Here is a 50,482-nt window from a genome sequence, read left to right as displayed (position 1 = left end):
TAGCCGCCGTCAGGACGGGCGACGAGCTGCCGGAGCAGTTTCAGATTAAGGCCATAGGCCTGGGCACAGGCAAGCGCACCTATGAACGCCCCAGTATTTTGCGGGCCATGCTCATCGAAGCGTCTAAAAAAAAACTTTAACTGCTGATGGCGACAAGATTTGCAAGCTGGAAACCAATCTGGACGATTGCAGCGGCGAGCTGCTGGGCTATACTATGGAGCGGCTTTTGGAGGCAGGGGCGCTGGATGTGCAGTATCTGCCGGCCTTTATGAAAAAGAACCGTCCGGCCTGGCAGCTGCAGGTGCTGTGCCGTCAGGAGAATATCGAAAGGCTGGAGCAGATTATTTTCAGCGAAACTACGACCATCGGCATTCGCCGCTGTTTTATGGAGCGCAGCGTGCTGCCGCGCAAACAGGCGTCAGTGCGGACGCCTTACGGCCAGGTGCAGGTGAAGCTGTGCCAAACGCCGCAGGGAGAACGCCGTTATGTGGAATACGCCAGCGCCGCGCAGCTTGCCAAGGAGCAGGGAGTGCCTCTGGCCGCAGTTTATGAAGCCGCAGTCAGAGTCGACTTGCCGTAAGACAGAATGTTTTTGCTTTTTCTCTGCTGGGAAGTATGCTATAATTGTGCTATTGAGAGAATATTTATAGTATGTACAGAGATGGAGAAAGCATGGACAACGTATTTGATTTGGTAGAGGATTTTTACGCTCAGGACGCGGAATGGAACGGCGTTCTGCAGCAGAGCTATGTGGAAAATTTTCTGCGCATGAAGGCCTGGCAGGGCGCCGGCGAGGACGAGCTGGTGCAGGCCTGGGATCATATAACTATTTTATGCATTTATCTGGGGAATTCGGAAAACTTTCTCGGCGATATGTCCAGAGAAAATTTTATCGACTGCGTGGGCTGGTGCGCCCGCAATGTGTCAGACTTTGTGCTGACGGCGGAAAACGTGGGCGCGTTTTTTGATACGATGATCGAGCTCTACGCTCATTTGAAGAAAAAGCATATTATTACCAGCGACAGCGCGCCTGCCGAGGCCAAAGCCAGGCTGCTGGCTGACGGCAAGGTGCAGATGCTCAGGCCGGACGGCCGTTTTCTGCCTCAATATGAGCGCTACAATGTTTACGCTACGCCCGATTTGCCGGCCAAGATATTTTTGAATATCGGCGATCGTTTGCAGGATTTGATGGAGTCGGTGCAGACCTTTTTTTCGCATAAGCGTTATGAGCGCGATGTGGAGCGCGCCACCTTTTTGTACAGCGGCATTTTAATGAGCGACGCGGTGGAGGAAAAGCCCGGCAGCGAGGAATACGCTCAATGCTTCTGGGATTATTTTCTTTTTGATTATCACATGCTCGCCGACGATAAAATTCCCTTACAGCATTTTTACGATAATATTTGCGCCGACAGCTTCAGCGCGCAGGGGCGCGTCAGCCGCGACGTGCTTTTGGAGCTGCTGCAGGCCCGGCTGGTGCTGTTTACGGTAGAAGGCAGAACAGAGGACGGGCTTTATAGCTGCTGTAATGTTTTTACCGGCGAGCAGTATATGCTGATGCTGCCTATCAGCGGTAAGGTAGAAACTAAGGATATGGTCTTTTTGGGGCATATTTTTTATAACCAGAGCATGGTGATGAATTTTGTCCGCGGTATGCTGATGCCAAAAAGCGCCTTCAAGCGTTTTAAAAAGGTTATGCAGCAGGCTAAGGATTGGGTGGCGGCGCGCTATAATGGCGTGATGAGCTGGGAAGATTTCATCAGCCGCTTTCCCATTTTTGTGCGCCATTTGTCGCTGCTGTATTCGGCCTATGTGCGCCTGGGCTGTTTTGATTACCGCACTGATATTGCTTCTTATGAACCGCAGCCAGTGCTGCAGGACGCGGTCAGCGCCTGCATTGCCAAGATGATGCGGCCCTACGCTTTTTCGGCTTACGATATTCGGCTGGCGCAGACTATGTGGAGCGATTATCTGGAGCTGGCGCAGAGACCTGCCAAAAGCGTGCGCGTGCCGGAAATTTGGGCGGCGGGCATAATTTATAATTTTATTAAATGCAACGGCGTCTATAATTACGACGCCAGCCAGATTTCAGATATGTGCTTTGGCGTGCCGGTGAGCACTATACGCCGCACGGCTAAAGAAATTAAAGAAGTAAATTTGCTGGAGAAGCACGACCCCCGGTATATAAATGAAGAGGGGCTGCTGCTCATGCTGCTGTCATAAGAAGCATTCTGGTGATATGTCAAGAGATATTTGAAAAAGATTTTGATAGGTTTTTCCTAAAAAAGGGCGCACTTCACCATCGCTCAAAAATCAGTTTTTGAAAAATGAGCGTTATTAAGATTCAGTATTTAATTCGGCGTCCAGTTTTTCGCCGGTGTACAGTTGGTTTTTGACCAGCAAACCAAAAACGAGTCGTACGAATTTACGAGATGTAAGCGCGAGTGCCCTTTTGTGCTGATGTTTTGTAACTTCAGCATATTTTCTGGAATAGAATTCAGCATATTCAGAAACATGTCTCCTGACACTGTTTGCAGCTTCTCCGAGATAATAACGGAGATACGTGTTGCCTGCCTTTGAAACACGGTTATCTTCGGATACAAAGTCACCAGAATCGTTTTTCAGCCATGTTAAACCAGAATATTTGGCAAGTGCATCGGATGAATGGAATGCGGTTATATCGCCTATTTCAGACAGAATGCCAGCAGCCCATACGGGACCAATGCCCGGAATGGATTTCAGAATGATAAACGCATTCGGATTCATTCCATTGATACACTTTTCGATTGCCTGCTCGATCAGCTTGATTTCTTTCTGATAGGTCTGGATACAGTTGAAAGAGCTTGCTAAAGATACATTTAGTGGCTCATACATGCATTTATCTAATCGATAAGAATCTCTGGCAGCCTTTTTAAGCAGGTCAGAGGTTCTGGATATATCTGCGATACGGTTTCGGCTCTTCTTTGCCAGAAACTCAAGCAGTTCCTCTTCAGATGAATCAATGATTTCCTGAGGGGACATAAACTCAGTGAGTACTGCCGAGGCTGTAGCACCATAAGTGTTGCTGAATGGTTGTTCCTCACCTTCTAAGAGCTGAAGTTCGCTGAATTTCAGATAGAGGTTGGAAACCATGTAGGTTTTTTCCCGGGTAATGCATTCTGCAAGATGAAGCCGGTGCCTAGTCAGGCGTTTTAGAGCAAGATATTGTCCGCCGCGCCATGGTTCACATTTTTTTGTGCGTCCTACTCTTGCAAAATCAGCAATGAGAAAAGCATCCATGGGATCTGTTTTATCCATGCTGACATAGGATTTGCGGTAGTTGGCGGTTGCCTTCGGGTTGACACAGTACACATAGGGTTTATAAGGCATTAGGGCTTCACAGGTTGATAAAAAATTAGCTATGTGAATGCTGTAAACAGATGTGGCTTCTAATGCAATAACAATGGTATTGAGATCAGAGTGTTTTTTCATACATTCCGATATTATTGCAGCAAGTTCATCAGCCCCTGGCTGGTTATTGTTGAAAGATGAGGCAATGTATTTGTTTTCATCAAAATCCATAGCATAAACGACATTGGATTTTGAACTCACATCAATACCAACGAACAAAGTGGACATATAGTTGCTCTTAATCATGTTATCACGCTCCTTTCCAACCTGGATTTGTGAAGCCTAAAGAAGAAGGTTTATCCTGTGCTGCATATGGTGACCGCAACCTCGCGTAATGAGCATGCACCCGGTCAGCATTTTTTGCTGGTGCTAACGGCCGGGGATGCAACTTCTGTGTAAGCGGAATGTGCCATATGTGCCAGGCTGCAAGCTTTCAAAGCAGTCTCGGACAAAGCCGGCTGAAAGGAGAAAAAGCAGTGCCTTCGGACATCAGACTCTGCTGATATCATACCACAGGATGAACTTTATGAAAATGTAACTGTTGACCGTATAGATGGGAATTGGATGAGGGGGAGTTCCTCTTAGATGTCCTTATATCTATACCATAAAAAAGAATAAGTCTGTAAGCTGTTTTCTCTTGCTTACAAACTTATTATACGAGGAGAAGGGCTATGAAATGTGATTTTTGCGGACGCGAGGTAGCGCCGGGCACTCTGGAATGTCCCTACTGCCACTATCAATTTAAAATCGACGTCCAGGTGCTTACTCCTGATGAACGCGATACCTTTGAAGGCGTAACCATCGAGGAGGACGGCAGCGCTAGCGATAATAAAAATGTCGGCCGGGGAGCGGAGTGCAGCGGCGGTTATGAGCGCGGCTATGGACAGCAGAACGTGCCGCCGCGGGTGAAGGTGCATACCTTTGGCTGCGGCAGCGGCCTTTTGATGACGCTGCTGATTTTGGGCGGCATTTTGGCTTTGTTTTTCTTTTTGCTGCCTACGTTTATTATTTTCGCCGCTATCGGTGCGGTAGTTGTTTTTGTGCTGCGCCTTTTTATGTAAAAAATTTTAAATATAAAAGAGGATTTCCTGCTTTTATGGCGAATAATTAGCAGGTACACAATGTGTTAAAATTTAAGAGGAGGCATAACAATATGCATAGTTACAGCATGGATCTTGGCGGCAGAACTCTGACCATCGAAGCCGGCAAGATTGCGAAACAGGCCAACGGCGCTGTTTTAGTACGTTATGGCGATACTGCCGTAGTTGTTGCCGTTACCGGCACCAAAACCCCGCGCGAGGGTGTAGACTTTTTCCCTTTGACTGTTGATTTTGAAGAAAAAATGTATGCCGTGGGCAAAATCCCCGGCGGCTTTATTAAACGCGAGGGCCGTCCCAGCGAGCAGGCCATTTTGACCAGCCGTCTTATCGACCGCCCCATTCGTCCTATGTTCCCCGAAGGCTATCATAACGATGTGCAAATCGTTGCTACCGCCGTTTCCGTAGACCCGGACAATGCTCCCGATATGCCCGCTATGGTCGGCGCTTCCTGCGCTTTGTCCATTTCCGATATCCCCTTTGAAGGGCCTATCGCCGGTGTGCGCGTCGGCTTAATCGACGGCCAGTTCATCATCAACCCGACGGTGGAGCAGGCAAAGGTTTCTCAACTGAATCTGGCTGTAGCCGGTACTAAGGATGCTATCCTTATGGTAGAAGCAGGCGCTAAAGAGGTGTCTGAAGAAACCATGCTGGACGCAATTTGGTTCGGCCATGGCGTTATTAAGCAATTAGTGGAATTTCAGGAAAAAATCGTTGCCGAGATTGGCAAGCCGAAAATGGAGGTTCCCTTCTACGCTCCTCCCGAAGAGCTGGTAGTAGAAATCGAAGCTTACGGCGCACAAAAGCTGAAGGACGCTTTGATGGACGCCAACAAACTGGAGCGTGAAGAAAACGTAGCTAAGGTAAAAGCGGAAATCGCCGAAGTATTCCTGGAAAAATATCCTGACAACGCTAAAGACGTTGCTTATATTACCCAAAAGCTGGTTAAAAAGATTGTACGCCGCACTATTTCCGTCGACAAGATTCGTCCCGACGGCCGTCAGCTGGACGAGGTGCGCCCTGTAACCTGCGAGGTTGGCCTGCTGGCCCGTCCCCATGGCAGTTCTTTGTTCACCCGCGGTCAAACTCAGATTTTGAATGTTCTGGCTCTGGCTCCGTTGCGTGAAGCTCAGATTTTAGACGGTTTGGGCGCAGAGGAAACCAAGCGTTATATCCACCATTATAATTTCCCACCTTATTCCGTAGGCGAAACTAAACCGCTGCGCAGCCCCGGCCGCCGCGAAATTGGTCACGGCGCTTTGGCGGAACGCGCTTTGAAGCCTGTTATTCCTTCCGAAGAAGAATTCCCTTACGCTATTCGTCTGGTGTCCGAGGTTCTGGAATCCAACGGTTCCTCCTCCATGGGCTCCGTTTGCGCCAGCACCTTGTCCTTGATGGACGCAGGCGTGCCTATTAAGGCTCCTGTTGCCGGCGTTGCTATGGGCCTGGTAAAGGACGGCGAATATTTCACTATCCTGACCGATATTCAAGGCTTGGAGGATGCTCTGGGCGATATGGACTTTAAGGTTGCCGGTACTGACAAGGGCATCACCGCTATCCAAATGGATATTAAGATCGACGGCATCAACAAGGATATCTTTACGCAAGCTTTGGCACAGGCTAAACGCGGCCGTGAGTTTATCATGGGCAAGATGATGGAATGCATCAGCGAACCACGCAAAGAGCTGTCTAAATACGCTCCCAAGATTACTACGATTCACGTTGACCCCGATAAGATTGCTAAAGTCATCGGCCCCGGAGGTAAGACGATTAAAAAGATTGTCGACGAAACCGGCGCGAAAATCGATATTGAAGAAAGCGGTCGCGTTTATATCGCCGCCATCAACAGCGAGTCGGCTAATATGGCTATCGATATGATCAACGGCATTACCGCCGAAGCCGAACCGGGCAAAATTTATACCGGTAAGGTAACCCGCCTAATGAATTTCGGCGCGTTCGTAGAAATTCTGCCGGGCAAGGAAGGCCTGGTGCATATTTCCCAACTGTCGACCGAGCATGTCGATAAAGTTGAGGACGTTGTTTCCGTGGGCGACGAAATCGTCGTTAAGGTAACGGAAATCGACGCTAAAGGCCGTATCAATCTGTCCCGCAAGGCAGTACTGATGAAAGGCATGCAGAAATAAAATTTCTCATTCGTAAGCAAAATAATATAAAGGCTCTCCTAGGATTAGGGGAGCCTTTTCTATAAGGAGGACGCTATGAAAGTCAGAGGTTTTGAAAAAATAACTAAATATGCCGCAGTGGATTTTCCCCTGCCGGAGCGCAAGACGGAGCTTAGCGCAGGCTATGATTTCTGCCTGCCGGAGGAAGTGACGCTGGAGCCGGGCAAGCTGCAGCTTGTGCCCACGGGCGTAAAGGCATATATGCAGGCAGGCGAGTATTTGGGTATGCATATTCGCAGCAGCATGGCGGTGAAGAAGCGTATCATGCTAGTGAATAACGTGGGCATTATCGACGCCGATTATTATAATAACGCCGATAACGAAGGGCATATTATGCTGGCACTGCTGAATATGGGCGAAACGGCTGTGACCTTGCCTAAGGGCGAGCGTGTGGCCCAGGGCATTTTTTATAATTACCTGACTGCGGACGGCGACGAGCAGGCTGCCAAGGCAGTACGCGGCGGGGGCTTCGGCAGCACGGGGCGGTAAGTGAAATTTGACGCTGGTGCTGAAAAATGCTATGCTTTAAGCAGTAAATGATTAGAACAAGTACGGAGGTGACAGCTATGCAGAAAGGCATATTACAGGATTTAGTGCAGGGGATTCGTCAGGCCGTGCCGAATAAATTAGTAAGTATTATTTTGTATGGCTCTGTCGCCCGTGGTACGGCAACGGCGGAGTCCGATGTGGATATTGCTATTATTATTGATGGCAAGATGGATGCAGCTACGGAAGACGCCTTATCTGACGTTATTGTAGATTTGAATTTGAAGTACGACAGAGTTTTTTCAGTAGTGGATATTGACCTTGCCGAGCTGGCGCAGTGGGGCAAAACGCTGCCTTATTTGAAAAATGTGCAGAATGAGGGAGTAGTGCTATGGAAAGCAGCGTAATTGATTTGTCTAAATACCGTTTAGCTCGCAGTAGGGAAAATTTACACGACGCTTGGATTTTGCTGGACGTAGGCAGTTATAAATCGTCTGTTAACAGATCCTATTACGCTATCTTTCATTGCCTGCGGGCAGTGACGGCTCTTGATAATTTTGATTCCAGCAAGCATTCTGGTATAATTGCTTTCTTCAATCTGCATTATGTTAAAACCGGGATATTTGATAAGGCTGTTTCTAAAATTTTGGATAAGGCCTATCGGTGGCGAGAAAAAGCAGATTATAAGGACTACGAAGAGGTAACTAAAGCTCATGCAGAAGAGCAGCTTGTGAATGCAGAAAAAATTTTAGCTGTCATAGAGCCTTATTTGCAGGAGCGTTGGCGAGTTGAAGAACAACATTAGCCAGTGTTTCTGTAACAAATTTACACTATACGCATGTACTCTGATTTTGTTACATTTGTATTTGACAAACGCTGCTGTGCGTAATATAATTTTGCTAATGACAAACCATTAAGATAGAGGCGCGGAAAGCATCAGTAGTCTGCGGAGCGGGAGCTGGGAAGCAGGCGAAAGGGCTAACGCCGAAGTGCAATGGCAGCCGTGCCGTTGTGCTGGGCCGTCAGTGAAAGCTGCCGGACTGTCGCTGCAAAAGCAGCGGAGGGCTATCTCAGCTATGGTATGAATGAAAAAGCATGCTTACCGTTGAGATATGTAAACTAATATCTCAACGGTTTTTTGTTAAAGTAACGTAAGGAGTTGAATTTATTTATGATCAGGGTTTTGGTAAACGGCGCTTTAGGCCGTATGGGAGGCGAGGTTTGCAAAAAGGTTTGGGCAGAACCGGATTTAGATTTGGTTGACGTCGTTGATATTAAAGACGGCCAGGTTGCCCTGGGCGGCGGCGTAGTTTTTGGCGTGAATACCGATTTGGTCAAGGCCATTGAAAATGTTCGCCCGGACGTGGTAGTAGACTTTACCCGTCCCAACGTAGTTATGGATAACCTGCGCAAAATGCTGCCCTTGGGCGTACACGCCGTAGTCGGCACTACGGGCTTCAGCGACGCCGATTTGCAGGAAGTAGACGAGCTGGCGCGCGCTAATAATACCGCCGTGCTGATCGCGCCCAACTTTGCTTTAGGCGCAGTTGTAATGATGAAGCTGGCCTGCGAGGCGGCTAAATATTTCCCTAATGTGGAAATTATTGAAAAGCATCACGATAATAAGCTGGACGCTCCGTCCGGAACCGCTATTATTACCGCTCAAAAAATTGCCGAGGTGCGCGAGGCTATGCGTCAGGGACATCCCGACGAGCGCGAGACCATGGCCGGAGCCCGCGGCGCCGATTATGAGGGCATGAAGATTCACAGCGTGCGTTTGCCTGGTTACGTTGCTTCCCAAGAAGTCATTTTTGGCGGACAGGGAGAAACGCTGCACATCAGCACCGAGCCTGTAAGCCGCGAATGCTATATGCCGGGCGTGGCGTTGGGCTGCCGCAAAATTTTAGGCCGGACCGGTTTGGTTTACGGCTTGGATAAATTACTGTAATGAAGGAGAGGGCAAGGGTTATGAAAAAATATAACGTAGCAATTTTAGGCGCTACCGGCGCAGTAGGAAGCGAATTTTTAAAACTTATCGAAGAGCGCAAATTTCCGTTTGCCGAGCTACGCCTTTTGGCTTCTAAGCGCAGCGCAGGTAAGCAAATCGTTTTTATGGGAAAAACCTATACTGTGCAGGAGGCTACTAAAGATTCCTTTGACGGTATCGATATCGCACTGTTTGCCGGCGGCAGCATTTCCAAGGAATTCGCGCCTTATGCTGTAGAGGCCGGCGCGGTAGTTATCGACAATTCCAGCGCTTTCCGCATGGATCCGGAGGTGCCGCTGGTTGTACCCGAGGTTAACCCGGAGGATATTTTAAAGCATAAGGGCATTATCGCTAACCCCAACTGCTCCACCATCATCATGGTTATGGCCTTGAAGCCGCTGTACGATTTGGCGCGTATTAAACGCATCGTTGTCAGCACCTATCAGGCAGTTTCCGGCGCAGGTAAGGAGGGTATAGACGAGCTGACAGACCAGACTAAGGCTTACAGCGAGGGCCGCGAGATGGAGGCGCATATTCTGCCGTCCGCCAGTCTGGCTAAGCATTATCCCATCGCTTTCAACTTGATTCCGCAGATCGACGTTTTCCTTGATAACTTGTATACTAAAGAAGAAATGAAGATGGTCAACGAAACCAAGAAGATTATGCACGACGACGAGCTGCGCATCACCGCGACCACGGTGCGCGTGCCTGTTTACCGCAGTCACAGCGAATCTGTGAACATCGAATTTGAGCACGATTTGGATTTGGCGGATATGGCGAAGGCTATCGACACTTTCCCCGGCGTACAAATGCAGGACGATCCGCAGAACCAGATTTATCCCATGCCTTTGTATACCTCTGAAACTGACGATTGCTTCGTAGGCCGCCTGCGTCGCGACGAATCCAATCCCAATACCTTCAACCTGTGGGTAGTAGGCGACCAGATCCGCAAGGGCGCGGCGCTGAATACTTTGCAGATTGCTGAGGTTATGATTGCCAACGGCTGGCTCTAATCGCTTAGGCCGCCGATAATGCGCCATCTACTGTGTCAGCGCTCCTAGACGTACTTCTAGTACGCCGTCGTCGCGCTTTCTTGTATATGACGCATTCTATGCGGCCTTTAAATATTCATATATCGAGGAGAAAAATCTATGAAAATTATTGTACAAAAATTCGGCGGCACTTCCGTTGCCAGCGACGAAGCGCGTATTGCGGTTAAGGATAAGGTGCAGCAGGCGGTGCGCAAGGGCTATTCCCCGGTAGTCGTGGTTTCTGCTATGGGACGCAAGGGCGCGCCTTATGCTACGGATACGCTTATCGATACCTTAAAGAGCGTCAATCTTTCCGTCAATGTACGCGAGATGGATATGCTCATGTGCTGCGGTGAAATTATTTCCGCTTGCGTGATAGCCGCTACGCTGCAAAAATACGGCATCAACGCTATGGCGCTGACCGGCGGCCAGGCAGGCATTATTACCGATTCGCAGTTCGGCGCTGCCCGCATTAAAAATATCAATGTTTCCAATCTCATGCATTTGCTGGAGTCCGGCATCATTCCTGTTGTCTGCGGCTTCCAGGGCGTTACGGAAAATAATTTTAAGTTTACTACCTTGGGTCGCGGCGGCAGCGATACCTCTGCAGCAGCCTTAGGCGCGGCCTTGAAGGCTGATTTTGTGGAAATCTATACCGACGTGGAAGGCATTATGACCGCCGATCCGCGTTTGGTAAAAGAAGCCAATATTTTGCAGCAGATTTCCTACGCCGAGGTTTGCCAGATGGCGTACAACGGCGCGAAGGTTATTCATCCCCGCGCTGTAGAAATCGCTATGAGCAGCAATATCCCCATGTATGTTAAATCTACCTTCAGCGACGCGCCGGGTACGCTGATTACCAGCGAATCCAACGGACGCCGCAACGGTTCGGAAATTGCCATCAACGAATCCTGCGTCAGCGGCGTGGCTCATCTCAGCGATTTGGCGCAGTTTCGCATCGAGCTCAATCCTGCTGATTTCGCTGCCGGGCGTAATCTCTTTGAGGATTTGGCCGACGCCGGCATCAGCGTGGGCAGCCTGAACCTGTCGGAAAAGGAGGCCATGTTCGCCGTATTTTCACCGGATGTAGAGCATACCTGTAAGGTGCTGGAAGAAACCGGCTTTAAATATGCCTGCAATACTAAATGCGCCAAGGTTTCGGTAGTAGGCAGCGCTATGCGCGGCGTACCGGGAGTTATGGCTAATTTTGTATCCGCGCTGGCTTCTAAAAATATCGCTATTTTGCAGACCATGGATTCGGATACGACGATTTCCGCTATCATTAAAGAGGAGCGTCTGGTGGACGCTGTTACGGCGCTGCATCATGCTTTCAAATTATAAAATATTTAGCTTGCACTAATGTGGGGTTCAATAAATAAAGAGGTGTAAATTCCATGACAAAACCGTATTTTGGAAGATTATTAACCGCAATGGTAACGCCGTTTAACGAGGACGGCAGCGTTAATTATGAAGCTGGCTGCCAGCTGGCCGATTGGCTGCTGGCTAACGGCACCGATGGACTGGTAATTGAAGGCTCTACCGGCGAAGCTGCGACTATGACGATGGAGGAAAAAATTAAATTTATGGAGACCATCGTTAAGCATATCGGCGGCCGCGCGCCCATTGTAGCAGGCGCAGGCACCAACTGCACTGCCAGCACCATCGAGCTGGCGCAGGCTATGGAAAAATGCGGCGTGGACGGCTTGCTGGTAGTGGGACCATATTATAATAAGCCGACTCAGGAGGGCTATTATCAGCATTTTGCCGCCGTGGCCAAGTCTGTTAAGCTGCCCATTATCGTTTATAATGTTCCGGGCCGCACCGGCTCCAATATCGCGCCGGCGACTATTGCCCGTCTGGCTGCGGATTTTGCTAATATCGTAGCTGTGAAGGAGGCTGCCGGTAATGTGGCGCAAACTGCCGAGCTGTACCGCGTGCTGCCGGAAAGAATTTCGATTTACAGCGGCGACGACGGCTTGATTCTGCCCTTTATGGCTGTGGGCGCCTGCGGCTTGATTTCCGTATTGGCTAACTGCAACGGCCGTATTTTGCAGGACGTTATGCAGGCCTACAGCGAAGGCCGCGTGCAGGACGCCGCTGAATTGAATAAAAAAATGGTGCCGCTGGCTAAGGCTATGTTTATGGAAAGCAATCCTATTCCCATCAAGGCTGCCGTTACTAAGGTTACTGGCATTCCGGCGGGCGCGCCGCGCTTGCCGCTGACTCCTATCAGCGCTGAGGCCGAGGCTAAGCTGGACGCCGTTCTGCGCGAGTACGGCATGGTAAAATAAAATGAGCAAGCTGGTAGTTATTCTTCAGTGCGAGCATGTGCAGAAGCGCTGCTGCGGTTATAACTGCACCCATGCGTTTTACAGCAGGGAGGGCAAATTTGCCGGTTACGGGGAGGATACGCGCTATATGTCCTTTACTTGCGGTGGCTGCTGCGGCGCGGGGCTTTCCGTAAAGCTGGAAAATCTCAATAAGCGCTTGCGCCGCTTTAAAGAAAACGATCAGGAGGTTATCGTACACTTATCCTCCTGCATGGTCAGCGACAATTATCATAAAGCTCCCTGTCCCCATGTGGATTATATTATGAATCTGCTGGCTAAAAAGGGCTTCACGGTTGTTAAGGGGACGTATATTTCCAAGACTGCCGAAAAGAAGCGCGAGGCCGGTATTTATCAACGACTGGACTAGACTGCGCGCGTTTGGGCCTTGATTCTTAAAATTTTATACAGTAAAAAGATTTGCGCGGCCAATGTCAGCTTGACAAACGCCGCGCAGTTTTATATACTATGTGTTAAGCTGAGATAAAGAGGAGTAACCTGCAAGCTTAGCGAGCCGTGAGGGTGCAAGACGGCAAGAGCGGGCGAAGGCGCTTTGGAGCTGTAAAAACATATGGATTGAGGCGGGCTGCATTTTGCAGTCAAGCAGGGTGGAACCGCGGAGTTCGCATACAGGCATCTCCGTCCCTGTAACAATAAGTTACCGGGACGAAGGTGCTTATTTTATTTGCCGCAGGGCGGCTGGTAAGCAATCGTCTTTGTAACAACAATACGCATACTGATAGTAGGAGGCAGAACATGGATTTTCAAACAATTATTTTGAAACTGCAAAAATTCTGGGCTGAGCAGAAGTGCATCATGGCGCAGCCCTACGATGTGGAAAAGGGCGCAGGCACGATGAACCCTTCCACCTTTTTGCGCGTACTGGGACCCGAACCCTGGCGCGTGGCTTATGTAGAGCCATCCCGCCGTCCGGCGGACGGCCGCTATGGCGACAACCCCAACCGTTTGTTCCAGCATCATCAATTTCAGGTTATCGTGAAGCCTTCCCCTGAAAACATTCAGGAGCTGTACCTGAAAAGTTTGGCCGAGCTGGGCATTCATCAGGAGGAGCATGATATCCGTTTCGTAGAAGATAACTGGGAATCTCCGACTTTGGGCGCCTGGGGCCTGGGCTGGGAGGTTTGGCTGGACGGCATGGAAATCACCCAGTTCACCTATTTCCAACAGGTGGGCAGCATCGACGTGAAGCCCGTAACCGTAGAAATTACCTATGGTCTGGAGCGCTTGGCAATGTATATCCAGGGCGTGGAGAATGTTTTCGATATTAAATGGGTGGATGATATTACTTACGGCGACGTATTCCACACCAACGAAGTAGAACAGTCCTATTATAATTTCCAGGTAGCCGATACGGCGTTACTCTTCGATTTGTTTGATAAGTATGAAGCCGAGGCTAAACGCGTTATCGAACTGGGTTACATCCGCCCGGCTTACGATTATGTGCTGAAATGTTCGCATACCTTTAATCTGCTGGATTCCCGCGGCGCTATCAGCGTCAGCGAGCGTACCGCCTATATCGGCCGCGTGCGCGCTATGGCCCGCCTGTGCGCCGCCGCTTATGTGGAGCAACGTGAAAAAATGGGCTTCCCGCTGCTGAAGAAAGGGGAGAAATAATAATGGAAAAATTACTTTTTGAAATTGGCACTGAAGAAATTCCCGCAAAGTTTATGCCCGGCATTTTGGCGCAGCTGCAAGAGATGGCCGCAAAAAAGATGGGCGAGCTGCGTATTCCCTTTGAAGAGGTGAAGGTGTACGGCACTCCGCGTCGCATGACCTTTATTGCCAGCGGCGTTGCCGAAACCCAGGCTGACAGCACGGTAGAAGCAAAAGGCCCGTCCGCGAAAATCGCTTTCGTCAACGGCGCTCCCTCCAAGGCTGCATTGGGCTTTGCCCGCGGTCAGGGCGTGGACGTTAAGGACTTGGTTGTCCGCGATAATTATGTTTACGCCGTTAAGCATTTAGCCGGCGCTCCGGTTAAAGATTTACTGCCGGATTTGCTGTTGGATATTCTTACCAGCCTGACCTTCCCCAAGAATATGCGTTGGGCAGACCACGAATTTAAATTTGTACGTCCTATCCGCTGGCTGGTAGCTTTGTTTGGCGACGAAGTTATCCCTGTGGAAATTACCGGCGTTAAGTCCGGCAAATTCAGCCGCGGCCACCGCTTCCTGCGTCCTTCCGCTATTGGCGCCGCTAAGGAACACGATTCGGTGCTGGACGCCGCGAAAGCTGTTTTCGATAAAGCGGCCAGCAAGGTTAAAAATACTGTGGCTTCCGCAGTTATCGGCACCTATGGCGCAGTGGAAATTCCTAACGCCGACGCTTACGAAAAAGTTCTGTACGATAATTTCGTAATGGTGGATCAGGACGCCCGCCGCGAGCTGATTCGCCAGCAGGTTACGGATTTGGCTGTGGCAGAAGGCGGTCACGCTGAGATTAACGAGGATTTGCTGGAGGAAGTAAATTATTTAGTTGAATGGCCTACTGCTTTGTGCGGCAAATTTGAAGAAAAATTCCTGGCTCTGCCTAAGGAGTGCATCATCACCCCGATGCGCGAGCATCAGCGCTACTTCCCGGTTTTGGCCGAGGATGGCAGCCTGCTGAATAAATTTATTACCGTGCGCAACGGCGGCAGGGAGCATTTGGAAATCGTAGCTCACGGCAACGAGCGCGTACTGCGCGCCCGCTTGAGCGACGCGGAATTCTTCTTTAATGAAGACCGCAAGCATTCCTTGGCAGACCGTTTGGAAAAACTCAAGACCGTTTCCTTCCAGGAAGGCTTGGGCAATATGAATGATAAGAGCAAGCGCTTGGTACAGGCTGTCAATATGTTGATGATAGCGATTAATGCCAAGGTTAATAAGGAAGAGCTGGAACGCACCGCGCTGCTGTGCAAATGCGATTTGGTCACCGGTATGGTTGTAGAATTTACCGAGCTGCAGGGCGTTATGGGCCGCGAATATGCTAAGCTGGACGGCGAAGCTACGGCTGTAGCGACTGGTATTTTCGAGCATTATCTGCCGCGCTTTGCCGGCGACGAGCTGCCCAAGACGGATATTGGCCGTATCGTAGGCATTGCCGACAAGCTGGATAATATCTGCGCTACCTTCAGCCGCGGTCTGGCTCCCACCGGTTCTCAGGATCCCTATGCGCTGCGCCGTCAGGCTTTGGGCATTATCAATATTTTGCTGGATGCTAACTATCACATTTCTATGTACAAGGTTTTGGCAGGCTGCTTGTATCTGTTGAACATTGCGCCGGAGCAGACCGGCAAGCTGGTGCCGCAGATCGGCGAATTTTTGAAGCAGCGCCTGCGTAATATGCTCATTGATCAGGGCATTCGCTACGACGTAGTGGACGCTGTGCTGGCAGAAGAACGCAACGACGATTTTGCCGACCTGTACGCCCGCGCCGTCGCCCTCAATAAATTTGTGGCCGGCGAAGAAGCGCTTGCCGCAATTCAGGCCGCTGCCCGCGTGGCAAATCTGTGCAAAAAGATGGAAACGGAAACCGCCATCAATCCGCAGCTTTTTGAAGCCGAAGCGGAAACTGCGCTGCATAATGCAGTTCAGAGCGCCAGCAAGGAGGTTTTGGCCGCATCCGTGAAATACGATTACGCAACCGTGCTGGCAGAAGCAGTGAAGCTGGTTGCGCCCATCAATAAATTCTTTGACGACGTTATGGTTATGGCCGAGGACGAAAAGGTGAAGAATAACCGTCTGGCGCTGCTGTCCGCAGTTAAGGATGTGACGCATGCGGTTGGCGATTTGAATTTAATCGTCCAATAAAAGCGTTATAAGCGCCATTATACTTCGCCGCAATTTGTAAACTTACCGAATAAAATTTTTATAAAGATTAGGAGAATACGAATGGAAAAAATGAAAGCTGAAGCAAAAGCTCTCGTGGAAATGCAAAACGAATATCTGCAGTTGACCAGCAAAAATCCTGTTGAAATGTGCCACGACGATTTCCTGAGAGCGGAAGAGCTGAATGTACAAATTAAAGACGCTACTAAGGTAATGGCAGCTCTGGCTATCGAATTTGTCGGCTACCATAAGGACGCTAACGGTTTGTGGGTAGAATAATAGAACTTCAATAGCGTTTTATAAAATTTGCGCTTGGGAAACGGTACGGCTTTGCGGCTGTGCCGTTTCTTTTTATGTGCCGCCGTGATATAATTTTAGAAGAAAAATTATGATTTATTAGGAGCGTGGCTATAGATGAAAATGCAGATACCAGTAAAACAGGGCGACAGTATCGCCGTGCAGATTACCGGCTTGGGCAGCAGCGGCGAGGGCGTAGGCAAATACGAAGGCTTTACCGTTTTTGTGCAGGGCGCGCTGCCGCAGGAAACGGTGCAGGCTACCGTTACGCTGGTCAAAAAAAGCTATGCGGTAGGCCGCTTGGACGTCGTTCTGGAGGCGTCGCCGGAGCGGGTGGAGCCGCTTTGCCCCGTATATAAGGAATGCGGCGGCTGTCAGCTGCAGCATTTGAGCTATAAAGGCCAACTGGAATGCAAGCGTCAACAGGTGCAGGACGCTTTAAGCCGCATTGGCCATGTGGAGGCAGAGGTGCTGCCGGTTTTAGGCGCGGCCAACCCCTGGACTTACCGCAATAAGATGCAGTTCCCTGCGGCGGTCAGCGCCGAGGGTACGCTGAGCATCGGCTGTTATGCCGCGGCAACTCACAGCGTAGTCGATACGGACGGCTGCATGATTCAGCAGGAGGCCAATAATCAGGTGCTGCTGACGGTGCGCAAATGGATGAATCGTTTTGACGTCAGCGCTTACGACGAAAAAACCGGCAAGGGTTTGGTGCGCCATGTGATGGGACGCGTAGGCGTACACAGCGGTCAGGTGATGGCGGTGCTGGTGACTTCTGCTTACGATATACCTCACCGCAAGGAGCTCATCCAATGGCTGACAAAGTACGTGCCCGGCTTGGTGAGCGTGGTGCAGAATATTAATAAGAAGCCGACCAATGTGGTTATGGGCAGCAAAACGCGGGTTTTGTACGGCGACGAAAAAATTAAGGACAGCCTGGGCGCGATAAGCTTTAATATTTCGCCCCAATCCTTTTTTCAGGTGAACAGCGAGCAGGCGGAAAAGCTGTACAATAAGGCGTTGGAATTTGCCGGTTTGAGCGGCGGCGAGACCGTGGTGGACGTGTACTGCGGTACGGGTACGATTTCGCTGTACTTGGCCAAGCACGCCAAAAAGGTTTACGGTATAGAAATTGTTGCTCCGGCTATCGAGGACGCTAAGAAAAACGCTTTGGAAAATAACTGCAGTAACGCGGAATTTATTTTGGGCGACGCGGCGGCGGAGCTGCCTGCGTTGTTGGCAGGCGGTGTGCGGCCGGACGTGATTGTGGTGGACCCGCCCCGCGCGGGTTGCGAGGAAAAGGTGCTGGCCGCTATGGCGGGCGTAGGGCCGCAGCGCATTGTCTATGTGTCCTGCAATCCGGCGTCGCTGGCCCGCGACTTAGCCTTTTTGGAGCAGTATGCCTACAAAGCACTGGTAGCGCAGCCGGTGGATATGTTCCCAATGACGAGCCATGTCGAGACGGTCGTGTTGATGTCAAGGGTCATCCCGTCCTGAGATGGATGATGGATAACATCTTCATCCGGCAGGACCCGGCGGGCAACATCAAGGCGGATAAGGAAAAGTCCACGGAGAAAATTGACGGCGCAATCGCAACGATCATGGCTCTTGACCGTGCCATCCGCTGCGGAAACGAATCTCATGAGAGCGTATATGACTCCCGTGGAATTCTATTTATCTGACCCTTGCATAAAATACCCTTAAAAGCGGAAGAATAATAAGGGGAAACTCGGCAGAAACTTAGCTTTTCCCTTAAAATGATTATAATTTAAGGGAAAGCAAGAGGAGGTAAGGGAATGCGAGAGTTCAACTACTCATTGATCAAAGATAAAAAGTGGGACTCGGAACTTCTGAGTCTTGTTGCTGCCATCTATAAAGAGGCAGGAAAACAGGAGATGTATTTGAAGCAGAGACCGGAGGAACTTGAAAAGCTGGTGGAGATCGCCAAGATTCAAAGTACCGAGGCATCAAATGCCATAGAAGGCATTGTCACCACAAATACGCGCATCAGACAGATCGTAGAGGAGAAAACAACTCCAAGGAACCGGGATGAGCAGGAAATCGCTGGTTACAGGGATGTTCTGAGAATTATCCACGAGAGCTTTGATACGATCCAGATCACGCAGAATTATATTCTTCAGCTGCACAAGATCCTCTACAGCCACATGAATAATCCCGTGGCCGGAAGGACGAAAACAGTACAGAACTATATCAGCGCAACATATCCCGATGGTCATACAGAGACGCTTTTTACTCCGCTTGCTCCATACGAGACGCCGGAGGCGCTTGACAGGCTTTGCGAAGAATACAACCGGGTCATAGGAAATCTGGAACTTGAACCGCTGATCGCGATTCCGGTGTTCATACACGATTTCCTCTGTATCCATCCCTTCAATGACGGAAATGGCCGTATGAGCAGACTGCTCACTACGCTTTTGCTTTACAGGAGCGGTTTTTATGTGGCTTGAATTGTCAAGTCAATTGCAACACTACGCCAAAGAAAACCTCATAGGGAGACTTCCAACCAAGGCATTTGCGTGGACGTCGATTTAGTTTTGCGGTGAAGGTGGTGAAATGGTTATCATCGAAGGTTTCTAAATCGATTGATTTTGGGCAGTATTCGCGGATGAGTCCGTTCGTATTTTCGTTGGTTCCTCGTTCCCATGGTGCATGTGGTTTAGGAAAATAGAACTGTAACCCATTCATAGCCTCTGTGATTTCTGAATGTCGAGAAAACTCTTTGCCTCTATCTGGTGTGACGGAGGCGATCTTCTCGGAAGGAAGCTGTTGTAGAAGCTCAATGATCCCATCTCTGACATATATTGAGTTTTTCTTGGGGATCTTCTTGAGAAGAAGATAACGCGATTTCCTGTCAGCCATAGTAATCATACACGAAGAACCTGTTTTACCAGCAACAGTATCTGCCTCCCAGTGTCCCAGTTCACTTCTATCATTAGCTTCTTCTGGTCGTTCTTCAATGGGATTGCTGATTTTGAGTTTACCTCTGGTTTCTTCTGTACCTTTCTTGTGGCGAGTTTTGCCGCGGTGCCGCAGTTTGCGAACAACACCGCGTTCACCGTGGGACAATTTCTTATCGTCGAACATTCTGGAGTAAATTGCACGATATATTGTCGAGTAACTTACCTGAATAGTGTTGTTTTCCTCCTTCAATCGGTTAGCAATTTGCTCGGGAGACCATTGTTCTTCGAGAAACAGTCTTTTTACAAGTGCTTTGGCAGCAGGATCCGCTAATACTTTTTTAGGACAACAGCGCTTCCTTCTGGCCCGATACTTTCCCTCTGCTTGAGAAGGCGAATACTCATTCTTTGTTTTATTCCTCTTCAGTTCTCTACTGATCGTTGAAGCTGCTCTGCCGAGCGCGGCAGCAATTGCACGAATTCCTTTGCCTTCACCTCTCATAAACAGTATACTTTCTCGTTCTCTTGTGCTAAGATGATGATAGTGATCCATAGTTGTCTCCTTTTCTGGTAGTCCGCAAACACCATTGTAAAGGATTCTCCGCTATGGGTCACTATTTCTTTTGGTTGTTGCACTTAGATTGTAAATTCAAGGGGGAAATATATCTCACTTGAGGCAAAGATAGCGAAGAACAAAGACTTGTATTATGATGCACTTTCTGCCTCACAGGACGGATGGCATGAAGGAGAAGATGATCCGGTTCCATTCATCAAGTATCTGCTGGGAACAATACTTGCTGCCTACAGAGACTTTGAGGATCGATTTGCATTGGTGGAAACAAAGAAATCTGCCCTTGAAACCGTGAGACTTGCCACAAAAAACAAGATCGGTCGTTTTACCAAACAGGACATCAGGGAACTTTGTCCGTCGCTCAGCGTCAGCTCTGTTGAGGGCGCACTGCGGAAGATGGTGGCTTCCGGTGAACTGGAACGTGAGGGCAGCGGAAAAAACACCTGCTATTACAGAACAACATGAGAGCATACCCTTAAGAATGCAAACTTTCCATTAAAACAATTAGGATTATAAGGGAAACAGAATCGATATAAGAGAAAGCATCTACCTGATTACACAGGCAGGTGCTTTTTTCATGCGCAAAACGAAAGGAGTGGACTTGTTCCGCCAGAGAGAATTCTTGAGGCGATCGGCAAATTTGCCACCCATATAAAAAATCCTTTGAACAGAAAAACAGGGTTGAACCGTTGAATGTTTCACGATTCAGCCCTGTTTTTATACTTTACTCTTCTTTATCCTTAGATGGCCGCAGGCAATATTTCACATAATGTACGGCAGCGGCGAAAATCAGCATATAACCTAAAAGCTCAGTGCTTTCTTCCATAAAATTTTTTGTGTTCTCGCTGAACTTTACGTCTGCTACAAATAAACCCAGCTCACGCATGCCGAATAAGCGCGAAATGACAAGTACGACCAATAGCCCCCTAGTCAACATGCCGTAAGAGCGGGTGCGCATAAATTCTGCCAGCGTCCTTGCCGTTTCCGCCTTGCCCTTTTTCAACGCTGCATAAGAAAAGCCTGCTGCTGCCGCAACGGCAATATATTTCCAGGCACCGTGAAAAAGCAGGTCGAACAGCGCGTCCAGCTCGCGGATGAACATACAGAATAAAAATCCACTGACAAGTAACAGCCCGCCAGAATTTTTCTTTTTTGCCAAAAACAAAAAAATAGCGGCGCTGATAAACAGCAGCCCTTCCTGTGTAAATTCTGTAAAAGAAATTTCTGTGATTCTGCCGGATCTCGTAATATCAATTTTCGCCAGCAACATCATTATCAGCACGCCAGCAACGCAGTAGGCAGACCGCATTAAAAAGTCTAAAAAACTGCGAATAATAAATTTCAAATCCTTATCCATATAAAGTAGACCAACTTTTCCAAGATTATTCCGGTGCAAACGCCGAGAAAGGCGAAAACGATCTTAATTTTACCTTAATTTTACGAAATTATATCATATTTTACATAAAAAAGCAAGGAATAAGTTGGTACGCTACATAAAAATAACCAACCAATGCTTAGTTTTCTAAACTAGCGTCGGTTGGTTATTTTTTTTGTAGGGCTTTAGCTACTGCGATGACAAGCGACAGCTGTTCTTCATTGAGCGTTGACAGAACTTGCGTCGCTTCGTGCAGCAGCAATGTTGAGGGATGGGGCGGTTCGGTTCCTTCAAAAAATTCTTTAGGAGTTATATTAAAGTATTCGCAGATATAAAACAGACCTTGAAGCGACGGCAGATTGAGCTTGTTTTCAATGCGATTGATGTAGTTGACGTTTTGCCCTATAGCCAGGCTCATTTCGCGGGCCGAAACCTTCTTTTCCTGCCGCAGCTGCATAATTCTGTTAGCTACAAAATCTTCATACATAGTGGCTTCCTCCGTACTCTCTCCATATTAATTATATGATATTTGTTGTGAAAAATAAGACAATAAAGATTGTAGTTTTGCTGTACAAACGCTTTTAAAGATTGTATAATGTAAGATGTGAAGTGTTAAAAATTGTATAGATGCATATTTAAAATGTTGAATATTGTAGATGAATAGAAGCGATTTACAACGTCAATTTTAAAGCTCCTACTAATGCTGTAGATTATATATGGATGGCAATAGTATGATTGATGGATATAAATAATGGAGGATTTGAATGATGAAAAAATTCTTTGGTTGAGGCAGTATATGGATTGGGTGGAATTTTATTAAACCTGCATAAATTTATTGGAAGGGTGATTATGTTGAAGGTTTTTATTTGTGCATTATTGGTTCTGGCAGTTAGTGCAAGCGCTTTTGCCCACAATCATGTATGGTATGATAGAACAGCAGGAATAGATAAATTAAAAAAGGTAGCTATTTTTCCTTTAAAGGGTGAAAAAAACTTTATTGGTGCGGAAGACTTATTGAAAGATTCTTTAACTAAAAATGCTAAAAATGTTTATTTTATGCTTTTAACACCAGATAATCAGTATATGAGCCTTATCGGTGAGCAAAATAAAGATTATGTGACTTTGCTAAATGACTTCACTACTGAAGCTGCGATAGGCCAAACTGTTAAGGAAAAAACTGGTGCAGATGCTTATTTAGTATGCAATATACGTGAAAATAGAGTGCAGCAAGATTGGTCGCCGGAAAAAATTTGTGAAGTGGATATGAGAAGCTACACGGAAACAGTCGGCGGCGCGGAAGGTTATAGAAGATATAATGAGAGCTCTTGGACTGAGCTTCATACAATTCCCGGCCAATATGTCTATTTGAATTTTTTGGATTTGGAATATACATTATATGATACGCAGGGAAATAAAATAATGTTGCTTCAACATAGAACTCAAGGATATGACACTAATGAAGAAGAACAATTCCGAAGCCTATTGACAGAATTTGCCAAAGAATTTAAACGGGTAAGAAAGAATAAGGAGAAGTGAACCGTATGCAAATAATTAAGAATATAATAGTGAGATTGTTGATTAGCGGATTTTGCTTGGGAATTCCTAGCATCTGCTTTGCTGTTTCACCGCAGTTAGCACAGGCAGAGCAATTAGGGTTTGGGCATATCGCCATGCCGGATAATATAGCTGGCGATGAGTTTGCAGTTAAGGCTTTGTACTTTACTTTAAAAGAAGAAGCAAAAGCAATTAAGGGGCTTGCGATTAATTATGATGGAAAAAATAAGACACCAGATGATGTAAGAATAGAGGTTTTCATCGAAAAATACGTTTTGGAGGCTACTTGGTTTGAACCTAGAGCAGAGGCAAGGGATAGAGTCGTTTGGGAAGATGAACAGAAATGGAAGGACGGCAAAGGCAAAGAGCATAAAATGACTACCAAATATTATGAATCTGAAATTTATGATCATCTAGGACAATATTCTTTCTTAGCTATAGTCAGAGGAACATTTAATTTGGTCGATGTAAAATCAGGGGCAGTTTTAGTGCAGTATAGTGGAAGTGAATATAACGATAAAGAAATAGATGCTTACACTAGTTTAGTAAAAAAATTTTATAAACAGGTTAATAAAGAAATAAAGGATAGTAAAAAACAATATAATTAATAATGCTGTATAGGGTTATTATTTTGCTTTACGGCAATTTAATATAAATTTTTTAAGAAAGGGGATTAATGATGAAAAAATTAATTGTTTTGGGTGCTTTTGCAGTATTATGTAATATCACCTTAGGACAAGCTTCTGTTGCTTGTGCGTCGGAAATAAAACCTTCAAATATTATTTCTGTGCATGATGAAGCGTATAGTATGTGGCCACGTTTAAGAGATGCAATACTTGGCAGGCCGCCTAAAGATCCACCGCCACCACCACCGTATGTATCGCCACCGCGACCGCCTTATGGAGAAGGAAGAGTTCCGCCTCCACCTCCACCTCCACATAGGCCTATAGCTCCGCCACCGCCTCCGCCTCCACATAGGCCTATAGCTCCGCCTCCTCCACGTAGGCATATAGTTCCGCCACCTCCTGTACATAAGTCAATGCCTCATAAAAGACCGGCACCGGTAAGACGGCCTGCACCGCCTCCAAGGCCAGTTATTCGCAGATAGGTGGAGCTTTACAACACTGTATGGCTAAGTCCTTGGAGAGGGACTGTAAATACTACTACGTTTATAATATGAGGATGAGAAACATTATGAATATGCATAATAAAGGGCTGATAGCCGCAGCTGTTTTGGGACTAGCTTTATCCTTTAGCAATGTATACAGCACTCCCGCTATAGCAGCTCCTGCTGAAACTAGCGTTTCTGTTAATGTCCACGTACAACAAGAAGCTACTATTGATTGGACCAAAGGCGCAGAATCTGCTGCTACTGCTACTGGGTTGGGCTTTCCGCCGGACAATGTTGGTAATCGCGGCCATGTATTAGCAAGACGTGCTGCAATTGTAGACGCCTATCGTCTGTTGGCAGAAACTATCCAAGGCGTACAAATTGATTCTGATACTACCATCGAATCTATGGTATTACAAAGTGATACGGTTAAAGCAAGGGTAGCCGCTTTAATTAAAGGTGCTCGTATTGTTGACGAAGGCGCAAACGAAGACGGCAGCTATTTTGTAAAGGTGAGCGTACCTTTATTTGGCGTCGGTAAGAGCGTTGCCAATGCTGTACTGCCGGAAGCAACGAAAAACGTTGTGTCGCAACCTGCCGCTAAGGTTGACGAAAAAACTACCCCTCTGACTAAAGAAGAAATTAAAGAAGTAAGATCTGTAACTTATACCGGCGTTATTGTGGACGCTTCAGGTATGGGCTTAGAGCCTACTTTTTCTCCGGTGATTATGGATACCAACGGTAGAATAATTTACGGTATGCAGAATATCGATAAAGATATGGCGATTTCTCAAGGAATGGTTGAATACGCTACCGATTTGCAAACCGCAACTGGCGGTACTACTCGCGCCGGCGCTAACCCGTTAGTAGTAAGCGCTACTACCGTCAAGGGCGGCGTGAACTCCATTAATCCTGTAAATGTTGTCGTGTCCGTAGAAGATGGCGATAAAATTTTATTAGCTAACGAGCAAGCTGATATGTTTGGAAAGTGCGCCGTTGTTTTTTTAAAATAACGTAATTTACTAGAAAAGAGGAATATTCTTGTAATTACTCAAGATTATTCCTCTCTTCATTATACAAGAGGTGAAGCTCATGAAATTTTATGGGTTATTACTAGCTAGTTTTTTTTAGTAGGTACACCTTCTTTTTGCGAAGCTGATCTTACACCTGCGAAAGCTGATAGTATTACGCAACAGAATATTAATGTTGGTATGCAATATTTCAATGGCGCATATGAAGCGTATTTTGCCGCTAAAAATTCTGTCAGTATGGCGCAGGCAGGCAATTTTTATGCGCAGGCTATTGCTGACGCAGCAAAAGCTAATACTATTGAGCCTGAAAATATTTCTTATATTGCGCTCTCTATGCAAATTTATCGCGGTAAAGGGGTTTTACCATATGCAAAAAGTGCTTTTTTGCGCGCTGAAAAATTGTTGCAGGATAGGTTGAAATTGAGTTCTAGCGATGTGGGCGCATTGTTGGATTATGCTATTTTGTGTAAGGCCGGAGATATGACGTATAGGCCGGAGCAGACAGAGTATCATCTGAAATCGCAAAGATTAGCTCAGAAAGTATGCTCCTTATTAATAGCGGATAGTAGCGCTGAAGCTTATTGCGCCAAAGCGATGGCCAATTTAGTTTTAGGGAACGAGAAGCAGTTTTTAACATTGTTGAAAGCAAGCGCTCAAGGAAATCATGATTTAATAATCAATCGCTTTTATTTGACTTTGTATGAGAATACCATAGAGCAAGATACTTGGTTGTGGCCTGTAGCTGACAAGTATTTACAAAATGAGTTTTTATTATATTATTTATGCGATCTTGGTAGGCCATATAAATTTTAAATGGTGAGGTGTTTATGATGAAAAAGACAATGAGAATTATTTTGTCCTTATTAATGTTATCCATAATGTTGTTGGGTTGTTTTAGCTGTGAGGCAGCTAAAAAAACGGTTGCTGTAATGGCAGTAGAAAATACAATTGGGAGTAGTTATGGCCGCCAAGCTGCACAAGACTTAGAAAGTGCTTTGACTACGATTTTAGTACAAAGCGGCAACTATAATGTTGTAGAGCGTAGACAGATTGATCATGTATTGCACGAACTGAATCTGCATATCACAGGGCTGATTAGCGGAGATACAGCTATTCAGTTTGGCAATATGCTAGGAGCAGATTACACTATAGTAGGTAATGTGATGTTAGCTGATTTTGAGCGTTTTAATAATTATCTTTATAAAGGGCACAAGGCTAAGGTTAAATTTAATTTTAAATTTATAGATAATAACACAGGCGAAGTTAAGATAGCTGAAATCGTTGAAGGTTCCGATACGGTTAGTGAATTTGAAAATACCTATCCTGATCAAAATATTATGCTGGCCAATGCAGCTGGAGATGTAGCTAAAAAAATAGCAGGTTTTATGGAAGGCATCAATCCGCTTTCTGGCCTTGTAGTGAGCGTTACCGAAGATCAAGTATATATTGATATTGGTAGCAATAACGGCGTTCATAAAGGTGATAATTTTATTATTTATAAAGAAGGCAAGCCAATTAAGCATCCTGTAACGGGTAAAATTATTACCGTACAGAAGGAATTTTTAGGCGCGTTAAAAATTGAAGATGTGGAAGCTGATTTTTCTGTTGGTAAAATTACTAAAAGGAAGGGTATCATTGCTACTGGCTGTAACGTAAAGAGAGGCAAATAAAATGAAGAGATTTATTTATATTTTAGCATTTGCCTTGTCTATATTATTATCTAGTAATGTCTTTGCAAAAAATATTACTACTACAGGCGTAGGCGTAACAGAAGCAGAGGCTACTGATGACGCTTTGCGTAACGCGTTAGAAAATGCAGTTGGCGTTCTGATAGATTCAGAAACTATTGTAGAAAATAACACACTTTTAAACGATAAAGTTTATGCTACTAGTAGAGGATTTATAAATTCTTATCAAGTAGTCGGCACACAGAAAAATGTCGACGGGTGGTGCGTGACTGTTAATGCCGAAATCGACGTTAATCAAAATTCTAAGTTGATGGATCAGTTGACAGTGCTAGGCTTGATCGATAATTTGCTGCGTAATCCTAAAATTGCCGTTATAATTCCAGAAAGGCATCTTGCCTATCGTATTCCTGATCCCGCAGGGGAAACGGCTGTGGTGAACGCATTTATTGCTGCTGGCTTTGATAACATGGTGGACATTAGCCAGGATAGGATGCGTTATAATAGTCCGTTTAATTTAACCGATGATGATTTACGCGCTCTAGCTAATTCTATGCAAGCGGATATTCTTGTAGTAGGCGAAGCGTTTAGCGAGGGCATTGGCGATGTCGGGCAATTCTTGCCTAAAGGCAGGCGGACTGGAACATTGAGCTGCCGTGCTCGCGTAGAAGCGAAAATGTATATTGCTCGTACGGGACAGATTATAGCTGCTGATGGTAAATATGGTTCAGCTGTAGATGTTTCTGAAGCTATAGCTTCGAAGAAAGCCTTAGCTGTTGCCGGTAAGGAAATGGGCGAATATTTGTCGGATAAATTGCTGGAATTAGCGGCAGGTAACAGGCGCAGAGTGGAATTAATAGTCATGACTTCTGGATATGAAAAACTTGATTCAATACAACAAGCGTTGAATAATATTAAAGGTGTAAAGAATGCAGATTTAAGTGACTATACTAGTGGTAAAGCTGTTTTTACCATGCGATATGGCGGCTCACCGCAGACACTTTTCAATAAAATAAAAGAAAATGTGGAATGCCATGTAGAATTACGTTCTTCGGCTTATAATGTGCTTACTATTGCAGCATGGTAAAAGTGATAAGTCTAATGGTGTGATGTCAATAGGAGAATGAAAAGAAATTTTCAATCAGGAAAGGTGTAAACTCGGGCAAAACAGGAAAAAAGTGTACACTAACCAAAGCCCTGCCTACTGCGTTTTTTCAACAGGGCCTGTTACACCGGGAAGCGGCTGCGGAAATCAGCCCTCAGGCGGGATATACAGGCGGTTGTCCTTCAGCAGTCGAAAGACCAACCGAACCAGTTTTCTGGCAATCAAAGCGAGTGCGCGTTTATGCTGAAACTTGTTGACCTCATGGTACTTGAGGTCATAGTAGCGCTGGAACTCGGAGTCGCATCTTCTCACGGAGTTGGCGGCTTCCAGCAGGTAGTACCGGAGATAACGGTTGCCGGATTTGATCATTCTGGTGTTCTGCGCTTCAAAGTCACCGGACTGGTGCTGTGTCCAGACAAGGCCGGCATACTTGGCAACGGACGCCTGAGACTGGAAGCGGTGAACATCCCCGATCTCGGCAATGATACCGGCGGAGTAGACCTTCCCAATTCCTGGGATAGAAGTTAGAGGGTTAGGAATGATTTCAAATTGCTGCTCACATCGATGCCAACAAAAAGTGGATTCATTGATTTCACCTCCCCGTGTGCTGATACTTGAATTATTATCTTTGAAACTTATTATACGAGGTGGGAATATATATGCTAAAAGATTTTTGTAGGATTTTACTATCAGTTTTGCTTATAGGTATATTTTCCAGTAAAATTTGCCGAGCTGAAGAAGAGTATGCTCAGGAAATAACCATACCGGTCAATAATTATTTTTCTATAGAGATGCCGTTTGCCTTTTATGAAGTAGACAAAAATATGGCGGAACAAGTTGATCTGGACGGTAAAAATAGTGTGTTGTTTAAAAAAACGGGAGACACGATTGTAAAAGCGATATTTCCCGTTAGTATGAATCCGCCGTTACTGGAGGGTATTCGTTTTTTAGTACACGTAGTTCCGCAAGAAAATTTTTCTCCTGAGGATTGGGAGAAGCAGAGTCAAAATGGATATGTTGACAATGCTTATGAAGCGGATACTTCGCGTTATGCTGAAGAAGTTTTGGAATTAGTCAATATTGAACGTTCGAAAGTTGGTGCTAGCCCTTTAAGATTGTCGGATGATTTGCAATATGCCGCTTCTATACGCGCTAAAGAATTGACGCAGGTTTTTTCACATGATAGGCCAGATGGCAGTAGTTGTTTCACCGCAGTGGGCGATGCAGGGTACTCAACATTGGGAGAAAATATTGCTGCTGGTAGTGCGACTCCAGAAGCGGTAGTAAGGCAGTGGATGAATTCGCCTGGGCATAAGGCTAATATTTTGAAAAGCGCATTCCGTGAATTAGGCGTGGGCTATTGTTACGATAGCAACGGCGTAGGCGGGTACAAGTACTATTGGGTGCAAATTTTTAAAGGGTAGAGTGTTTGCTTGAGTTTATAAAGATTATGAATTTAAAGAAAGTAGAGGTACTGGTTATACGCTGTCGGGCAGAATAGCTCCTAGAGATATTCCTGAGTTTGTGGATCTTGTGTTGAGTAGCAAACCTTTAAAAATTAGCTTTAAATTTTCTGTTCCTTCGGCAAGGGGTGTTGAGAAATATTTAGATTTCAATTTCGAGGGAGAAACTTTGGAACAGGTAAAGAGTGTGCTCAACTACGATTTGTATAGCGATCCTTCGCAAACTGAAAATATTAAGAAGGCAGTAGCAGCTATACCTGCAAACTAAATGCCAAAGATATTTTGCTCAGTATAAAATGATTTGTTTGTGTCAATACTGTCTAGCGCTTTAGCTGCTTTCGGTTAAAGCGCTAACCGCTTGTGGGAGGTTATATCATGTGTAAAATTAAAATTCTTTTGGTTACATTGATACTTATGGTTGTACATATGTCGTGTATGGCAATGACAATGAAGAACCCAGTTCAGATAGGAAAAATTCGTTTTGATTTGAATAGAGATACAGGGTTTACTTTTGATGGATTTAGCGAAATTAATGGTTATAAACATTATAGCAAAGTAAGAAAAGCTTATACTAATGGGTATGGTAAAGGTACAGTGTTGTTTAACTATGATGGGGAAAAGCTATATGTAGATTACAATATTCCAGAGAGATGGAATCTTTGTCGTATTGGTGAAGCCGGTAACTACATAGAATTTGATATTATTGATGGCCAACTTTTTAAAATCTTAACAAGCGAAGGAAATTCCCTATATGCTATGCTTTCTTCTTATACATATACAGATTTTGTTATTTTTGGGAAAAATAAGGATGGAAAATTTGTTAAATACCTAGATAGCAAAAAAATAAGTAAAGATTATTTTGGTAATGTAAACAATAATTATGAGAGTATAGAAAGCCGCGGAGATACACTGGTTGTAAAATATAGGGCCTTTTTAAAGAACAAAGTTGAGCTAGGAGAATTTCGCTTCCCATGGTCAGAATCTGCACAATGGTTCGGAATAGAAAAAGTGATTTATTAAATGTAATTTTCTAAATTACATTCTCATCAAAATCTTTTGCAAAATTATCATGTGAATTAGCAAGAAGCATTCGAAAAAATGTGTGGGTATAGTGCAAATTTTTTAGAGACTTAAATTGCAATAACAAGTTGAACATTTTTTAATCAATCTTGCTTAGCGCTTTAGCAGTCTTTTGTTAAAGCGCTAACCGCATTTTGTTTAATAGTTTTTCTAATATATTTTTTACATGTAAACGAGACTTATCATGCTTATACAATCAACGGCTTTGCATTTTTTTGTAGACGGTGTATGCGGGGCGGCATTAGCGGCGTTGGTCGCTAATGGCTTAGCTGCGGAAGAAATAGAAAAATATTTTATGCTCTATACCATTTGGGCGTTTGGAACGCAATGGCTTATCGGATTAGCTATTGACAGGTATAAGAGGTTGCAAAGATGCTTACTATGGTTGGCTTTCAGCTTATTGTTTATAGGCGCGCTAGGAGCAAGAGACTTATCGCTTAAATGCTTTTGCTTAGGTATAGGGAATAGTATTTTTCATGTTCTTGTCGGGAAAATTATTTTAGAGCGTTTTGCCGGCTTTAAGGAACCTGGAATTTTTGTTTCCAGCGGCGCTTTAGGATTAGCATTGGGATTACAGCAAATTATTGGCGTACCGATAATGTTATTAGGCTTATTTATATCCTGTTATTTAATTTACTCTCAACTAACGAGTTCTGCGCAGATTAATGAAAAAGCAGTCCGCTTTCGGCAAGTACGGTTAGAAAATCCCATGTCGGTTTTGTTATCTGTTTTGGCGTTGTGCATATGCGTAATTTTCAGGGGCTTTACCGGTACGATCCGCTTGGATGATATGCCCTTATGGCTGCCTTGTATTTATGTGCTTGGAAAAGCATTAGGTGGAGTTTGCTGCGATAAATTTGGTTATAAACATATGCTGTTGGCGCTATTTTTACTGGAATTTGTAATTTTGCAATTCGCAGGTCTTGCACCGATGTTAACGTTTGTTTTATTGTGTAATATGACTATGCCGTTGACGTTAAGGGTAATATATTATTATTTGCCAGATTATGCAGGGTTTACTTTTGGCTTAGCGGCCGTTTGTCTTTTACCTGCTTGGTGGTTTAAAGAATATTTTATTCCGTTGCCGCTCATGATAATGTTGCAGTTTATTTTATTATTTGTCGGAGGATATTTGTTATTCGACAAACTTCCGCTAGTTGGGAGCAGTGAAGAATAATGGATATGCTGGCAGTAGGGTTAATATTGGAAAGCGATTTGCTGGAGACCGCGTTAAATACGGCTATTATTGAAGTAGTAGTTCTATATTTACTGAGTTACCGGAACAGAAAGGTACTTAGCTGGTTTTTTGTAACGAATATAGTTTCTAACATATTATTCAATGAATTTTTAATGACGGATTTCTTGCCAGAGCTGTATGCTAATATTTTTGTTGGGGAGTGCCTGGTGCTTATTTTAGAATACTGCATGATGCTATATGTTGTGCCTGAAAGAAAAAGCAGGTTATTATTATCTTTGCTTGTCACTAATGGTGCTAGCTTAGCAGTGGGATTATTGTATATTAACGAAGGACTGATGTAATGAAAAAAATAATTGCATGTTTATTCGCATTGTTGAGCTTGTTGCAAGTAAGCGTAGCTTTTGCCGACATACCTTCGCCTTATGAATCGCAACAAAGCCAGCTTAGAAGAAGCGCGGAAGAATTGGAACGCAAGGGAATTTCAATAGAAAACGTCAAAGTAGTGACGCAAGAAAACAAGAGTGTCATCCTAGGGATAGAATTAAATTGTCCGGAAGGTGGGCAATTAGATTGCTTGGTAATAAATATGGATAATGAGCGTTTCGTGGGTAAATGTCAGGAACGTCTTAATGATTGGACAAAAAGAAAAAATAATAATTTTTGGATCGAGCTACCTATTAATACGGATGAGATGCTTTCTGGAAAGAATGAATTGGAAATAAATTGCAGCTATCAAATAAATTATGAATTAATAAAAAAGCTAGGCGGAGGTTACGCTTGGTTTAAAGCGGGACGACCGATGAAAAAAACAGCTAAGAGCGTAAGCAAAGAAACAACTAAGCGAATTGTGTTTATGAAAACGAAAACGCGCTATTTTGTGTATGAAGTATGATTTTCAGTTCAAGCCAATTTGTTGACTATAAGCAGTAATTGTGCTATTATGAGGACAATGCAAATAAGACTTTTTACTGGATGGGCGCACAGCCCTTTTTCCTTGCGCGTAGAGGTGGTAAATTATGCAATTACAAAAATTGGCTTGTGCTTTACTTTGTACCATAATGTTGACGCTGGCAGGCTGCGGCGGCGAGCAAAAGGAGGCCGGCGGCGGCAAGGCCTATTTGCAGCTGACGGACGCTGCGGGGCGGCAGGTGACTTTGACTAAGAAACCGGAGCGGATAGTAAGCCTGAGTCCGTCTTATTTGGGTATGATCGACGCGGTGGGCGGCAAGCTGGCAGGGAGAGCCACGTCGAAGGTAGGGACGGTGCCCGCTTCTATGAAGGACGTGCCGGAGATAGGACTGGTCTATAATATAAATATGGAAAGCTTAGTGGCGCTGAAGCCTGATTTAGTACTGGCAGGGAAAAATCAGCACGAAAAATTTGTGCCGCTGCTGACCTCCAATAATATCAATGTTATTGAGTTCGACGCTAAAACCTACGACGAGGTGAAGCAAACTGTCACGACATTAGGCGAGATTTATGGCGCGCAGGACAAAGCTGCGGCAGAGAACGCTTTGCTGGATAAGGAAATTGCCTCCGTAACTGCAAAGCTGCCTAAGGATAAGAAACGGGTTGTTATTATGCACGCAACGGCCAGCAGCGTGACGGTGGAAGGCTCGCGCAGTATCGCGGGCTGCGTCAGCGACCTTTTGGGCTTTGAAAATGTGGCGGCAGCGGCTTTGCAAGGTAAATCAGATAAAACGCCCTACAGCATGGAAAGCCTGGTAGGGCAGGACCCCGATGTTTTATTCATTACCTCTATGGGCAAGCCGGAGGAAATAGAAAACCGCCTGCGCAGCGACTTTAAGCAGAATCCGGCGTGGAACAGCCTGCGGGCCGTGCAGCAGGGTCATGTTTATGTGCTGCCGGAAAAGCTGTTTTTAATCAATCCCGGACTGCGCTACCCCGAAGCGGTAAAATATATGGCGCAGCAGGTTTATCCAGAGGTTTTTAAGAATGGAAAATAAACAAGCGGAGGTTTCGCAAACTGTAGAACGCTTTGGCGTGGGCCGCAGCGTTTGGCGGGCAGGTATTTTGCTGTTTTTTTTGGCCTTGGCGCTGGCGGGTTCCTTTTTGAGCCTGACGAAAGGCTCCAGCGTGATTACTATGCGGCAGATTGCCGATATTCTGCTAAACCCCGGCACGGACCCGCAAAGCCAGATTATTTGGAATATACGTATGCCACGCACCATTGTGGGAGCGCTGGTGGGCGTTAATTTGTCCTTGTCCGGCGCTATTTTGCAGGCGATTATGCGCAATCCTCTGGCTGACCCGCATATTATCGGCATTTCGTCCGGCGCTGGCCTGGCCGGTGTGGCGATTATGATTTTGTTCCCGGCGCTGGAATATTTGATTACGCCTGCGGCTTTTGTCGGCGCTATGCTGGCGGCGGTGTGCATTTATATTTTGGCGTGGAAAAACGGCATTAAGCCGGTGCGAATTATTCTGGCCGGCGTGGCGGTATCCGCTTTTTTGAGCGCAGGTATCAGCGGCCTGATGATTTTTTACAGCGATCGGGTACACGGCGCGTTGATGTGGATGGTGGGCGGCCTGGCGGCGCGCAGCTGGCCCCATGTGCAGATTATTCTGCCGTATGCGGTAATCGGCCTGCTTTTGGCTTTGGCCAGCGCGGCCTATCTGAATATTTTACAGCTGGGCGACGAAATGGCGCGAGGGCTGGGCATTAACGTGGAGGTAACGCGGGTGCTGCTGACCGCCGTGGCGGCTCTTTTAGCTGCCAGCGCCGTCAGCGTCGTAGGGCTGTTGGGCTTTGTCGGCCTGGTAGTGCCCCATGCGGCAAGACTGCTGATTGGCAGCGACTACCGCTATCTTTTGCCTGCTTCCGCGCTGCTGGGCATCGCTATTGTAACGCTGAGCGACACCTTCGCCCGTATTGTTTTTGCGCCTATTGAGTTGCCTGTGGGCATCATTATGGCCTTTTTAGGCGCGCCCTTCTTTTTATTTTTGCTGAGGAGGGAAATATGATGCAGCCGATTTTGGAAGCCAAGCATATCGATATTGGCATCAACAATAAAACTATCGTGCACGATTTATCCCTGCAAATTCCCGAAGGGAAGATTACAGCTATCATCGGGCCTAACGGCTGCGGCAAGAGTACGACGCTGAAGGCTTTGTCCCGCATCTGGCCCTGCCAGCAGGGCAGCGTTGTCTTTAAGGGTCGGGATATAAAGAATTTCAGCCACCGCGAGCTGGCTCAATGTCTGGCAATTTTGACTCAGGGGCCGCAGGCTCCTGCCGATTTAACGGTGCAGGATTTGGCGGAGATGGGGCGTTTTCCGCACCGCGGCTTTTTAGGGCGCGGCGCTAAGGACGACGGCCGGCATGTGGAATGGGCTTTGGAGCAGACTAATATGACGGGAATGCGCGGGCGGCTGCTGCATACTTTAAGCGGCGGCGAGCGTCAGCGGGCCTGGATTGCCATGGCGCTGGCACAGCGGCCCCAGGTTTTGCTGCTGGACGAGCCGACGACTTATTTGGATATTTGCCACCAGCTGGAGGTAATGCAGCTTTTGCTCAAGCTGAACCGGGAGCTGGGGCTGACAGTAGTCATGGTTATTCACGATTTGAACCACGCTATTCAGTACGCCGATTATGTGGCGGTAATCAAGCAGGGACGCTTGGTGACCTGCGGCGAACCCCAAGAGATTGTAACGGCGCAGCTTTTAGAGCAGGTGTTTCGGGTGCAGGCCGACGAATTTGCCTGCAGCAACGGTTTACGCGCTCTGCTGCCTGTGGATTTGTGCAAATAAATATGGAACTAAAAATCCCCCGCTTATCTGTGATAAACGGGGGATAGCTTTATGCTGTTATACGCGTTCGTTGACCAGCTTAAAGCCTGCGGCAGTAAGCTTGGCTTTGATTTCGGCGATTTGTTCTTTGTCGCGGGTTTCCAGCCCCAGCTTTAAGAAGCAGCTGGTGATAGCCATGTTGGCGTCGCTGCGGTCGTGATGGACGCTGATGACGTTAGCGCCGCAGCGGCTGACGATGTCGCTGACCATGGTGAGCTGGCCGGGCTTATCCTCCAGCGCAATCATCAGATTGGTTTTGCGGCCGCTGGTTACTTGGCCGCGGGTGATGACGCGGGAGAGAATATTAACGTCGATATTGCCGCCGGATACCAGGCAGACGGTCTTTTTGCCCTCGATGGGCAGTTTGTTGAAAAGAGCTGCGGCTACGGGAGTAGCGCCTGCGCCCTCGGCGATAAGCTTTTGCTTTTCCATCAGGGTAAGAATGGCGGTTGCGATTTCATCCTCGCTGACGGTTACGATATCGTCCACATATTTGCTGATGAGCTCGTAGGTATTTTCACCGGGAGTTTTTACGGCGATGCCGTCGGCAAAGGTGTTGACTTGCTCCAGCGTTCCGTATTTATGGTCGTGGTAAGCGTTGTACATGCTGGCTGCGCCTGCCGCCTGTACGCCGTAAACCTTAACGTCGGGACGCAGGCTTTTAATGGCGAAGGCTACGCCGGAAATAAGGCCGCCGCCGCCGATGGGCACAATAACTGCTTCTACGTCCGGCAGCTGGTCGAGAATTTCCAGACCGATGCTGCCCTGACCGGCGATAACAAGCTCGTCGTCGTAGGGATGAATGAAGGTCATGCCCGTTTCCTCCTGCATTTGCACGGCACGGTCATGGGCTTCGTCATAAGCGCCGGGCACCAGCTCTACATGAGCGCCCAGGCGTTTGGTGTTTTCTACTTTCATAATGGGCGCGCCGTCGGGCATACAGATGACGCTTTTAATGCCCATGCTGGTGGCTGCCAGCGCTACGCCCTGGGCGTGGTTGCCGGCGCTGCAGGCGATAACGCCTTTAGCGCGTTCTTCTTCGTTTAACTGGCTAATTTTGTAGTATGCGCCGCGCACCTTAAAGCTGCCGGTGACCTGCAGGTTTTCTGTTTTTAAATACAGGTCCTGGTCTTCGCAAAGGTGGGGTGCGGCAATGAGGTCGGTTTTACGCGCCACGCTTTTGAGTACGAAAGAAGCGTGGTAGATTTTGTCTAATGTGAGCATTGCGGCACTTCCTTTTTTTCCCTTATTTTACAATAACAATACAATGCGTTATTTTAGGATAAGTTGGATAAAAGCGATTTATAGCTCTAGTTTCTTCTTATCCGTAATAACATAATTACAGTATACGTTTTCGCGTTGCCGCCGTCAAGAGAATATCACAGATATTATATACAATTCATAGCGTGATAGTGTATAATATAATGATAAATAAGCAAGTGACAAAATTTTGTGAAGGGAGCTTGAGAATAGATGAACGATTGGATAGAGGTTAATGTGGCTGTGACGCACGAGGCAGTAGAGGCTGTTTCGGATATTTTGACCGAGGCCGGGTCTAAGGGCGTTGCTATCGAGGACCCGCAGCTGATTAACGAGCTGCGCAGCAGCGGCACGTGGGAGCTGTGCGATATTCCGGAGCAGCAGAATACCGAGGTGGTGACGGTCAGCGGCTATTATGCGGACGATGATAAGCTGCAGCGGCGTTTGGCGCAGATTGAAGCTGCCTTGCAGGAGGTTGAGAAGCGCATCGGCAAGTACCGCTTTAGCAATACCCGTTTCCGGCGCGTGTCCGAGCAGGACTGGGCCAATGAATGGAAACAGTATTTTCATGTGACTCATGTGGGCAAATCGCTGGTGATTAAGCCCAGCTGGGAGGAATACGAGCCTGAGGCTGGGGAGCATGTTATCGAAATTGACCCGGGTATGGCCTTTGGCACGGGCACGCACCACACTACGAATATGATGATGGAGCGCTTGGAGCGAGTGCTGCCCAAGGACGCAGTCGTTTTTGACGTGGGAACCGGCAGCGGCATTTTGGCTATTGCAGCTGCGCTGTGCGGCGCTAAAGAGGTCAAGGCGGTGGATATCGACGGCGTGGCTGTGCGCGTAGCCCGTGAGAATGTGGCGGACAATCATTTGAGCGACAAGATTGAGGTGCGCGAGGGCGATTTGCTGCATGGTACCGAGGGTACAGCGGATGTGATTATCGCTAATATTATCGCCGATATTATTATTCTGCTGCTAAAGGACGTTCCCGGTAAGCTGAAGGACGGAGGTCTGTTTTTGGCCAGCGGCATTATCGAGGAGCGCATGGCTGACGTAGCGGCGGAGGCGGAGCGGCAGGGTATGCAGGTGGACGCTGTGGATAGGCGCGGCGGTTGGGTTGTGATGCAGATGAGGAAAAGATAATTGCGCGTTGAAACTCCCCCAGTCACCTGCGGTGACAGCCCCCTCAAGGAGGGGGCACAAAATGAGGGCATAGATGTACGTGTTGTTCCCCCTCTTAGAGGGGGATGCCGAGCGAATGCGAGGCAGGGGGAGATTATATTAAACAAGGGGTGACACAGCTGTCTCTTAAATATAATCGCAAATTAATACCTAGAGCTAGGGCCTTGCGAAGAAATATGACTAAGCAAGAAGCTTATTTATGGATATATTTTTTACGAAAGTATCCAATTCGCTTTCAAAGACAAAAAACTATAGATAATTTTATAGTTGATTTTTATTGTCATAAAGCTGCTTTGGTTGTTGAACTGGATGGAGAGCATCATTTTACTGAACAAGGGAAAGCCTATGATTTTGAACGTACTAAAGTTCTAGAAGCGTATAACATTTTAGTATTAAGATTTAGTAATTATGATGTTGATTATAATTTTCAAGGCGTGTGCTGCTGTATAGATAGATGTGTAAAAACAAGAATTACTAATAATTTTAGGAGATAATTATGCATCGTTTTTTTATACCTCAATTATATAATGAAGAAATGTATTTAGAGGGCGTGGACGCGCGCCATATCGGCAAGGTTCTGCGTATGCAGCCCGGCGATAAGCTGCAAATCGTCAGCGACGACGGCGTCAGCGCTTTGGCGCAGGTCACGTCTATCGACGGGGAGCGCGTTTATGTGCGCTGCCTGGAAAAACTGGCCGAAAGCCACGAGCCTCGTGTGAAGCTGGTGCTGGCGCAGGGTTTGGCTAAGGGCGAAAAGATGGATTTCATCATTCAGAAGGCTGTGGAGATGGGGGCTTACAGCATTGTGCCGGTAGCTATGGAGCATTCCGTGGTGCGCTTGGAGGGCGTTAAGGCTGCCAAAAAGGTGGAGCGCTGGCAGAAAATTGCCGAAAGCGCCGCCAAGCAGAGTAAGCGGGACATCATTCCACAGGTGCAGCCGGTGCAGACTATGGCGCAGATGCTGGCGAACAATTCTTGCCAGACGAAGATTATCGCTTACGAGTGCGAGGACCGTTTGAGCCTGAAAGCAGCGCTGCGAGAAGCGGACGCCGCCAATATCAGCGAGCTGCTGCTGATTATCGGGCCGGAGGGCGGCATCAGCGAAAGCGAGCTGGAGCAGGCGCGGTCGGCCGGGGCAGTGCCGGTCACGTTGGGCAGGCGGATACTGCGGGCAGAAACGGCTGGCCTGGTGGCTATCAGCGCCATTTTTTATGAAACGGGAGATTTAGGAGATTAAGCATAGATGAAAAAAATAGCTTTTTATACCTTGGGCTGTAAGGTCAATCAGGCGGATACTGCCAGCATGGAGGGGATTTTCCGCGCTGCCGGATATGAGGTGGTGGATTTTGCCGAGCAGGCTGACATCTATTTGATTAACACCTGCGTAGTGACGAATACGGGTCAACGCAAATCGCGGCAGATAATTAACCGCGCCGTGCGCCGCAGCCCGCTGTCGTTGGTAGTGGTTACGGGCTGCTATCCGCAGACTGCGCCGGAGGAGGTTCGCGCTATCGAGGGTGTGGATGTCATCATCGGCAATCAGGAGCGCGGCCGCATTGTGGAGCTGGTGGAGCAGGCCTTGGAGCGCAAGGAAACAACGATTTTGGATAATGTGCAGCAGATGACGGTGGATACTAAATTCGAGGAGCTGGGCGTCGGCACGGAAACAGATAAGACGCGGGCCTTTTTGAAAATTCAGGAGGGCTGCAATCAATACTGCACCTACTGCATCATTCCCTTTGCCCGCGGGCCGCTGCGCAGCCGCAGCCTGTCAGGCATCCGGGAGGAGGTTGGCAAGCTGGTGGCGGCGGGTTACAAGGAGGTTGTGCTTATCGGCATTCATTTGGGCTGTTACGGTAAGGAGCTGCTTAAGGAGGGGCAGCACGTTACCTTGTACGATGCGGTGCAGGCCGCTTTAAGCGTGGAGGGCGTGCGCCGCCTGCGTTTGGGCAGTTTGGAATCGGTGGAGGTGGAGCCGCGGCTGCTGGAGCTGATGGCGCGAGAGCCGCGTTTGTGCAAGCATTTGCATCTGCCACTGCAAAGCGGCTGCGATAAGGTGCTGTGGGCCATGCACCGGCCTTATGATACGGCGCGCTTTGCCAGATTATTGCAGGACATTCGCCAACAGGTGCCTGATGTGGCGGTGACTACGGACGTTATTGTGGGCTTTCCCGGAGAAACAGAGGAGGATTTTCTGACGACTCTGAGCTTTGCGCGTAAGTGCGGCTTTGCCAAAATGCATATTTTTCCTTATTCCAAGCGCAAGGGTACGCCTGCTGCGACGATGTCCGATCAGGTGGACGAAGCGGTAAAGGCGCAACGCGCCGCCAAGCTGGCGGAGCTGGACGCGGCCATGCATCAGGAAACGCTGGCGTCCATGGTGGGGCGCACGGAAGAGGTGCTGTTCGAGCAGCCTGTGGACGCGGAGCATATGGAGGGCTTGTGCGGGCCGTATCTGCGCGTAGTAGTTCGCGGCACGCCGGAGCTGGCGGGAGAAATTCGCCGCGTTAAGCTCACCGGCGTGCAGGACGATTGGCTGACGGGCGAACTGGCATAAAAAATAAGACCGCTTGTTAGTGCAGGCGGTCTCAGACGGCTGTTATAAAATGTTTATGGCAGTATTACCGTAGAAGGCAAAAACAATTTTTCTTGCGTCGTTTTGAATATAGTGGTACAATATGCATAGAAAGAGTGCTACCGATAGACGGTTGACCTCGGATTATTGCTTATTTAAAAAATAGCCGTATCCTTGGCGTGGGCGGCTATTTTTTACTATGCGAAGAAGCTCCTAAAGCATAACCAAGAGCAAAGCAGGCAACGCCGAAGCTAAGAATGCCCACAAAAGTGTCTATGGTCAACATGGGGAATCACCCCTCTTTATACACGAGATTTCTAGTTGAACTAGATTTCTATGTCATCGGAGGGTCACAGTCCCTCCGTAGAGGGCCAACCGCCTACCGTTATGGTAGCACTGATTTTATTGTAGCACATTATGTTGCAAAAGGAAATATATTTTTGCAACACAATATGTTCTGTTAGCAGGAAAATGTTAAGCCAAAATAGAATAATAAATTAAAGTAACAAGAGGAGGCGTAAATCATGGCTGAGGATTGTATTTTTTGTAAAATCATCAAGGGCGATATCCCTTCTGTCAAAGTATATGAAGACGATAAAATGATCGCGATTAACGACGTGGCTCCGGCTGCTCCCGTACATGTGCTGCTGCTGCCCAAGGACCATACCGCTAATATTGTCGAAGCCGACCCTGAGCTGGTTGCGTATATGCTGAGCAAGGTTAAGCTGATCGCTGAAAAAACAGGCATTGCCGAAAAGGGCTTTCGCGTTGTTATCAACACCGGCGACGATGGCGGCCAAACCGTTAAGCACCTGCATATCCATGTGATCGGCGGCAAAGTATTAGGCTGGCCTCCGTGCTGAAAATCTTGACAATAGTTGTCTTTTCCTGTATAATAGGTCAGTAAGTGTTTTTAGGTGGCAACACCTGAAACTTAATTTGCATATACACTTCCCTAAGTGTGTGGAGGGAGGGAGATCAGATGGCAGAAATTAAAGTTGGCAAGAATGAAACTTTAGACAGCGCACTGCGCAGATTTAAAAGAGCAACCCAAAAGGCAGGCATTCTTTCTGAGGTAAGAAAACGCGAGCATTATGAAAAGCCCAGCGTTGCCCGTAAGAAAAAATCCGAAGCAGCCAGAAAACGTAAAACCAGATAATTGGAGGCGGGCTGTATGTCTATAAAGGACCAATTGACTAACGATATGAAGCAGGCCATGAAGGACAGAGAAGCAGGCAAGCTGCGCTTATCCGTTATCCGCATGGTGCGTGCTAATATTAAGAACACTGAAATCAACGACAAAAAGGAGCTCACTGACGATGAGGTTCTTGCAGTCCTGATGAAAGAGGTCAAGATGCGGCAGGACTCTCTGGAGGAATTCCAGAAAGCCGGACGCGAAGAATTGGTTGCCCAAGCTAAGGAAGAAATTGCTATTTTAAAGAAATATCTTCCCGAAGCTCTCGGTGATGACGAACTGAAAGCCATCGTAGCCGAAGTAATTGCCGCTGTCGGCGCTACCAGCCCCAAGGATATGGGCAAGGTGATGCCGGCTGTAATGGCTAAAACTAAGGGCCGCGCAGATGGAAAGCGCATTAACGCTATAGTTCGTGAATTGCTCAAATGATTATGATAACCGTGTTGACGCAAGTTGGCACGGTTATTTCATTTTCTTTTATGCGGGTTTTCTGGTATAATAAGAATAAGATTAAGAAGCAAATTAAATCAAAGGAGGTATGCCTATGGCGATGGAGTATTATGTTTTGACGGTTGGCGTCATTTTTCTGCTTATAGAATTGCTGATTCCGGGCTTCGGTATTTTCGGTATTGCCGGAACGCTGTGCCTGAGCTGGAGCGGTTATTATCTGCTGGGCGGTGGCATGACGGCACTGTCCGTTATTTTGGGCTTTTATTTGCTGCTGGCTGTTGGCATTGCCGTCCTGTGCCTGTATCTGCCGCGTGAAAGCAAATGGAATCCCTTCGTTTTGTGGGATAAGCAAAGCAATAGCAAGGGATATACCGGCGGCAGCGACCTGTCGGCGTTTGTCGGGCTGCAAGGCGTTGCGCTGACTGCTTTGCGCCCTGCCGGGACGGTGTTGGTCGAGGGGCAGAGGCTTGACGTGAGCAGCTTGGGAGACTATATTCCTAAAAACGCGCAGGTGCGCATCGTAAAAACAGAGGGCAGCAAGATTTTTGTCGATAGGGTAAAGGAGTGACTTATGAACATGTTATTTGATGTGATTTTTGGAAGCGGCATTATGTTTGTGCTGGTTATCGTGGGCGTTGTGGTGTTTTTGAACTTTGTACCTCTTGGCTTGTGGATCAGTGCTATTGCCGCAGGCGTTAATGTGGGTATCTTTAATCTTATTGGTATGCGTCTGCGCCGCGTACCCGCGTCGCAGATCGTACTGCCGCTGATTAAAGCCAATAAGGCCGGGCTGGACGTGAATGTTAACCAGCTGGAAGCGCATTATCTGGCAGGCGGCAATGTGGACAGGGTTATCGACGCTTTGATTGCCGCGCACCGTGCGCAGATAGATTTGAGCTTTGAACGCGGCTGCGCTATCGATTTGGCAGGCCGCAATGTTTTGGAAGCAGTACAGATGAGCGTTAATCCGGAAGTTATTGAAACGCCGGTGGTCAGCGCCGTAGCTAAGGACGGCATCGAGCTGAAGGTAAAGGCTCGCGTAACTGTGCGCGCCAACATTGACCGTTTGGTAGGCGGCGCAGGCGAGGCAACGATTATTGCCCGTGTCGGCGAGGGTATCGTAACTAACGTAGGCTCCAGCGACAATCACAGCAAGGTGCTGGAAAACCCCGACCATATTTCCAAGACTGTTTTGAACAAGGGCCTGGATGCAGGCACTGCCTTTGAAATTCTGTCCATCGATATTGCGGACGTCGACGTAGGCCGCAACATCGGCGCAGCTTTGATGACCGACCAGGCCGAAGCCGACAAGCGCATCGCTCAGGCCCGCGCTGAGGAACGCCGCGCTATGGCTGTGGCTAAGGAGCAGGAGATGAAGGCTTATACTCAGGAAATGCAGGCGAAGGTAGTAGAAGCGCAGGCCAAAGTTCCCGCTGCTATGGCAGCGGCTTTGGAAAGCGGCCGCCTGGGCGTAATGGATTATTACCGCTTGAATAATATTCAGGCCGATACGCAGATGCGCCGTACTATCGCCGAGGTAAGCCCGGACGCTGTAGAAGGAGCGGATAAGCAGAACGGTAAATAATGAGGTTGAATCATGTTTGATCTAATAGAAACGTTTTTCCCTGTGCTGGTGGTTTTTCTTTTGCTGCGCGGTATTTTGCAGACGATTCTGCGCGGCGGCAGCCGACGGCCGCAACCGGAATATGACGATGAATACGAAGCAGATGAGTATGGAGAAACCGGCGAGCTAGAGCAGCAGCAGCAAGCCGCAGGAGATAAGCCTGATTTGGCGGCGGAATTTGAGCGTCGCTTGAAAAAGACTACGGACGATGCGCCTGCGGCGCAGGAGCAGGCTAAGCCGCTGCGCAGCGACAGGCAGCGGATACACCGCGACGACGAAGCGCCGCACGAGCATAAGGGACGCATTCATAAAGAAAACGAAGCTCTTGCACACGATAAGAGTAAGGTTTATTACGACCCCAGGGGGGATTACAGCTATAACGAAGAACGCTTTAACGCTCAGGCCGCAGCCTTTCGCGCACGCTATGCCGCCAAGCAGGAGGAGCTGCGTAAGCCGCGCCTGCAGCTGAAGCACAGCGCCTTAGTGCAGGGCTTTATTATGTCGCAGGTGTTGGAAAAGCCGCGCAGCCTGAACCCTTATGGAACGGAAGAACAGCTGTAAAGGCGCAAACGCTTTAAGGAGATGATGCAAGATGTTAGAAAAGCTGGATTTGAAGAAAAAGGTGACGAAGGAAGAGTTCAACAGAATCATGGATGATTTGGGCAAGCGGCTGGGCCGGGCCCAGCGTTTGGCCCGCGAGGCCAAAAAGCCGATCATCATCGTTTTTGAGGGCTGGCGCGGAGCACGCCGCAGTACGATGATTAACACTATGATGCAGCAGATGGACGCCCGCGGCTTTAAGGTTTATTCTACTGTGCGCATGGGCGAGGAGCTGCACGACGAGCCCTTTTTTACCTTTTTCTGGCAGCATTTGCCGGCTTTGGGCAGTATAGCGGTATATCATCGCAGCTGGTATTATTTAAAGAACGCTATCGAGCTTTCACCCAAGGAAGAGCAATGCCGCTGCTGTCAGAATATTTCCTTTGACCATATCAACAATTTTGAAAAAATGCTGACGGATGATAATTATATTATCCTGAAATATTTTCTGCATATTTCGCCGGAGCAACAGAAGCAGAATATCGCCAAAAATTCCAAGACACTGGGCAAGGCCTGGCGCGACGTGAGTCCAGCTATCGACGAAAGCTCGCGCTACGAGGAATTTTTAGGGCGGTATGAGAAAATGCTGGAGGCTACGGATAAGGCTAACGCTCCCTGGCATTTGATCGCTGCCGACGACCGCCGCAGCGCCGAGCTGGAAATTATTACGTCCATTGTGGAAACGATTGAAAATGCTGTAAATACGCCTGCCGTCGTTCCTGCGGTCGCGCGTCCGGCCGCCAGCTACGACGTTTTGAGTAAGATCAACGCTTCGCAAGAGATGGGCAAGGACGAGTATAAGGATAAGCTGGATAAATATCAAAAGCGTCTGAAGCAGCTGCAGATAGAAATGTTCAAAGCGCAGATTCCCACGGTGATTTGCTTTGAGGGTTGGGATGCTGCCGGTAAGGGCGGCGCTATCCGCCGTTTGACCGCCGCGCTGGACCCCTTGGGCTTCAGCGTGAATCCCGTGGCCGCGCCTAACGCGGTGGAACGGCAGTTCCATTATTTATGGCGTTTTTGGGTGAATCTGCCGCGTCCGGGCAATATCGCTATTTTTGACCGCACCTGGTACGGCCGCGTAATGGTGGAGCGCATCGAGGGCTTTGCTAAGAATCACGAATGGCAACGGGCTTACGACGAGATCAAGGATATGGAAGCCCAATGGGCGGAGCATGGCTTTGCCATCGCCAAGTTCTGGCTGCAAATCGATAAGGACGAGCAGCTGCGGCGTTTTACGGAACGCCAGAACGACCCGATGAAGCAGTGGAAAATTACGGACGAGGATTGGCGCAACCGCGACAAATGGGAGGCTTACGAGCAGGCGGTCAACGAGATGCTGGTGCGCACGGATACATCTTACGCGCCCTGGATTGTGGTGGAGGGCAACAATAAGTATTACGCCCGCTTGAAGGTGCTGAAAACCGTGGTCGATATGTTCGAAAAGAAGCTTAGTAAATAGGAGAGAGAAAATACTTTGTCCTGGAAGATAAAAAATTATTTGCAGGCTGCAAGGGAGGGCGAATGGGGCGCTCAGGCTTATCCGCCTGGGCTGCGCCATCCCGTGGCCTTTGTTTATCCTAATGTTTATCATTTGGGAATGTCTAATTTAGGCATGCATATTTTATATCAGTTGATTAACGCGCGCGGGGACAGCGCCTGCGAGCGTTTCTTTTTGCCCGATAAGCGTATGCAGGAGGAGCATATCAAGAGCCGCACCCCTCTTTTGAGCATTGAAACCGGGCGGCCTTTAGCGGATTTTGCCGTTATTTTCGTCATGCTGTCCTTTGAGATGGATTACGATAATCTGCTGACAGTGCTGGACTTAGGCAATATTAAGCTGCGGGCGGCGCAGCGTAACGAGAAGGAGCCGCTGCTGATTATCGGCGGCCCCTGCGCTACCTTTAATCCGGAGCCGCTGGCCGCTGTGGCCGACGCTTTCGTTATCGGCGAGGGCGAGGAAACGGTGCAGCGGATTTTAGACGCGGTTTACGCAGGCAGCGGCAAGCAAGAGCGCCTGCGCCGTTTGGCGGCGCTGCCCGGCGTGTATGTGCCTTCTTTTTATAAGGAGCAGTATGATGAGCAGGGCGAGTTTGTACGTTTGCAGCCGCAGGCCGGTGCGCCTGCGTCCATTGCCCGGCAGTGGGTGCGGGATATCGACGCTTATCCGCATACGTCTGCTATCGTGACCAGCGGAACGGAATTTGAGGATATGTATATTGTGGAGGTGGCGCGGGGCTGCGGCCGCCACTGCCGTTTCTGCATGGCGGGATATTGTTTCCGCAAGCCGCGTCCCCGCAGCTTGGAAAATATCTTACGGGATATTGCCAACCGCCCCGCACGCACGAAAAAGGTGGGGCTGATGGGCGCGGCGGTCAGCGACCATCCGCAGATGGCGGAGTTAACCGCTTATTTAGTGGAGCGGCAGATTCCTTTCAGCGTGGCTTCCATGCGGGCGGATATGCTGACGCCGCAGATTGCCGCAGCCTTGGCGGCCAGCGGCCAGCGCACGATGACCGTAGCGCCGGAGGCAGGCAGCGAAAGAATGGGCGCCGCCATTAATAAGGGCATTACAGAAGAACATGTTTATAACGCTATCGAGCTGGCGGCGGAGGCAGGTATGCGCAATATCAAGCTGTATTATATGATCGGTCTTCCCGGTGAGGAGGACGAGGATATTGCGGAAACCGTGGAGATGATTCTGCGCATACGCAAGGAAATGGACGTGGCGGGAAACAAGGGCGAGCTGGTCATCAGCGTCAACGGCTTTGTGCCAAAGCCCTTTACGCCTTACCAATGGTCGCCGCTGTGCAGCGTGCGCACGCTGAAAAAACGCTTTAAGCTGCTTAACGACGGCTTGAAGAAGAATAAACGCATCAAGTTGATTACCGAATCTTTGAAGGAAACTGTAATTCAGTCCGTATTAGCTCGCGGCGACCGCCGTATTGGCGAGGCGCTGCTCCAGGCTCATATAGAAAATATCACCTTTAAGGCTGCGCTTAAAGAGCGTGGCTTGGATGCCGAGAAATTAGCGGAACGCCGACTGCGGGTGGGACAACCCTTGCCCTGGCAGCATCTCGATATGGGCGTGACCATGGAATATTTGGCGAAGGAGCTGGAGCGTAGCGCAGAGGGGCGCTTTACGCCCATGTGCTTCGACGGCCGGCGCCGCTGCGGCGTGTGCCGGGAGTAGAGCTATGCAGGATTTTATTATTACCCAGAAACAGAATATTTGGTTTGGCAGCTTTCCTTTGTTGAGCGAAGCAGGCTTCGTCAACGCTTGCAGCTGCCGTTTGCACGGCGAAAGCGACCTGGTTCCCGGTACGCTGAATTTGGCGCTGCATGTGGGCGATGACCCGGCCAAGGTACTGCGTAACCGGAATTTATTCGCCGCCGCTTTGGACGTGGACACCAATAAGTTTACTACCTGCCAGCAGGTACATGGCGATAAGGTGGCTGTAGTGGACGCTGCTTTAGCGGGGGCGGGAGCCTTGAGTTTGGCAGATACGGTGACTGGGACGGATGCGCTGGTGACGGCGCTGCCCAATGTGCCGCTGCTATTGTTTTATGCGGATTGCGTTCCCATACTGCTGGCGGATAAACGCACGGGAGCCATTGGCCTGGCCCATGCAGGCTGGCGCGGTACGGTGGCTGGCATTGCTGCCAAAACGGTGCAAGCTATGCAGGAAGCCCTGGGCAGCAGGCCGCAGGATATTCTGGCGGCTATCGGCCCTTCCATTGGGGCGTGCTGCTATGAGGTGGATGATTTTGTGCGCGGCAGAGCGCAGGGATATGAGCGCTTTTTTGCCGCTGTTCCGGATAAACCAGGGCATTATATGCTGGATTTGTGGGAATACAACAGGGCAGTATTGTTGGAAGCAGGTGTGCTGCCGCAGCATATTGCCGTGTCGCAGGTCTGCACGGAGCATAACAGCCAGCTGTTTTGCTCGTACAGAGCGGAGCAGGGGCATACGGGCCGCATGGGCGTATGCCTGTGCCGCACGGGGAAGTAGAGCAGATAGCCGTGCGCTTGGCGCAGAAGCACAGCGCATAAAATAGCTTAACTTAAAATCAGTAAAATTTTCAGCGCAGGCTGTATACGTTAAATGTATGCGGCCTGTATTTTTTTTATGCTTGCATTAAGCTGCACGCCCTTGTTTCCCCCCAAAAAATAAAAAAGTAGGCTGTTTCATAACTGGCGCATAGGCAAGCAACGAACCTAATATCTTTACGAACAAAATGCAGGGGGACAAATACTGTATAATATGAAATAAAAAGTAATAATGTATACTAATAAAAATATACAGAAAAATAAGAGGACATTAGCAAAAAATATTGTCTCAGGAATTACTATAATGATGAACACTAGGAGTTGAAATGATGAAAAAGCTTACTACCATGGCAACGGCATTATATAATGTACCCATAGTCGTGGATACTTCTGACATTAAAAGCTTTAATCTGGACACGCTGTTTTTTTGTATATGCCACATATTGATTTTGTCAAGATTAGTTGACACATTTTCCTTAAGGATTTTGTATCCTATGCTGCTTCTTTCAGGGAATCATAGTATTGCTGTCGTTTGACCATCGGAGTGAAATTTGAAGAAGTGAAAATAGAGTTAAAGTATCAGTCCCAGCGCTTCAACAGGTCCTCAATAATTTCCTTATTGGTCTTACGGCGCTTCTTTTCATAATTGCGGAAGTTATTGTCGCGGTGGTCGGTGGAATAGTCGGCGTAATCAAAATCGTCGTCGCTGCGTTCATAGCTGCGGTTATAATCGCCGTGGCCGTCGTCCAGGCGCCAAAAAGGCATAGGGGCAGGTTGTCTGTAATATGTAAGCATGGGTAATCCTCCTGACATGGTATTAGTTTATTGTTATTTTAGCACGCTTTAACGTGCCTGCAAAGGGGAAAGGCGGCGTCGCCTGCGTTTTCTTCGCCGTCCTTACTATCTATCGCGAGTAATGGCGGAGCGCTTCAAAAAATATGAAAAATATCTGCGAACGTACTTGAATATGCTGTGTAAATGTGATATAGTATACACTATATTAAGGTAATATCCCAATAAAAAGTATAGCATATCGCAAAGGAGTAAAAAATGATGGAGAAAGAAAAAGCGTTTCTGCTGTGGTTTGATCAGTTGGAAAGAAAAGACGTAGCGATTGCCGGCGGCAAATCCTCGTCTTTAGGCGAATTGACGTCCCATGTTGACGTACCTGTGCCCTATGGCTTTGCAACGACTGCCTGCGCTTACAGATATTTCTTTGAGAAAACCGGCCTGTATGAGGAAATCAAAGAGCTGATTGCCGGCTTGGACGTGGATAACAGCGCGCAGCTGCGCGAGGTCTGCGCTAAAATTCGCCAGGCTATTCTGGATAAGGAAATGCCTCAGGATTTGCAGGATCTGATTGCCGAAGCTTACGAGGAGCTGGGCAGAAAGGTTGGTCAAGCCGATCCTTTCGTGGCCGTGCGCAGCAGCGCTACCGCCGAGGATCTGCCGGATGCCAGCTTTGCAGGCCAGCAGGATACTTATTTGAACGTTAAGGGCGCGGCTACTATCGTAGCCAAGGTTAAGGAATGCTATGCTTCCTGCTTTACCGACCGCGCCGTTTACTACCGTGAAAAGCAGGGCTTTGACCATCTGGACGTGGCTCTGTCCGCCGCAGTGCAGATGATGGTATTCTCCAAGGCCGCTGGCGTTATGTTTACCGTGAACGTAGCTACCGGCGACGACAAGAATATTCTTATCGAAGGCGCCTGGGGCCTGGGCGAATATGTAGTGCAGGGCACGGTAACTCCTGATAACTATACTATTGAAAAGGCTACCGGCAAGATTATCGAAAAGAACGTCAACGCCCAGGATATTAAGCTGGTGCGCAAGGCAGACGGCGACTGCGAAGAAGTCAGCGTACCCTTGGACGAGCAGAACGAGCAGAAGCTGACCGACGTTCAAATTGAAGAACTGGCCGCCTGCGCTAAGAAAATCGAAGCTCACTACGGCTGCTATATGGATATGGAATGGGGCGTCGACGAACGCGATAACAAGGTTTACATTCTGCAGGCTC

At 47.8% G+C, this 50,482-nt stretch carries 50 protein-coding genes, 4 pseudogenes and 1 riboswitch; of the genes and pseudogenes, 47 read left to right on the top strand and 7 right to left on the bottom strand.

Translation table 11 applies throughout. From position 1 onward, the window contains the following. Positions 1–157: 157 nt before the first annotated feature. The gene (gene larC, locus QZ105_RS02520; protein ID WP_366935964.1) at positions 158–580 is read left to right on the top strand and encodes a nickel insertion protein; all 423 of its coding nucleotides are present in this window, start codon (positions 158–160) and stop codon (positions 578–580) included. A gap of 92 nt (positions 581–672) precedes the next feature. Continuing rightward, positions 673–2,220, top strand: a complete 1,548-nt coding sequence (locus QZ105_RS02515; RefSeq protein WP_293728278.1) for a hypothetical protein — start codon at positions 673–675, stop codon at positions 2,218–2,220. 114 nt (positions 2,221–2,334) lie between these two features. Here the strand turns inward: QZ105_RS02515 and QZ105_RS02510 are convergent, their stop codons facing one another. Next, on the bottom strand, positions 2,335–3,633 hold the full coding sequence (locus tag QZ105_RS02510) for an IS110 family transposase (RefSeq protein ID WP_293728277.1): 1,299 nt from the start codon (positions 3,631–3,633) through the stop codon (positions 2,335–2,337). Between the two features lie 425 nt (positions 3,634–4,058). On the opposite strand from QZ105_RS02510, the gene QZ105_RS02505 reads away from it, so the two are divergent. The 16 genes and pseudogenes from QZ105_RS02505 to QZ105_RS02430 all read left to right on the top strand — a co-directional run. Continuing rightward, the gene (locus QZ105_RS02505; RefSeq protein ID WP_293728276.1) at positions 4,059–4,448 is read left to right on the top strand and encodes a hypothetical protein; all 390 of its coding nucleotides are present in this window, start codon (positions 4,059–4,061) and stop codon (positions 4,446–4,448) included. A 92-nt stretch (positions 4,449–4,540) separates the two neighbouring features. Then, entirely contained in the window at positions 4,541–6,628 is a 2,088-nt protein-coding gene (locus QZ105_RS02500) for a polyribonucleotide nucleotidyltransferase (RefSeq protein WP_293728275.1), read from the top strand. A gap of 75 nt (positions 6,629–6,703) precedes the next feature. Continuing rightward, the gene (locus tag QZ105_RS02495) at positions 6,704–7,156 is read left to right on the top strand and encodes a dUTP diphosphatase (protein ID WP_293728274.1); all 453 of its coding nucleotides are present in this window, start codon (positions 6,704–6,706) and stop codon (positions 7,154–7,156) included. A 77-nt stretch (positions 7,157–7,233) separates the two neighbouring features. After that, the gene (locus QZ105_RS02490; RefSeq protein WP_293728273.1) at positions 7,234–7,560 is read left to right on the top strand and encodes a nucleotidyltransferase domain-containing protein; all 327 of its coding nucleotides are present in this window, start codon (positions 7,234–7,236) and stop codon (positions 7,558–7,560) included. Next, positions 7,545–7,958 carry a HEPN domain-containing protein gene (locus QZ105_RS02485; protein ID WP_293728272.1) on the top strand — a complete coding sequence of 138 codons (414 nt, stop codon included), beginning with the start codon at positions 7,545–7,547 and terminating at the stop codon, positions 7,956–7,958. The genes QZ105_RS02490 and QZ105_RS02485 overlap by 16 nt, the downstream gene beginning before the upstream one ends. 106 nt (positions 7,959–8,064) lie before the next feature. After that, positions 8,065–8,229: riboswitch (Lysine riboswitch) on the top strand. A gap of 95 nt (positions 8,230–8,324) precedes the next feature. Then, a complete protein-coding gene (dapB, locus tag QZ105_RS02480) occupies positions 8,325–9,101 on the top strand; it encodes a 4-hydroxy-tetrahydrodipicolinate reductase (RefSeq protein WP_293728271.1) in 777 nt (258 codons plus the stop codon). Between the two features lie 20 nt (positions 9,102–9,121). Continuing rightward, on the top strand, positions 9,122–10,153 hold the full coding sequence (locus QZ105_RS02475; protein ID WP_293728270.1) for an aspartate-semialdehyde dehydrogenase: 1,032 nt from the start codon (positions 9,122–9,124) through the stop codon (positions 10,151–10,153). Positions 10,154–10,291: 138 nt separating this feature from the next. Further along, positions 10,292–11,512, top strand: a complete 1,221-nt coding sequence (dapG, locus tag QZ105_RS02470) for an aspartate kinase (protein WP_293728269.1) — start codon at positions 10,292–10,294, stop codon at positions 11,510–11,512. Between the two features lie 53 nt (positions 11,513–11,565). After that, positions 11,566–12,462 carry a 4-hydroxy-tetrahydrodipicolinate synthase gene (gene dapA, locus QZ105_RS02465; protein WP_293728268.1) on the top strand — a complete coding sequence of 299 codons (897 nt, stop codon included), beginning with the start codon at positions 11,566–11,568 and terminating at the stop codon, positions 12,460–12,462. A 1-nt stretch (position 12,463) separates the two neighbouring features. Then, positions 12,464–12,868: a CGGC domain-containing protein gene (locus QZ105_RS02460; protein ID WP_293728267.1), complete on the top strand. Its 405-nt coding sequence runs from the start codon at positions 12,464–12,466 to the stop codon at positions 12,866–12,868. Between the two features lie 386 nt (positions 12,869–13,254). Further along, positions 13,255–14,133 carry a glycine--tRNA ligase subunit alpha gene (glyQ, locus tag QZ105_RS02455; protein ID WP_293728266.1) on the top strand — a complete coding sequence of 293 codons (879 nt, stop codon included), beginning with the start codon at positions 13,255–13,257 and terminating at the stop codon, positions 14,131–14,133. 2 nt (positions 14,134–14,135) lie between these two features. Continuing rightward, positions 14,136–16,307, top strand: a complete 2,172-nt coding sequence (gene glyS / locus QZ105_RS02450; RefSeq protein ID WP_293728265.1) for a glycine--tRNA ligase subunit beta — start codon at positions 14,136–14,138, stop codon at positions 16,305–16,307. A gap of 81 nt (positions 16,308–16,388) precedes the next feature. Further along, a complete protein-coding gene (locus tag QZ105_RS02445; protein ID WP_293728264.1) occupies positions 16,389–16,604 on the top strand; it encodes a hypothetical protein in 216 nt (71 codons plus the stop codon). Between the two features lie 135 nt (positions 16,605–16,739). Next, a complete protein-coding gene (gene rlmD, locus QZ105_RS02440; protein ID WP_293728263.1) occupies positions 16,740–18,119 on the top strand; it encodes a 23S rRNA (uracil(1939)-C(5))-methyltransferase RlmD in 1,380 nt (459 codons plus the stop codon). Next, a pseudogene (locus QZ105_RS02435) lies at positions 18,104–18,304 on the top strand (terminase TerL endonuclease subunit); the annotation flags it as partial. The gene rlmD and the pseudogene QZ105_RS02435, both read left to right, overlap by 16 nt. Before the next feature lie 114 nt (positions 18,305–18,418). Then, positions 18,419–19,084: pseudogene (locus QZ105_RS02430) on the top strand (Fic family protein); the annotation flags it as partial. A 10-nt stretch (positions 19,085–19,094) separates the two neighbouring features. Here QZ105_RS02430 and QZ105_RS02425 read toward each other — a convergent pair. Next, on the bottom strand, positions 19,095–20,093 hold the full coding sequence (locus tag QZ105_RS02425; protein ID WP_293728261.1) for an IS30 family transposase: 999 nt from the start codon (positions 20,091–20,093) through the stop codon (positions 19,095–19,097). Between the two features lie 102 nt (positions 20,094–20,195). Between QZ105_RS02425 and QZ105_RS02420 the strand changes: the two are divergent. Then, positions 20,196–20,576: pseudogene (locus QZ105_RS02420) on the top strand (Fic family protein); the annotation flags it as partial. 259 nt (positions 20,577–20,835) lie between these two features. On the opposite strand, the gene QZ105_RS02415 reads toward QZ105_RS02420, so the two are convergent. Together QZ105_RS02415 and QZ105_RS02410 are read right to left on the bottom strand one after the other, a co-directional pair. After that, complete coding sequence (locus QZ105_RS02415; protein ID WP_293728259.1) at positions 20,836–21,468, bottom strand: hypothetical protein; 633 nt, start codon at positions 21,466–21,468, stop codon at positions 20,836–20,838. A gap of 184 nt (positions 21,469–21,652) precedes the next feature. Further along, entirely contained in the window at positions 21,653–21,973 is a 321-nt protein-coding gene (locus QZ105_RS02410; RefSeq protein ID WP_293728258.1) for a helix-turn-helix transcriptional regulator, read from the bottom strand. A gap of 362 nt (positions 21,974–22,335) precedes the next feature. On the opposite strand from QZ105_RS02410, the gene QZ105_RS02405 reads away from it, so the two are divergent. From QZ105_RS02405 to QZ105_RS02380, 6 genes are all read left to right on the top strand, one after another. Further along, positions 22,336–23,022 (top strand): hypothetical protein, encoded by a 687-nt coding sequence (locus QZ105_RS02405; RefSeq protein WP_293728257.1) that lies wholly within the window; start codon positions 22,336–22,338, stop codon positions 23,020–23,022. Between the two features lie 5 nt (positions 23,023–23,027). Beyond that, on the top strand, positions 23,028–23,648 hold the full coding sequence (locus QZ105_RS02400) for a hypothetical protein (protein WP_293728256.1): 621 nt from the start codon (positions 23,028–23,030) through the stop codon (positions 23,646–23,648). Between the two features lie 586 nt (positions 23,649–24,234). Further along, positions 24,235–25,164, top strand: a complete 930-nt coding sequence (locus tag QZ105_RS02395) for an LPP20 family lipoprotein (RefSeq protein WP_293728255.1) — start codon at positions 24,235–24,237, stop codon at positions 25,162–25,164. A 198-nt stretch (positions 25,165–25,362) separates the two neighbouring features. Further along, positions 25,363–25,995, top strand: coding sequence for a hypothetical protein (locus QZ105_RS02390; RefSeq protein ID WP_293728254.1), 633 nt, complete (start codon positions 25,363–25,365; stop codon positions 25,993–25,995). A 14-nt stretch (positions 25,996–26,009) separates the two neighbouring features. Next, positions 26,010–26,852, top strand: a complete 843-nt coding sequence (locus QZ105_RS02385) for a CsgG/HfaB family protein (RefSeq protein WP_293728253.1) — start codon at positions 26,010–26,012, stop codon at positions 26,850–26,852. Between the two features lies 1 nt (position 26,853). After that, positions 26,854–27,954, top strand: a complete 1,101-nt coding sequence (locus QZ105_RS02380) for a hypothetical protein (RefSeq protein WP_293728252.1) — start codon at positions 26,854–26,856, stop codon at positions 27,952–27,954. 165 nt (positions 27,955–28,119) lie between these two features. Here QZ105_RS02380 and QZ105_RS02375 read toward each other — a convergent pair. Then, a pseudogene (locus tag QZ105_RS02375) lies at positions 28,120–28,500 on the bottom strand (transposase); the annotation flags it as partial. A gap of 131 nt (positions 28,501–28,631) precedes the next feature. Here QZ105_RS02375 and QZ105_RS02370 point away from each other — a divergent pair. The 8 genes from QZ105_RS02370 to QZ105_RS02335 all read left to right on the top strand — a co-directional run bounded on the left by QZ105_RS02370 (position 28,632) and on the right by QZ105_RS02335 (position 35,483). Further along, entirely contained in the window at positions 28,632–29,396 is a 765-nt protein-coding gene (locus QZ105_RS02370) for a CAP domain-containing protein (RefSeq protein WP_293728251.1), read from the top strand. Positions 29,397–29,810: 414 nt separating this feature from the next. Further along, positions 29,811–30,455, top strand: coding sequence for a hypothetical protein (locus QZ105_RS02365; protein WP_293728250.1), 645 nt, complete (start codon positions 29,811–29,813; stop codon positions 30,453–30,455). Positions 30,456–30,699: 244 nt separating this feature from the next. Then, positions 30,700–31,692 carry a hypothetical protein gene (locus QZ105_RS02360; protein ID WP_293728249.1) on the top strand — a complete coding sequence of 331 codons (993 nt, stop codon included), beginning with the start codon at positions 30,700–30,702 and terminating at the stop codon, positions 31,690–31,692. After that, entirely contained in the window at positions 31,692–32,054 is a 363-nt protein-coding gene (locus tag QZ105_RS02355) for a hypothetical protein (RefSeq protein WP_293728248.1), read from the top strand. Before QZ105_RS02360 ends, QZ105_RS02355 begins: the two co-directional genes overlap by 1 nt. After that, positions 32,054–32,605: a hypothetical protein gene (locus QZ105_RS02350; RefSeq protein WP_293728247.1), complete on the top strand. Its 552-nt coding sequence runs from the start codon at positions 32,054–32,056 to the stop codon at positions 32,603–32,605. Before QZ105_RS02355 ends, QZ105_RS02350 begins: the two co-directional genes overlap by 1 nt. 124 nt (positions 32,606–32,729) lie before the next feature. Further along, positions 32,730–33,680 (top strand): ABC transporter substrate-binding protein, encoded by a 951-nt coding sequence (locus QZ105_RS02345; RefSeq protein ID WP_293728246.1) that lies wholly within the window; start codon positions 32,730–32,732, stop codon positions 33,678–33,680. Continuing rightward, a complete protein-coding gene (locus QZ105_RS02340) occupies positions 33,670–34,698 on the top strand; it encodes an iron ABC transporter permease (protein ID WP_293728245.1) in 1,029 nt (342 codons plus the stop codon). The genes QZ105_RS02345 and QZ105_RS02340 overlap by 11 nt, the downstream gene beginning before the upstream one ends. Beyond that, positions 34,695–35,483, top strand: a complete 789-nt coding sequence (locus QZ105_RS02335; RefSeq protein WP_293728244.1) for an ABC transporter ATP-binding protein — start codon at positions 34,695–34,697, stop codon at positions 35,481–35,483. The genes QZ105_RS02340 and QZ105_RS02335 overlap by 4 nt, the downstream gene beginning before the upstream one ends. 57 nt (positions 35,484–35,540) lie before the next feature. Here QZ105_RS02335 and ilvA read toward each other — a convergent pair whose 3' ends face one another. Beyond that, on the bottom strand, positions 35,541–36,746 hold the full coding sequence (gene ilvA / locus QZ105_RS02330) for a threonine ammonia-lyase (protein WP_293728243.1): 1,206 nt from the start codon (positions 36,744–36,746) through the stop codon (positions 35,541–35,543). Between the two features lie 249 nt (positions 36,747–36,995). Here ilvA and prmA point away from each other — a divergent pair, with 249 nt between their 5' ends. The 13 genes from prmA (at position 36,996) to pgeF (ending at position 48,427) form a co-directional block, all read left to right on the top strand. Next, the gene (prmA, locus tag QZ105_RS02325) at positions 36,996–37,931 is read left to right on the top strand and encodes a 50S ribosomal protein L11 methyltransferase (protein WP_293728242.1); all 936 of its coding nucleotides are present in this window, start codon (positions 36,996–36,998) and stop codon (positions 37,929–37,931) included. A 104-nt stretch (positions 37,932–38,035) separates the two neighbouring features. Beyond that, complete coding sequence (locus tag QZ105_RS02320; protein WP_293728241.1) at positions 38,036–38,464, top strand: endonuclease domain-containing protein; 429 nt, start codon at positions 38,036–38,038, stop codon at positions 38,462–38,464. Between the two features lie 2 nt (positions 38,465–38,466). After that, entirely contained in the window at positions 38,467–39,207 is a 741-nt protein-coding gene (locus QZ105_RS02315; protein ID WP_293728240.1) for a 16S rRNA (uracil(1498)-N(3))-methyltransferase, read from the top strand. Between the two features lie 6 nt (positions 39,208–39,213). Next, on the top strand, positions 39,214–40,527 hold the full coding sequence (mtaB, locus tag QZ105_RS02310) for a tRNA (N(6)-L-threonylcarbamoyladenosine(37)-C(2))-methylthiotransferase MtaB (RefSeq protein ID WP_293728239.1): 1,314 nt from the start codon (positions 39,214–39,216) through the stop codon (positions 40,525–40,527). Between the two features lie 542 nt (positions 40,528–41,069). After that, positions 41,070–41,408 carry a histidine triad nucleotide-binding protein gene (locus QZ105_RS02305; protein WP_293728238.1) on the top strand — a complete coding sequence of 113 codons (339 nt, stop codon included), beginning with the start codon at positions 41,070–41,072 and terminating at the stop codon, positions 41,406–41,408. A 119-nt stretch (positions 41,409–41,527) separates the two neighbouring features. Continuing rightward, positions 41,528–41,704: a 30S ribosomal protein S21 gene (gene rpsU, locus QZ105_RS02300; RefSeq protein ID WP_021720854.1), complete on the top strand. Its 177-nt coding sequence runs from the start codon at positions 41,528–41,530 to the stop codon at positions 41,702–41,704. A 15-nt stretch (positions 41,705–41,719) separates the two neighbouring features. After that, a complete protein-coding gene (locus QZ105_RS02295) occupies positions 41,720–42,169 on the top strand; it encodes a GatB/YqeY domain-containing protein (protein WP_293728237.1) in 450 nt (149 codons plus the stop codon). Between the two features lie 115 nt (positions 42,170–42,284). Beyond that, positions 42,285–42,758: an NfeD family protein gene (locus QZ105_RS02290; RefSeq protein ID WP_293728236.1), complete on the top strand. Its 474-nt coding sequence runs from the start codon at positions 42,285–42,287 to the stop codon at positions 42,756–42,758. 3 nt (positions 42,759–42,761) lie between these two features. Continuing rightward, entirely contained in the window at positions 42,762–43,775 is a 1,014-nt protein-coding gene (gene floA, locus QZ105_RS02285) for a flotillin-like protein FloA (RefSeq protein WP_293728235.1), read from the top strand. A gap of 12 nt (positions 43,776–43,787) precedes the next feature. Continuing rightward, the gene (locus tag QZ105_RS02280; protein ID WP_293728234.1) at positions 43,788–44,375 is read left to right on the top strand and encodes a hypothetical protein; all 588 of its coding nucleotides are present in this window, start codon (positions 43,788–43,790) and stop codon (positions 44,373–44,375) included. Positions 44,376–44,406: 31 nt separating this feature from the next. Beyond that, positions 44,407–45,876: a polyphosphate:AMP phosphotransferase gene (gene pap / locus QZ105_RS02275; protein WP_293728233.1), complete on the top strand. Its 1,470-nt coding sequence runs from the start codon at positions 44,407–44,409 to the stop codon at positions 45,874–45,876. A 15-nt stretch (positions 45,877–45,891) separates the two neighbouring features. Next, complete coding sequence (locus QZ105_RS02270; RefSeq protein WP_293728232.1) at positions 45,892–47,607, top strand: radical SAM protein; 1,716 nt, start codon at positions 45,892–45,894, stop codon at positions 47,605–47,607. 4 nt (positions 47,608–47,611) lie between these two features. Beyond that, complete coding sequence (gene pgeF / locus QZ105_RS02265) at positions 47,612–48,427, top strand: peptidoglycan editing factor PgeF (RefSeq protein ID WP_293728231.1); 816 nt, start codon at positions 47,612–47,614, stop codon at positions 48,425–48,427. A gap of 617 nt (positions 48,428–49,044) precedes the next feature. Here the strand turns inward: pgeF and QZ105_RS02260 are convergent. Then, on the bottom strand, positions 49,045–49,260 hold the full coding sequence (locus QZ105_RS02260) for a hypothetical protein (RefSeq protein WP_293728230.1): 216 nt from the start codon (positions 49,258–49,260) through the stop codon (positions 49,045–49,047). 258 nt (positions 49,261–49,518) lie between these two features. On the opposite strand from QZ105_RS02260, the gene QZ105_RS02255 reads away from it, so the two are divergent. Beyond that, the coding region (locus QZ105_RS02255) for a PEP/pyruvate-binding domain-containing protein (protein ID WP_366935962.1) at positions 49,519–50,482 on the top strand (964 nt) is incomplete at its 3' end.

This window comes from uncultured Phascolarctobacterium sp. (genome assembly GCF_905212365.1).
Lineage (GTDB): Bacteria > Bacillota > Negativicutes > Acidaminococcales > Acidaminococcaceae > Phascolarctobacterium_A.
This window is presented reverse-complemented; position numbering and strand designations above follow the sequence as displayed.

Excerpts from the sequence above, each read along its gene's own strand:
- QZ105_RS02280 (WP_293728234.1), top strand. The coding sequence starts at position 43,788 with ATGTTTGATCTAATAGAAACGTTTTTCCCTGTGCTGGTGGTTTTTCTT.
- QZ105_RS02350 (WP_293728247.1), top strand. The coding sequence starts at position 32,054 with ATGAAAAAAATAATTGCATGTTTATTCGCATTGTTGAGCTTGTTGCAA.
- QZ105_RS02315 (WP_293728240.1), top strand. The coding sequence starts at position 38,467 with ATGCATCGTTTTTTTATACCTCAATTATATAATGAAGAAATGTATTTA.
- QZ105_RS02400 (WP_293728256.1), top strand. The coding sequence starts at position 23,028 with ATGCAAATAATTAAGAATATAATAGTGAGATTGTTGATTAGCGGATTT.
- QZ105_RS02345 (WP_293728246.1), top strand. The coding sequence starts at position 32,730 with ATGCAATTACAAAAATTGGCTTGTGCTTTACTTTGTACCATAATGTTG.
- rpsU (WP_021720854.1), top strand. The coding sequence starts at position 41,528 with ATGGCAGAAATTAAAGTTGGCAAGAATGAAACTTTAGACAGCGCACTG.
- QZ105_RS02290 (WP_293728236.1), top strand. The coding sequence starts at position 42,285 with ATGGCGATGGAGTATTATGTTTTGACGGTTGGCGTCATTTTTCTGCTT.
- QZ105_RS02365 (WP_293728250.1), top strand. The coding sequence starts at position 29,811 with ATGTGTAAAATTAAAATTCTTTTGGTTACATTGATACTTATGGTTGTA.
- glyS (WP_293728265.1), top strand. The coding sequence starts at position 14,136 with ATGGAAAAATTACTTTTTGAAATTGGCACTGAAGAAATTCCCGCAAAG.
- QZ105_RS02260 (WP_293728230.1), bottom strand. The coding sequence starts at position 49,260 with ATGCTTACATATTACAGACAACCTGCCCCTATGCCTTTTTGGCGCCTG.
- QZ105_RS02340 (WP_293728245.1), top strand. The coding sequence starts at position 33,670 with ATGGAAAATAAACAAGCGGAGGTTTCGCAAACTGTAGAACGCTTTGGC.
- QZ105_RS02390 (WP_293728254.1), top strand. The coding sequence starts at position 25,363 with ATGCAATATTTCAATGGCGCATATGAAGCGTATTTTGCCGCTAAAAAT.
- glyQ (WP_293728266.1), top strand. The coding sequence starts at position 13,255 with ATGGATTTTCAAACAATTATTTTGAAACTGCAAAAATTCTGGGCTGAG.
- QZ105_RS02410 (WP_293728258.1), bottom strand. The coding sequence starts at position 21,973 with ATGTATGAAGATTTTGTAGCTAACAGAATTATGCAGCTGCGGCAGGAA.
- QZ105_RS02360 (WP_293728249.1), top strand. The coding sequence starts at position 30,700 with ATGCTTATACAATCAACGGCTTTGCATTTTTTTGTAGACGGTGTATGC.
- mtaB (WP_293728239.1), top strand. The coding sequence starts at position 39,214 with ATGAAAAAAATAGCTTTTTATACCTTGGGCTGTAAGGTCAATCAGGCG.
- QZ105_RS02355 (WP_293728248.1), top strand. The coding sequence starts at position 31,692 with ATGGATATGCTGGCAGTAGGGTTAATATTGGAAAGCGATTTGCTGGAG.
- dapG (WP_293728269.1), top strand. The coding sequence starts at position 10,292 with ATGAAAATTATTGTACAAAAATTCGGCGGCACTTCCGTTGCCAGCGAC.
- QZ105_RS02500 (WP_293728275.1), top strand. The coding sequence starts at position 4,541 with ATGCATAGTTACAGCATGGATCTTGGCGGCAGAACTCTGACCATCGAA.
- pgeF (WP_293728231.1), top strand. The coding sequence starts at position 47,612 with ATGCAGGATTTTATTATTACCCAGAAACAGAATATTTGGTTTGGCAGC.
- QZ105_RS02320 (WP_293728241.1), top strand. The coding sequence starts at position 38,036 with ATGCCGAGCGAATGCGAGGCAGGGGGAGATTATATTAAACAAGGGGTG.
- dapA (WP_293728268.1), top strand. The coding sequence starts at position 11,566 with ATGACAAAACCGTATTTTGGAAGATTATTAACCGCAATGGTAACGCCG.
- QZ105_RS02460 (WP_293728267.1), top strand. The coding sequence starts at position 12,464 with ATGAGCAAGCTGGTAGTTATTCTTCAGTGCGAGCATGTGCAGAAGCGC.
- rlmD (WP_293728263.1), top strand. The coding sequence starts at position 16,740 with ATGAAAATGCAGATACCAGTAAAACAGGGCGACAGTATCGCCGTGCAG.
- QZ105_RS02295 (WP_293728237.1), top strand. The coding sequence starts at position 41,720 with ATGTCTATAAAGGACCAATTGACTAACGATATGAAGCAGGCCATGAAG.
- ilvA (WP_293728243.1), bottom strand. The coding sequence starts at position 36,746 with ATGCTCACATTAGACAAAATCTACCACGCTTCTTTCGTACTCAAAAGC.
- QZ105_RS02485 (WP_293728272.1), top strand. The coding sequence starts at position 7,545 with ATGGAAAGCAGCGTAATTGATTTGTCTAAATACCGTTTAGCTCGCAGT.
- prmA (WP_293728242.1), top strand. The coding sequence starts at position 36,996 with ATGAACGATTGGATAGAGGTTAATGTGGCTGTGACGCACGAGGCAGTA.
- QZ105_RS02475 (WP_293728270.1), top strand. The coding sequence starts at position 9,122 with ATGAAAAAATATAACGTAGCAATTTTAGGCGCTACCGGCGCAGTAGGA.
- QZ105_RS02385 (WP_293728253.1), top strand. The coding sequence starts at position 26,010 with ATGATGAAAAAGACAATGAGAATTATTTTGTCCTTATTAATGTTATCC.
- QZ105_RS02415 (WP_293728259.1), bottom strand. The coding sequence starts at position 21,468 with ATGGATAAGGATTTGAAATTTATTATTCGCAGTTTTTTAGACTTTTTA.
- QZ105_RS02305 (WP_293728238.1), top strand. The coding sequence starts at position 41,070 with ATGGCTGAGGATTGTATTTTTTGTAAAATCATCAAGGGCGATATCCCT.
- QZ105_RS02515 (WP_293728278.1), top strand. The coding sequence starts at position 673 with ATGGACAACGTATTTGATTTGGTAGAGGATTTTTACGCTCAGGACGCG.
- QZ105_RS02405 (WP_293728257.1), top strand. The coding sequence starts at position 22,336 with ATGTTGAAGGTTTTTATTTGTGCATTATTGGTTCTGGCAGTTAGTGCA.
- QZ105_RS02495 (WP_293728274.1), top strand. The coding sequence starts at position 6,704 with ATGAAAGTCAGAGGTTTTGAAAAAATAACTAAATATGCCGCAGTGGAT.
- QZ105_RS02510 (WP_293728277.1), bottom strand. The coding sequence starts at position 3,633 with ATGATTAAGAGCAACTATATGTCCACTTTGTTCGTTGGTATTGATGTG.
- QZ105_RS02370 (WP_293728251.1), top strand. The coding sequence starts at position 28,632 with ATGCTAAAAGATTTTTGTAGGATTTTACTATCAGTTTTGCTTATAGGT.
- floA (WP_293728235.1), top strand. The coding sequence starts at position 42,762 with ATGAACATGTTATTTGATGTGATTTTTGGAAGCGGCATTATGTTTGTG.
- dapB (WP_293728271.1), top strand. The coding sequence starts at position 8,325 with ATGATCAGGGTTTTGGTAAACGGCGCTTTAGGCCGTATGGGAGGCGAG.
- QZ105_RS02335 (WP_293728244.1), top strand. The coding sequence starts at position 34,695 with ATGATGCAGCCGATTTTGGAAGCCAAGCATATCGATATTGGCATCAAC.
- QZ105_RS02445 (WP_293728264.1), top strand. The coding sequence starts at position 16,389 with ATGGAAAAAATGAAAGCTGAAGCAAAAGCTCTCGTGGAAATGCAAAAC.
- QZ105_RS02505 (WP_293728276.1), top strand. The coding sequence starts at position 4,059 with ATGAAATGTGATTTTTGCGGACGCGAGGTAGCGCCGGGCACTCTGGAA.
- QZ105_RS02490 (WP_293728273.1), top strand. The coding sequence starts at position 7,234 with ATGCAGAAAGGCATATTACAGGATTTAGTGCAGGGGATTCGTCAGGCC.
- QZ105_RS02425 (WP_293728261.1), bottom strand. The coding sequence starts at position 20,093 with ATGGATCACTATCATCATCTTAGCACAAGAGAACGAGAAAGTATACTG.
- QZ105_RS02395 (WP_293728255.1), top strand. The coding sequence starts at position 24,235 with ATGAATATGCATAATAAAGGGCTGATAGCCGCAGCTGTTTTGGGACTA.
- pap (WP_293728233.1), top strand. The coding sequence starts at position 44,407 with ATGTTAGAAAAGCTGGATTTGAAGAAAAAGGTGACGAAGGAAGAGTTC.
- QZ105_RS02380 (WP_293728252.1), top strand. The coding sequence starts at position 26,854 with ATGAAGAGATTTATTTATATTTTAGCATTTGCCTTGTCTATATTATTA.